Source organism: Haemophilus sp. oral taxon 851 str. F0397 (genome assembly GCF_000242295.1).
Classification (GTDB): domain Bacteria; phylum Pseudomonadota; class Gammaproteobacteria; order Enterobacterales; family Pasteurellaceae; genus Haemophilus.
On sequence record NZ_JH591080.1, the window covers coordinates 131,800 to 189,470 of the forward strand.

General features: G+C 38.1%; 57 protein-coding genes and 1 tRNA gene (2 of these 58 only partly in view). 43 read left to right on the forward strand and 15 right to left on the reverse strand.

Annotated features, from left to right (window positions below):
• Together HMPREF9096_RS02795 and HMPREF9096_RS02790 are read right to left on the reverse strand one after the other, a co-directional pair.
• On the reverse strand, positions 1-452 hold the start of the coding sequence (locus HMPREF9096_RS02795) for a TRAP transporter large permease (RefSeq protein WP_009766783.1). 850 nt of this gene lie to the left of the window's left edge; only the first 452 of its 1,302 coding nucleotides appear in the window; it begins with the start codon at positions 450-452; its stop codon lies beyond the left edge, outside the window.
• A 2-nt stretch (positions 453-454) separates the two neighbouring features.
• Positions 455-973 carry a TRAP transporter small permease gene (locus HMPREF9096_RS02790; protein ID WP_009766784.1) on the reverse strand — a complete coding sequence of 173 codons (519 nt, stop codon included), beginning with the start codon at positions 971-973 and terminating at the stop codon, positions 455-457.
• A 210-nt stretch (positions 974-1,183) separates the two neighbouring features.
• Between HMPREF9096_RS02790 and HMPREF9096_RS02785 the strand changes: the two genes are divergently transcribed.
• The 5 genes from HMPREF9096_RS02785 to HMPREF9096_RS02765 are packed head-to-tail and all read left to right on the forward strand — an operon-like array spanning position 1,184 to position 6,089.
• Complete coding sequence (locus HMPREF9096_RS02785; protein WP_009766785.1) at positions 1,184-2,176, forward strand: TRAP transporter substrate-binding protein; 993 nt, start codon at positions 1,184-1,186, stop codon at positions 2,174-2,176.
• Between the two features lie 51 nt (positions 2,177-2,227).
• On the forward strand, positions 2,228-3,172 hold the full coding sequence (locus HMPREF9096_RS02780; RefSeq protein ID WP_032803521.1) for a sugar kinase: 945 nt from the start codon (positions 2,228-2,230) through the stop codon (positions 3,170-3,172).
• 11 nt (positions 3,173-3,183) lie between these two features.
• The gene (locus HMPREF9096_RS02775; RefSeq protein WP_009766787.1) at positions 3,184-4,029 is read left to right on the forward strand and encodes an SDR family oxidoreductase; all 846 of its coding nucleotides are present in this window, start codon (positions 3,184-3,186) and stop codon (positions 4,027-4,029) included.
• 9 nt (positions 4,030-4,038) lie between these two features.
• Positions 4,039-5,442, forward strand: coding sequence for a glucuronate isomerase (gene uxaC / locus HMPREF9096_RS02770; protein WP_009766788.1), 1,404 nt, complete (start codon positions 4,039-4,041; stop codon positions 5,440-5,442).
• A gap of 8 nt (positions 5,443-5,450) precedes the next feature.
• Positions 5,451-6,089: a bifunctional 4-hydroxy-2-oxoglutarate aldolase/2-dehydro-3-deoxy-phosphogluconate aldolase gene (locus HMPREF9096_RS02765; RefSeq protein WP_009766789.1), complete on the forward strand. Its 639-nt coding sequence runs from the start codon at positions 5,451-5,453 to the stop codon at positions 6,087-6,089.
• A gap of 63 nt (positions 6,090-6,152) precedes the next feature.
• Here the strand turns inward: HMPREF9096_RS02765 and HMPREF9096_RS02760 are convergent, their stop codons facing one another.
• Positions 6,153-6,479 carry a zinc ribbon domain-containing protein YjdM gene (locus tag HMPREF9096_RS02760; protein WP_032803523.1) on the reverse strand — a complete coding sequence of 109 codons (327 nt, stop codon included), beginning with the start codon at positions 6,477-6,479 and terminating at the stop codon, positions 6,153-6,155.
• Positions 6,480-6,582: 103 nt separating this feature from the next.
• Here HMPREF9096_RS02760 and HMPREF9096_RS02755 point away from each other — a divergent pair, with 103 nt between their 5' ends.
• Positions 6,583-7,137, forward strand: a complete 555-nt coding sequence (locus HMPREF9096_RS02755) for a YtfJ family protein (RefSeq protein ID WP_009766791.1) — start codon at positions 6,583-6,585, stop codon at positions 7,135-7,137.
• Positions 7,138-7,193: 56 nt separating this feature from the next.
• Here HMPREF9096_RS02755 and HMPREF9096_RS02750 read toward each other — a convergent pair.
• Positions 7,194-7,283, reverse strand: a tRNA-Ser gene (locus tag HMPREF9096_RS02750).
• Between the two features lie 180 nt (positions 7,284-7,463).
• Between HMPREF9096_RS02750 and HMPREF9096_RS02745 the strand changes: the two genes are divergently transcribed.
• The 5 genes from HMPREF9096_RS02745 to HMPREF9096_RS02725 are packed head-to-tail and all read left to right on the forward strand — an operon-like array spanning position 7,464 to position 11,561.
• Positions 7,464-8,126 (forward strand): Bax inhibitor-1 family protein, encoded by a 663-nt coding sequence (locus tag HMPREF9096_RS02745; protein WP_009766792.1) that lies wholly within the window; start codon positions 7,464-7,466, stop codon positions 8,124-8,126.
• A 59-nt stretch (positions 8,127-8,185) separates the two neighbouring features.
• Positions 8,186-9,250 carry a YcjF family protein gene (locus HMPREF9096_RS02740; RefSeq protein WP_009766793.1) on the forward strand — a complete coding sequence of 355 codons (1,065 nt, stop codon included), beginning with the start codon at positions 8,186-8,188 and terminating at the stop codon, positions 9,248-9,250.
• Positions 9,250-9,924 carry a TIGR01621 family pseudouridine synthase gene (locus HMPREF9096_RS02735; protein WP_009766794.1) on the forward strand — a complete coding sequence of 225 codons (675 nt, stop codon included), beginning with the start codon at positions 9,250-9,252 and terminating at the stop codon, positions 9,922-9,924. Before HMPREF9096_RS02740 ends, HMPREF9096_RS02735 begins: the two co-directional genes overlap by 1 nt.
• A 47-nt stretch (positions 9,925-9,971) precedes the next feature.
• Positions 9,972-10,775, forward strand: coding sequence for an exodeoxyribonuclease III (xthA, locus tag HMPREF9096_RS02730; RefSeq protein ID WP_009766795.1), 804 nt, complete (start codon positions 9,972-9,974; stop codon positions 10,773-10,775).
• A 9-nt stretch (positions 10,776-10,784) separates the two neighbouring features.
• On the forward strand, positions 10,785-11,561 hold the full coding sequence (locus HMPREF9096_RS02725) for a TIGR01619 family protein (protein ID WP_009766796.1): 777 nt from the start codon (positions 10,785-10,787) through the stop codon (positions 11,559-11,561).
• Between the two features lie 52 nt (positions 11,562-11,613).
• On the opposite strand, the gene mreD is transcribed toward HMPREF9096_RS02725, so the two are convergent.
• The 4 genes from mreD to HMPREF9096_RS02705 all read right to left on the reverse strand — a co-directional run bounded on the left by mreD (position 11,614) and on the right by HMPREF9096_RS02705 (position 16,206).
• The gene (mreD, locus tag HMPREF9096_RS02720) at positions 11,614-12,102 is read right to left on the reverse strand and encodes a rod shape-determining protein MreD (RefSeq protein WP_009766797.1); all 489 of its coding nucleotides are present in this window, start codon (positions 12,100-12,102) and stop codon (positions 11,614-11,616) included.
• The gene (gene mreC, locus HMPREF9096_RS02715) at positions 12,102-13,157 is read right to left on the reverse strand and encodes a rod shape-determining protein MreC (RefSeq protein WP_005639551.1); all 1,056 of its coding nucleotides are present in this window, start codon (positions 13,155-13,157) and stop codon (positions 12,102-12,104) included. Before mreC ends, mreD begins: the two co-directional genes overlap by 1 nt.
• Before the next feature lie 79 nt (positions 13,158-13,236).
• Complete coding sequence (locus HMPREF9096_RS02710) at positions 13,237-14,292, reverse strand: rod shape-determining protein (protein WP_005637582.1); 1,056 nt, start codon at positions 14,290-14,292, stop codon at positions 13,237-13,239.
• A gap of 135 nt (positions 14,293-14,427) precedes the next feature.
• Positions 14,428-16,206, reverse strand: coding sequence for an ABC transporter ATP-binding protein/permease (locus HMPREF9096_RS02705; RefSeq protein WP_009766798.1), 1,779 nt, complete (start codon positions 16,204-16,206; stop codon positions 14,428-14,430).
• A gap of 205 nt (positions 16,207-16,411) precedes the next feature.
• On the opposite strand from HMPREF9096_RS02705, the gene HMPREF9096_RS02700 reads away from it, so the two are divergent.
• From HMPREF9096_RS02700 to miaB, 11 genes are all read left to right on the forward strand, one after another.
• The gene (locus tag HMPREF9096_RS02700; protein WP_009766799.1) at positions 16,412-18,067 is read left to right on the forward strand and encodes a putative transporter; all 1,656 of its coding nucleotides are present in this window, start codon (positions 16,412-16,414) and stop codon (positions 18,065-18,067) included.
• A 125-nt stretch (positions 18,068-18,192) separates the two neighbouring features.
• Positions 18,193-18,501, forward strand: a complete 309-nt coding sequence (rsfS, locus tag HMPREF9096_RS02695) for a ribosome silencing factor (RefSeq protein WP_009766800.1) — start codon at positions 18,193-18,195, stop codon at positions 18,499-18,501.
• Positions 18,502-18,554: 53 nt separating this feature from the next.
• A complete protein-coding gene (rlmH, locus tag HMPREF9096_RS02690; protein ID WP_009766801.1) occupies positions 18,555-19,022 on the forward strand; it encodes a 23S rRNA (pseudouridine(1915)-N(3))-methyltransferase RlmH in 468 nt (155 codons plus the stop codon).
• A 21-nt stretch (positions 19,023-19,043) separates the two neighbouring features.
• On the forward strand, positions 19,044-20,999 hold the full coding sequence (gene mrdA, locus HMPREF9096_RS02685) for a penicillin-binding protein 2 (protein WP_009766802.1): 1,956 nt from the start codon (positions 19,044-19,046) through the stop codon (positions 20,997-20,999).
• Positions 20,989-22,104 carry a rod shape-determining protein RodA gene (rodA, locus tag HMPREF9096_RS02680; protein ID WP_009766803.1) on the forward strand — a complete coding sequence of 372 codons (1,116 nt, stop codon included), beginning with the start codon at positions 20,989-20,991 and terminating at the stop codon, positions 22,102-22,104. Before mrdA ends, rodA begins: the two co-directional genes overlap by 11 nt.
• Before the next feature lie 52 nt (positions 22,105-22,156).
• Positions 22,157-23,017, forward strand: a complete 861-nt coding sequence (locus HMPREF9096_RS02675; RefSeq protein ID WP_009766804.1) for a septal ring lytic transglycosylase RlpA family protein — start codon at positions 22,157-22,159, stop codon at positions 23,015-23,017.
• 15 nt (positions 23,018-23,032) lie between these two features.
• Complete coding sequence (locus tag HMPREF9096_RS02670; protein ID WP_009766805.1) at positions 23,033-24,214, forward strand: D-alanyl-D-alanine carboxypeptidase family protein; 1,182 nt, start codon at positions 23,033-23,035, stop codon at positions 24,212-24,214.
• Positions 24,215-24,317: 103 nt separating this feature from the next.
• Positions 24,318-24,596: a DUF493 family protein YbeD gene (gene ybeD / locus HMPREF9096_RS02665; protein WP_005646399.1), complete on the forward strand. Its 279-nt coding sequence runs from the start codon at positions 24,318-24,320 to the stop codon at positions 24,594-24,596.
• Position 24,597: 1 nt separating this feature from the next.
• On the forward strand, positions 24,598-25,236 hold the full coding sequence (lipB, locus tag HMPREF9096_RS02660; protein ID WP_009766806.1) for a lipoyl(octanoyl) transferase LipB: 639 nt from the start codon (positions 24,598-24,600) through the stop codon (positions 25,234-25,236).
• A gap of 51 nt (positions 25,237-25,287) precedes the next feature.
• Positions 25,288-26,250, forward strand: coding sequence for a lipoyl synthase (lipA, locus tag HMPREF9096_RS02655; protein ID WP_032803526.1), 963 nt, complete (start codon positions 25,288-25,290; stop codon positions 26,248-26,250).
• Positions 26,251-26,420: 170 nt separating this feature from the next.
• On the forward strand, positions 26,421-27,845 hold the full coding sequence (gene miaB, locus HMPREF9096_RS02650) for a tRNA (N6-isopentenyl adenosine(37)-C2)-methylthiotransferase MiaB (RefSeq protein ID WP_009766808.1): 1,425 nt from the start codon (positions 26,421-26,423) through the stop codon (positions 27,843-27,845).
• A gap of 69 nt (positions 27,846-27,914) precedes the next feature.
• On the opposite strand, the gene ung is transcribed toward miaB, so the two are convergent.
• Positions 27,915-28,574 (reverse strand): uracil-DNA glycosylase, encoded by a 660-nt coding sequence (gene ung, locus HMPREF9096_RS02645; protein ID WP_009766809.1) that lies wholly within the window; start codon positions 28,572-28,574, stop codon positions 27,915-27,917.
• A 267-nt stretch (positions 28,575-28,841) separates the two neighbouring features.
• Here ung and grcA point away from each other — a divergent pair, with 267 nt between their 5' ends.
• The 5 genes from grcA to era all read left to right on the forward strand — a co-directional run bounded on the left by grcA (position 28,842) and on the right by era (position 33,838).
• On the forward strand, positions 28,842-29,225 hold the full coding sequence (grcA, locus tag HMPREF9096_RS02640) for an autonomous glycyl radical cofactor GrcA (protein WP_005628746.1): 384 nt from the start codon (positions 28,842-28,844) through the stop codon (positions 29,223-29,225).
• A gap of 168 nt (positions 29,226-29,393) precedes the next feature.
• The gene (gene lepA / locus HMPREF9096_RS02635) at positions 29,394-31,190 is read left to right on the forward strand and encodes a translation elongation factor 4 (RefSeq protein ID WP_005637609.1); all 1,797 of its coding nucleotides are present in this window, start codon (positions 29,394-29,396) and stop codon (positions 31,188-31,190) included.
• A gap of 8 nt (positions 31,191-31,198) precedes the next feature.
• Complete coding sequence (gene lepB, locus HMPREF9096_RS02630) at positions 31,199-32,248, forward strand: signal peptidase I (RefSeq protein ID WP_009766811.1); 1,050 nt, start codon at positions 31,199-31,201, stop codon at positions 32,246-32,248.
• A 1-nt stretch (position 32,249) separates the two neighbouring features.
• On the forward strand, positions 32,250-32,933 hold the full coding sequence (gene rnc, locus HMPREF9096_RS02625) for a ribonuclease III (RefSeq protein ID WP_005628729.1): 684 nt from the start codon (positions 32,250-32,252) through the stop codon (positions 32,931-32,933).
• A complete protein-coding gene (gene era / locus HMPREF9096_RS02620) occupies positions 32,930-33,838 on the forward strand; it encodes a GTPase Era (RefSeq protein WP_009766812.1) in 909 nt (302 codons plus the stop codon). The genes rnc and era overlap by 4 nt, the downstream gene beginning before the upstream one ends.
• A 66-nt stretch (positions 33,839-33,904) precedes the next feature.
• Here the strand turns inward: era and rsmC are convergent, their stop codons facing one another.
• Positions 33,905-34,897, reverse strand: coding sequence for a 16S rRNA (guanine(1207)-N(2))-methyltransferase RsmC (gene rsmC / locus HMPREF9096_RS02615; protein WP_009766813.1), 993 nt, complete (start codon positions 34,895-34,897; stop codon positions 33,905-33,907).
• Between the two features lie 94 nt (positions 34,898-34,991).
• Between rsmC and HMPREF9096_RS02610 the strand changes: the two genes are divergently transcribed.
• The 3 genes from HMPREF9096_RS02610 to rimI are packed head-to-tail and all read left to right on the forward strand — an operon-like array spanning position 34,992 to position 36,428.
• Positions 34,992-35,579, forward strand: coding sequence for a lipoprotein (locus HMPREF9096_RS02610; RefSeq protein ID WP_009766814.1), 588 nt, complete (start codon positions 34,992-34,994; stop codon positions 35,577-35,579).
• A gap of 1 nt (position 35,580) precedes the next feature.
• A complete protein-coding gene (holD, locus tag HMPREF9096_RS02605) occupies positions 35,581-35,985 on the forward strand; it encodes a DNA polymerase III subunit psi (protein ID WP_009766815.1) in 405 nt (134 codons plus the stop codon).
• Positions 35,986-35,987: 2 nt separating this feature from the next.
• Positions 35,988-36,428 (forward strand): ribosomal protein S18-alanine N-acetyltransferase, encoded by a 441-nt coding sequence (rimI, locus tag HMPREF9096_RS02600; RefSeq protein WP_009766816.1) that lies wholly within the window; start codon positions 35,988-35,990, stop codon positions 36,426-36,428.
• A gap of 44 nt (positions 36,429-36,472) precedes the next feature.
• Here the strand turns inward: rimI and fdhE are convergent, their stop codons facing one another.
• The 4 genes from fdhE to fdnG form a co-directional block, all read right to left on the reverse strand.
• Complete coding sequence (fdhE, locus tag HMPREF9096_RS02595) at positions 36,473-37,381, reverse strand: formate dehydrogenase accessory protein FdhE (protein ID WP_009766817.1); 909 nt, start codon at positions 37,379-37,381, stop codon at positions 36,473-36,475.
• 73 nt (positions 37,382-37,454) lie between these two features.
• Positions 37,455-38,171, reverse strand: a complete 717-nt coding sequence (locus tag HMPREF9096_RS02590) for a formate dehydrogenase subunit gamma (RefSeq protein ID WP_005628717.1) — start codon at positions 38,169-38,171, stop codon at positions 37,455-37,457.
• On the reverse strand, positions 38,164-39,102 hold the full coding sequence (fdxH, locus tag HMPREF9096_RS02585) for a formate dehydrogenase subunit beta (protein WP_005643539.1): 939 nt from the start codon (positions 39,100-39,102) through the stop codon (positions 38,164-38,166). Before fdxH ends, HMPREF9096_RS02590 begins: the two co-directional genes overlap by 8 nt.
• Before the next feature lies 1 nt (position 39,103).
• Positions 39,104-42,190 (reverse strand): formate dehydrogenase-N subunit alpha, encoded by a 3,087-nt coding sequence (fdnG, locus tag HMPREF9096_RS02580; RefSeq protein ID WP_156791782.1) that lies wholly within the window; start codon positions 42,188-42,190, stop codon positions 39,104-39,106.
• Positions 42,191-42,465: 275 nt separating this feature from the next.
• On the opposite strand from fdnG, the gene fdhD reads away from it, so the two are divergent.
• Positions 42,466-43,278: a formate dehydrogenase accessory sulfurtransferase FdhD gene (gene fdhD, locus HMPREF9096_RS02570; protein ID WP_009766820.1), complete on the forward strand. Its 813-nt coding sequence runs from the start codon at positions 42,466-42,468 to the stop codon at positions 43,276-43,278.
• A 34-nt stretch (positions 43,279-43,312) separates the two neighbouring features.
• On the opposite strand, the gene HMPREF9096_RS02565 is transcribed toward fdhD, so the two are convergent.
• Positions 43,313-43,546: a zinc ribbon domain-containing protein gene (locus HMPREF9096_RS02565; protein WP_009766821.1), complete on the reverse strand. Its 234-nt coding sequence runs from the start codon at positions 43,544-43,546 to the stop codon at positions 43,313-43,315.
• Positions 43,547-43,744: 198 nt separating this feature from the next.
• Between HMPREF9096_RS02565 and HMPREF9096_RS02560 the strand changes: the two genes are divergently transcribed.
• From HMPREF9096_RS02560 to murC, 12 genes are all read left to right on the forward strand, one after another.
• On the forward strand, positions 43,745-45,331 hold the full coding sequence (locus tag HMPREF9096_RS02560; protein ID WP_009766822.1) for a carbon starvation protein A: 1,587 nt from the start codon (positions 43,745-43,747) through the stop codon (positions 45,329-45,331).
• 202 nt (positions 45,332-45,533) lie between these two features.
• Positions 45,534-45,989 carry a division/cell wall cluster transcriptional repressor MraZ gene (gene mraZ / locus HMPREF9096_RS02555; RefSeq protein ID WP_009766823.1) on the forward strand — a complete coding sequence of 152 codons (456 nt, stop codon included), beginning with the start codon at positions 45,534-45,536 and terminating at the stop codon, positions 45,987-45,989.
• 37 nt (positions 45,990-46,026) lie between these two features.
• Complete coding sequence (gene rsmH / locus HMPREF9096_RS02550) at positions 46,027-46,992, forward strand: 16S rRNA (cytosine(1402)-N(4))-methyltransferase RsmH (RefSeq protein ID WP_009766824.1); 966 nt, start codon at positions 46,027-46,029, stop codon at positions 46,990-46,992.
• 2 nt (positions 46,993-46,994) lie between these two features.
• A complete protein-coding gene (gene ftsL / locus HMPREF9096_RS02545) occupies positions 46,995-47,318 on the forward strand; it encodes a cell division protein FtsL (protein ID WP_005643553.1) in 324 nt (107 codons plus the stop codon).
• A gap of 12 nt (positions 47,319-47,330) precedes the next feature.
• A complete protein-coding gene (locus tag HMPREF9096_RS02540) occupies positions 47,331-49,163 on the forward strand; it encodes a penicillin-binding transpeptidase domain-containing protein (protein ID WP_009766825.1) in 1,833 nt (610 codons plus the stop codon).
• Positions 49,164-49,172: 9 nt separating this feature from the next.
• Positions 49,173-50,639 (forward strand): UDP-N-acetylmuramoyl-L-alanyl-D-glutamate--2,6-diaminopimelate ligase, encoded by a 1,467-nt coding sequence (gene murE, locus HMPREF9096_RS02535; RefSeq protein ID WP_009766826.1) that lies wholly within the window; start codon positions 49,173-49,175, stop codon positions 50,637-50,639.
• A 13-nt stretch (positions 50,640-50,652) separates the two neighbouring features.
• On the forward strand, positions 50,653-52,026 hold the full coding sequence (gene murF, locus HMPREF9096_RS02530) for a UDP-N-acetylmuramoyl-tripeptide--D-alanyl-D-alanine ligase (RefSeq protein WP_009766827.1): 1,374 nt from the start codon (positions 50,653-50,655) through the stop codon (positions 52,024-52,026).
• A complete protein-coding gene (mraY, locus tag HMPREF9096_RS02525) occupies positions 52,020-53,102 on the forward strand; it encodes a phospho-N-acetylmuramoyl-pentapeptide-transferase (protein WP_005630348.1) in 1,083 nt (360 codons plus the stop codon). The genes murF and mraY overlap by 7 nt, the downstream gene beginning before the upstream one ends.
• 123 nt (positions 53,103-53,225) lie before the next feature.
• Positions 53,226-54,539: a UDP-N-acetylmuramoyl-L-alanine--D-glutamate ligase gene (gene murD / locus HMPREF9096_RS02520; RefSeq protein WP_009766828.1), complete on the forward strand. Its 1,314-nt coding sequence runs from the start codon at positions 53,226-53,228 to the stop codon at positions 54,537-54,539.
• 22 nt (positions 54,540-54,561) lie between these two features.
• On the forward strand, positions 54,562-55,746 hold the full coding sequence (gene ftsW, locus HMPREF9096_RS02515; protein WP_009766829.1) for a putative lipid II flippase FtsW: 1,185 nt from the start codon (positions 54,562-54,564) through the stop codon (positions 55,744-55,746).
• Positions 55,747-55,757: 11 nt separating this feature from the next.
• The gene (gene murG, locus HMPREF9096_RS02510; protein WP_009766830.1) at positions 55,758-56,813 is read left to right on the forward strand and encodes an undecaprenyldiphospho-muramoylpentapeptide beta-N-acetylglucosaminyltransferase; all 1,056 of its coding nucleotides are present in this window, start codon (positions 55,758-55,760) and stop codon (positions 56,811-56,813) included.
• A 96-nt stretch (positions 56,814-56,909) separates the two neighbouring features.
• On the forward strand, positions 56,910-57,671 hold the 5' portion of the coding sequence (murC, locus tag HMPREF9096_RS02505; protein WP_009766831.1) for a UDP-N-acetylmuramate--L-alanine ligase. Its footprint extends 666 nt past the window's final position; 762 of the gene's 1,428 nt are visible here — the first part of the coding sequence; the start codon lies at positions 56,910-56,912; its stop codon lies off the right edge, out of view.

Genomic DNA, 57,671 nt, shown 5'->3' on the forward strand with positions numbered 1-57,671 from the left:
GTAGGACAAGATGAGATATTCACTGCAGCAGAGAAAGCAGGATCATATCCTTCTTTCTTTTGTAAAGGTGACATAATCCCACCCATTGCTGCTCCTGATGCTACAGCAGAGCCAGAAATTGAACCAAACATCATATTAGCTAATACATTCACATGAGCTAGAGAGCCTGGTAATCGTCCACCAATTACTTTAGCAAATTCAATTAGTCGTATTGCAATGCCACCACGATTCATAATGTTGCCAGCTAAGATAAAGAATGGGATAGCAAGCAAAGAGAAACTATCTAAACCAGAAGCCATTTTTTGAGAAATAACGGCAATAGCAGCATCAAAAGGAATTGATAGCATTATAGTAAGAAGTGATGCAATACCAATAGAAAATGAAATTGGTGCACCAATAAATAGAAGTACAAAGAAACTAGAGCAAAGTACAATGATATTTGACCATTCCATTTTTATTCTCCTTGATGAGCTGATGTTAGTAAATGTGCTGAGTTTATGTTGTGAATGTTATCAACAATATCCCTTAAAAGATAAAGCAACATAAAACAACCACTCAAAGGAATTGCAAGATAGACAAGCCCCATCTGAATGCCTAAAACTGGTGATATTTGCCCATTATTAACGGTATCTATAACAAGTTTAAATCCGCCATAGCACATAATAACTGTAGCGAATACCACACTGATAAGATTAATAATAAGTTGTAAACGGTTTTGGTTAAGTGGTGAGTTTTCAAACTTGCTAACTAAAAGATCAATTGCAAGGTGTTTCTTTTGACCTAATGCATAGGCGGCCCCCATTAGACCAACCCAAATGAAGAGAAAACGAGCTATCTCATCGGTATAAGTACTTGGTGTGTTAAGAATATAGCGAGATAAAACTTGCCAAACTACACAGATGACCAAGAATGAACTTAATGCAACACAAAGTGTTGATAAGACTCTATTTATGATGGATATGAACTTGTTCATTATAACTCCTTTTTGCCGTTATACTTAAATTGGTGAACCAATTATGATTTGAAATTTCTTTTTTGCAAGTTTTTTTATTTAAAAGTGTGATGTGGATCACCAATTTAAAATAATCGAATTGACCACTTTAATTTTTTTGGTCTATCATCTTCCCAACATCCAAGTTGTTCCGGATTGTTTTTCAATTTACTAACTTATGGGAGATGCGTTATGCAAATCAAAAAAAATGCTCTTTCTTGTGTATTGAGCTTGGCGTTATCAGCAGGTATGGCATTTTCAGCTTCTGCTAAAACTGTATTGAAGTTAAGTCACAATAATGACAAAACCCACCCTGTCCATATTTCAATGCAATATATGGCAGATGAAGTGAAAAAATTAACTAATGGTGAAGTGGTGATCCGTATTTATCCGAATAGTCAACTTGGTACGCAACGAGAGTCAATGGAATTACTGCAATCAGGTTCACTTGATATGGCAAAATCCAATGCGAGTGAATTGGAAGCTTTTGAGCCATCTTATGGCGCATATAATATTCCTTACCTTTTCCATAATGTAGACCATTATTATCGTGCATTACTTGATCCTGAAGTTGGACAAAAAATTTTGAATTCATCAAAAGGTAAGGGTTTTATCGGTTTAACTTATTATGATGGTGGTGCCCGCAGTTTTTATGCGGCTAAGCCAATTAAATCACCAGCAGATCTAAAAGGAATGAAAATTCGTGTTCAACCAAGTCCAACAGCTGTAGAAATGATCAAGTTAATGGGGGCATCTCCAACGCCTTTAGCTTATGGTGAACTCTATACAGCATTGCAACAAAAAGTAGTTGATGGTGCTGAAAATAACCAAACAGCATTAACCTTGGCTCGTCATGGTGAAGTGGCTAAATTCTTTAGTGAAGATGAACATACTATGATTCCTGATGTGCTTGTAATTGGTCAAAAATCTTGGGATAAATTGACTCCAGAACAACAAAAAGCACTAAAAAAAGCTGCTGATGATTCAATGATATATCACAAAGATTTATGGCAAAAAATGATTGCTGAAACCACCCAAGAAGCTAAAGATAAATTGGGGGTAGAATTTGTGAAAGTGGATAAACAACCTTTCATTGATATAACAAAAAGCATGCACGATGCGGCAAAAGCCAATCCTTTGCTTAAAGAATACATTGAACGTATTGATAGTTTAGCAACCAAGTAATTAATGTTGGAAGGGTACGCCTTTGCGTATCCTTTCATTTTGGGAGCAAATATGAAAAAAATAGCATTTATCGGCGAGTGTATGATCGAACTGAATGGAAAGCCATTTAGCGAGATGTGGCAAAGCTATGGTGGTGACACATTAAATTCAGCTACTTATCTTAGCAGAATCAGTTCATCAAATGACATCCAAGTTCACTATGTTTCTGCATTGGGATCAGATACTTTAAGTGAACAAATGCGAATGCATTGGCAAGCGGATGGAGTGAATACGGACTGGGTGTTAAAAGATGAAAAGCACCAACCTGGTTTATATCTTATCCAGCTTGATGAACAAGGAGAACGTACGTTTCTTTATTGGCGTAATCAGTCTGCTGCGCATTATATGGTACAACATCCTGATTTTTCAAAGGTTCTATCAGATCTAGAGCAAGTGGATATGATTTATTTAAGCGGGATCTCACTTGCGATCTTACCTAAAAATGACCGTACTTTTCTTGTTGACCAACTGATCAAATTAGCTCAAAAAGGTGTGCAAGTCGCTTTTGATAGTAACTTCCGCCCTAAACTTTGGGATTCATTAAAAGATGCCCAAGATTGCTATATGCAATTGTTGCCTTATGTGAGTCTCGCACTTGTCACCTTTGATGATGAGCAATTATTGTGGAATGATGAAGATGAGAAAGATACTTTAACTCGTCTACATCAAATTGGTATACCAAAAGTGGTTGTAAAGTGCGGTCGAAATGGCGCGATTTTTTCAGATTCTCAAACTTTCCAATATGGACAAGTTGTACCTAAACCTATTTCGAATGTTGTGGATACTACATCTGCAGGCGATTCTTTTAATGCCGGCTTTTTAAATGGTTATTTACGAAATAAACCTTTAAAAATTTGTTGTCAACAAGGCAATTGTGTAGCAGGCATAGTGATTCAACATAAAGGCGCGATTATTGATAAACACGCCATTTCTCATCTTCAATCTGAATTTAATTAACGGAGTACAATATGAATATTGCAGCTAACCATCATTTAGAAAATAAATTGATTGTCATTACCGGTGCTGGCGGTGTGTTGTGCGCATTTTTAGCAAAAAAGTTGGCGCATACAAAAGCTAATCTCGCTTTATTAGATATTAATTTTGAAGCAGCCGATAAAGTGGCGCAAGAGATTAATCAAGCAGGTGGTCATGCAAAAGCTTATAAAACAAATGTGTTAGAGCTTGAAAATATTAAAGAAGTGAGAAATCAAATTGAAACCGATTTTGGCACTTGTGACATTTTAATTAATGGTGCAGGTGGGAATAATCCAAAAGCGACTACCGATAATGAATTTCATCAATTTGATTTGAATGAAACAACAAAAACGTTCTTTGATTTGGATAAATCAGGCATTAAATTTGTATTTAATCTTAACTACTTGGGGACGTTATTGCCAACTCAAGTTTTTGCAAAAGATATGATTGGTAAAAAAGGTGCAAATATCATCAATATTTCAAGTATGAATGCCTTTACACCGTTAACGAAAATACCTGCTTATTCCGGTGCAAAATCTGCGATCAGTAATTTCACACAATGGCTTGCTGTGTATTTTTCTAAAGTGGGTGTTCGTTGTAATGCCATAGCTCCGGGCTTTTTAGTCAGTAACCAAAATCGCGCTTTATTATTTGATGCAGAAGGTCATCCAACCGCTCGCGCAAATAAAATCCTCACTAACACGCCAATGGGGCGTTTTGGTGAACCAGAAGAATTACTTGGCGCATTATTATTCTTAATCGATGAAAATTATTCGAGTTTTGTCAATGGTGTGATTGTACCGGTTGATGGTGGATTCTCTGCTTATAGCGGTGTGTAGGAGGATAATATGAAACAATTTATGGATGAAGATTTTCTTCTTTCAACAAATACAGCAAAAACGCTTTACCATGACTATGCAAAACATCAGTCTATTTTTGATTACCACTGTCATTTAAGTCCAAAAGAAGTGGCTGAAAATCGCCAATTTAAAGATTTGGCTGAAATTTGGTTAGAAGGCGACCATTATAAATGGCGTGCTTTACGTACGGCGGGTGTGCCGGAAGAATTAATTACAGGCAAAGCGGATAATTACCAAAAATATTTAGCTTGGGCAAAAACTGTTCCGCTTTGTATTGGTAATCCAATTTATCACTGGACATATTTAGAATTACGTCGTCCTTTTGGAATTACTAATACATTATTTAATCCACAAAATGCAGATAAAATTTGGTATCAATGCAATGAAATGTTGCAGCAACCTGAATTTTCAGCTCGTGGAATTATGAAGAAAATGAATGTGAAATTGGTAGGAACAACAGATGATCCAATTGACTCATTGGAATATCATCAAACGATAAAAAATGATGATAGTTTTGATATTGAGGTTGTACCAAGTTGGCGACCGGATAAAGTGTTTAAAATTGAGTTGCCACCATTCAATGATTATATCGCCCAGCTTAGCCAAGTCGCTGATATTGAAATTTGTTCATTTGCTGATTTACAAAAAGCCTTAGTCAAACGCTTAAATCACTTTGATGAACATGGTTGTAAATCGGCTGATCATGGTATGGAAATTGTTCGTTTTGCTCCAATCCCAGACGAATCAGTATTAGATGATATTCTTCGAAAACGTTTGCAAAATCAACCTATATTAGAAGAAGAAATTGCGCAATTTAGCACAGCAATTCTGGTATGGCTTGCTTCGGAATATTGTAAACGCCAATGGGTGATGCAAATGCATATTGGTGCAATCCGAAACAATAATACTAGAATGTTTACATTGCTTGGTGCGGATAGTGGATTTGATTCTATGGGCGATCGTGCTTATGCAGAACAGCTTTCCCATTTATTGGATGCGATGGAGCGTCAAAATCAGTTACCAAAAACAATTTTGTACTGTTTGAATCCTCGTGATAACGAGATGATTGGCAGTATGATTGGTAATTTCCAAACCGGTGGCGTAGCTGGTAAAATTCAATTTGGATCAGGCTGGTGGTTTAATGACCAAAAAGATGGTATGGAGCGCCAGCTACAACAGCTTTCACAATTGGGTTTATTAAGCCAATTTATAGGTATGCTTACTGATTCACGTAGTTTCTTATCTTATACTCGTCATGAATATTTTCGTCGTATTTTGTGTGAAATGATTGGTGGATGGGTTGAAAAAGGTGAAGCGCCAAATGATATTTCATTATTGGGTAAAATGATTGAAGATATTTGTTTCAACAACGCAAAAAATTATTTTAAATAGGAAAAATTATGTCATACACAACTCAACAAATCATTGAAAAACTCCGCCAATTGAAAGTGGTGCCTGTAATTGCGTTGGATTATGCGGAAGATATTTTGCCGCTAGCAGATACGTTGGATAAAAATGGTTTGCCAGTGGCGGAAATTACATTTCGTTCTGAAGTAGCAGCAGATGCGATCCGTTTGTTGCGTGCAAATAGACCTGACTTTTTAATTGCTGCCGGTACAGTTTTAACAGCTGAACAAGTGATGCTAGCAAGAAATAGTGGGGCGGATTTTGTGGTAACACCAGGATTTAATCCAAAAATTGTGAAATTATGTCAAGATTTAAATTTTCCAATAACGCCAGGGGTGAATAATCCTATGGCCATTGAAACCGCATTAGAAATGGGAATTTCTGCGGTAAAATTCTTCCCTGCAGAAGCATCGGGTGGTGTGAAGATGATCAAAGCATTGTTAGGACCTTATGCTCAACTTCAAATTATGCCAACAGGGGGAATCGGTTTGCATAATATTAAAGATTACTTAGCTATTCCAAACATTGTGGCTTGCGGTGGCTCTTGGTTTGTGGAGAAAAAATTGATTAAAGCAAAAAATTGGGCGGAAATAGGGCGTTTAGTGAAAGAAGCTGTTGAGCTAACTCGATAACTTCTTATTTATGATGTAAAGAGCGGTCAGAAAACTATTGTTTTCTTGAGCGCTCTTTTGTTTCTAAGCCTTTTTCAAAAACTCAGATTTCAGCATAATTTTGCCGCAATCAACGTTATGATCGCCATTTACTAAGCGGATGTTTTTGAATTTTGTACCTTTTTTCAATATTTCTGATGAACCTTTTAATTTTAAATCTTTAATCAAAAGTACATCATCGCCATCTGCAAGCAAATTCCCATTGCTGTCTTTTACAATGAGTTGATCGTCATCTGATTCTTGAATTTCATTATTATCCCATTCATTACCGCAATCAGGGCAAACAAAATTAATTGAATCGTGGTAAACGTATTCACTTTGACATTTTGGGCAATTAGGCATTTGATCCATTGGGTTTTCCTTCTTGATTACATATAATAGGCGCGCGAGTATAGCAAAAAAGATGTCTTTCTCCAAAGCGTGAAAGTTTTTGATGAATTTTTGAGGAAAATGTATGAGAAAACAAATTCTTGCCTTAGTTTGTGGCGTGATATTTAGTAGTTCAACTTGGGCACACAATTTGCAATTAGAGCAATCTTTACCATCGGTCAAAGTGAGTGAGTATGGTGAAATTGTACTTTCTGGTAAAGATACTGCGTTTCAAGCTTGGAGTTCTGCGGGATTAGCGGGTAAAGTGCGCGTTGTCCATCATTTAGCGGGTAGAACTGCAGCAAAAGAGAAAAATCAGCCAATGATTGATGCGATAAAAGCATCTCATTTTAACCCTGCAAAATACCAAACAACGACCATTATTAATGCGGATGATGCGATTGTTGGTACAGGTATGTTTGTAAAAAATAGTGCACAAAAAGGAAAACAGGAAAATCCACATAGCCAGGTTGTATTAGATGATAAAAGTGCGGTGAAAAATACTTGGGAATTAAATCCTAAAGATAGCGCAATTATCGTGTTAGACAAAATGGGAAAAATCAAATTTGTGAAAGAAGGAAAATTGTCTGATAGTGATATTCAGGCTGTTATTTCACTCGTGAATGGATTGACCAAATAACGTAATACAAAGTAAAAATCCCTAAGCCTTTCGACTTAGGGATTTTTCAATTCTGATGGCGGAGGAATAGGGATTCGAACCCTAGGAGGGCGTAAACCCTCGCCGGTTTTCAAGACCGGTGCCTTCAACCACTCGACCATTCCTCCGTGATTGATGGACGTAGTATAATGAATATTTTATTGATGTAAACAGAAATCTAATGATTTAAGTTTAGGTGATGATAATTTATTCATTTTGATGAAATTAATTCTATTAATACCATTGACTTTTTTACCCCTAGCCCTTACTTTACAAGAGACTTTTTACTTATTATACAAGGAGCTTTTATGCAATCACGTCTTATTGTGGATGCACAGCAGGAATCGCTACTCAGCACACATAAAGTGTTGCGTAACACGTATTTTTTATTGGGATTAACCATGGCATTTTCAGCGGTTGTTGCGTTTATTTCAATGAGTCTAAACTTGCCATATCCAAATATTATTGTGTTATTAGTGGGTTTTTATGGCTTACTTTTCTTAACAAATAAATTAGCTGATCGTCCTGCTGGTATTTTGGCGGCCTTTGCTTTCACCGGATTTATGGGATACACCATCGGGCCAATTTTAAATATGTATGTGGCACGTGGAATGGAAGATCTGATTATGCTTGCATTTGCAGGAACTGCTATCGTATTTTTCGCGTGTTCCGCTTATGTATTGACTACGAAAAAAGATATGTCATTTTTATCAAGCGCAATGTTCGCATTATTTATTGTGCTATTGCTTGGTATGGCGGCAAGTTTCTTCTTCCAAATTCCTGCGTTATCAGTCGCAATTAGTGCATTATTTGTTGTGTTCTCTACAATGACTATTTTGTATGAAACCAGTAATATCATCTATGGTGGTGAAACGAATTACATTCGCGCAACCGTGAATATTTATGTTTCAATCTACAATTTATTCTTGAGTTTATTAAGATTACTTTCTATTTTCTCAAGCGATGAATAATGATTGAATTTTAACGTTGTGACCCCACTTTTCAGTGGGGTTATTTTTTGGAATAGGCAATGGAAAAACAAATTTTTGAACACGCAGTCAACGTTGAGGAAGAACAATATCAGCCTAAGCAAGAGTTTCATCATGTAGAAACAAAGCTGGATGAACCCTTGGAAGGGGAATTACTTGATGCTCAGCTTGAACAGGCATTGAAACCAAAATCAGGTTTTGGAAAAACTTTATTAAAATTTACCGCACTTTTATTTGGTGCAGCGACAGTTGCGCAATCCGTGCAGTGGATTTGGGATAGCTATCAACAACATCAATGGATTTATCTTGCTTTTGCTTTAGTCAGTTTAATTGTCATTTTATTGGGGATTAAAGAGATTATTGGTGAGTGGCGACGTTTAGTTTGTTTAAAAAAACGTGAGCAATTGCAACAACAAAGTCAGCAGATTTGGTTAGAAAGTGCGGTAAAAAATGGCGATGTTTTTTCTGTTCATAACGCAGAAAAAAGTAAAGTTCTTTGCTTAGATATTGCAAAATCGCTACGTTTGGAAAATGATTCTTCAGAGGTAATTCAATGGCAACACCAATTAAATGAAGCTTATTCAGCGCAAGAAATTACGCATTTATTCAGCCGTAATGTTTTGTCTTCTTTTGATTCACAAGCTAAAAAATTGATTAGTAAAATGGCCGCTGAATCAGCGGTGATTGTTGCGATTAGTCCACTTGCTGTGGTGGATATGTTTTTTATTGTGTGGAGAAATCTTCGATTAATGAATAAGATTGCTGAGATTTATGGAATTGAATTAGGGTATTTTTCACGTATTCGATTGTTAAGAATGGTATTGGTCAATATTGCTTTTGCTGGAGCAACCGAAGTGGCACAAGATATTGGAATGGATTGGCTTTCTCAAGATGTAACAGCAAAACTTTCTGCGCGCATAGCTCAAGGAATCGGCGTGGGATTGCTCACTGCTAGATTAGGCGTGAAAGCAATGGAGCTTTGTCGCCCATTAGCATTTCAATTAAATGAAAAACCAAAGCTCTCACATATTCAACAGGAATTACTTAGCTCGGTGAAAGATATTGTTCTCGGTAAAAATAAAATTTACAAAAAGGAGCAAGTCTGATGAAAATCGAGGTTGTTTATCAACATAGCGATTTTATTATTATCAACAAGCCGGAAGGTATTAGCGTTCATAAAGATCAAGCAGAACAAGGTTTAACAGAACTTGTTGCAAAACAACTGAATGTGCCTCAAGTCTGGTTAGTTCATCGCTTGGATAAAGTTACATCGGGTTTATTGATTTTGGCATTGAATACTGAAAGTGCGGCTGAATTTTCACGACTTTTTTCTGAACACAAAATTCATAAAACTTATTTGGCATTAAGTAACCAAAAGCCTAAAAAGAAACAAGGTTTGATTATCGGGGATATGAAGAAAGCTCGAGATGGCGCATGGAAACTTTGTCAAACAAAAGAAAACCCCGCAATTACGCGTTTTGAAAGTGTAAGCTGTGAGCCTAATTTACGTTTATTTATTTTAAAACCACAAACAGGGAAAACGCATCAATTACGTGTTGCGATGAAAAGTTTAGGTAGTCCGATTTTGGGTGATGGACTTTATGCTAAAAACACTGAAAAAATTGACCGCACTTATTTGCATGCTGCCCAATTGGAATTTGATTATTTGAATGATTTTATTTCGGTAACTTATTTACCCTCTCAAGGTCAATTTTGGATTAAATCCAGTGTGTTTGAGCAAATTAAGGCTTATCTGGCAAAGCCGTTTTTATCAAAATAGAAATCTCTGTATAATAAAGCCAATTTTACTCTTTAATAGGAACAAAAATGAAATTTATCTCTTTTAATATAAATGGTTTACGTGCTCGTCCACATCAACTTGAAGCTATTATTGAAAGATATCAGCCAGATGTAATCGGCTTGCAAGAAATTAAAGTCGCTGATGAGGCTTTTCCTTATGAAATTACAGAAAACTTAGGTTATCACGTATTTCATCACGGACAGAAAGGTCACTATGGCGTAGCATTATTGACTAAACAAGAACCTAAAGCGGTTCGTCGTGGTTTTCCAACAGACAATGAAGATGCGCAGAAACGCATTATTATGGCTGATCTTGAAACTAATTTTGGTTTGTTGACTGTCATTAATGGCTATTTTCCTCAGGGGGAGAGCCGTGCGCACGAGACTAAATTTCCAGCTAAAGAGAAGTTTTATGCGGATCTCCAACAGTATTTAGAAAAAGAACACGATAAATTGAATCCGATTTTAATTATGGGTGATATGAATATTAGTCCAAGTGATTTAGATATTGGTATCGGAGATGAAAATCGTAAACGTTGGTTACGCACAGGTAAATGTTCTTTCTTACCAGAAGAAAGAGAGTGGTATCAACGTTTGTACGATTACGGATTAGAAGATAGTTTCCGTAAGCTGAACCCGACAGCAAATGATAAATTCTCGTGGTTTGATTACCGTTCTAAAGGTTTTGATGATAATCGAGGTTTACGAATTGATCATATTTTAGTAAGTCAAAAATTGGCTGAACGCTGTGTCGATGTGGGCATTGCACTAGATATTCGAGCAATGGAAAAACCTTCTGATCACGCACCGATTTGGGCTGAATTTAAATAGGAAAGCGACATGGATATGGCTAATTGGCAGAATTATCGTTCTACCGTGAATGGTATGCCCGCCGTGTTTACCGCAAATATTGAAGATGTTGAAAAATATCACGGTAAAGATCTCGATAAAATAGTGCAATTCACTATCGCTTATAAGGCAGATGATGAAACCGGTTTGCCCTCAGAAGTCGAATACGATAAGTTAATTAATCGTGTATTTAAAATTCTGGCGCAATTAACCGCACTTCCGAATGTATTTTTTGCGGGACATTTTATTTGTAATTCCCAAGCCAAAATGCATTTTTACTGTGAGCATGAAAATCTTGTTGTAGAAACTTTACAACAAATTGATTTTGTTAAAGATATTAATGTGCAAAAGGATTTAAGTTGGGATACTTATTTTGACTTTTTGCTTGCTTCTCCATTAGAGATTAAATTAAATGCAACGGAAGAGTTGCTTGATTTGCTTAAAAATAAAGGCCGTGATTTAAGTGATACGTATCTAGTGGAGCATAGTTTTCATTTTGATGAAGAAGAGAAAATGTTCCCTTTCATGGATGAGCTTAGTTTAGGTGATTATTCTTTCACAACATTACAATATTCCGCACAAGCTATTCAATTTAATGAAGATGATGAACCTTATTTCTTAGTGAAATTAGAGCAAGAAATTTCATTAGATAATGGTGAAATTTTTGAACAAGTCGAACGGTTTGAAAAACTGGCTGGACAATTTGCGGGAGAGTATATCGGCTGGGAATGTGATTCTTTGATGGATGCTAATAAGCAGTTGAATTAGGTTTTTAGATACTCACAAGTCATAAAAAAAGAGAGATATTTATCTCTCTTTTTTAATGTAATTTAACTTTTCGGCGCATTTTACGCATTAATAAAAATACCCATGGCCATAATATTCCAGAGGCCAATGCCCCAAAGATTTCTTGCCAGTTAAAAAATGCGGTATGCAGGGAGAATTCGACTAAGAAAATAGCTAATCTGACAATAAACACAAACGAAATCACTAAAAGGCTTTGAAACCAAAGCGATAAATTTCTGAGTACGAGATAGTTTTTTGCCACAAAATAAATTGTCACAGAAAGGACTAGGGCATGAATACCTAATGTGGAACCTAGGATTAAATCCCATACAAGTCCTAATAAAAATGCCCATCCAATACTGACTTTATTTGGAATAGCCAGAACCCAGTAAAGTAAAACGAGAACTAACCAAGCCGGCTTAAATGCCTGAAAACCAAGTGGCCAGGGTGCGAGTTCTAGCACTAATGCCACGACAAAGAAGCTTAAAATTGTGAGCCATTGTAAAATAAAGCGAGTTTGCATTAGTCTTCTTCCCTATGTTCTTGTTGTTCTGACGGTACAGCTTCTTCATTTTGTGGTGCATCGGTTGGAATTTCAGGTTCAACCGTTGATTTATCCTTATTTTCTTGAAGATTATCGTCTGTTAATGGGGCTTTTTTTACTTTGTAATCAGCTTCATTTGCTTGGCTTTCTAAACGTTTTTGCACTAAATTACGCACTTCTTCTGGAGACATCGATTTTACTTTAGACATATCTAAATTGCTTGGCCAAAGTAGCAATACATAGCGTAAGCGTTCAAGGGCTGCGAGAGGTTTGGCTTTGACAGTTGCAAAGTAATTGGAACCATCGCGTGAAACGCTTTGTACAACTGCTACTGGATAGCCTTCAAGGAAACGGCCACCAAGACCAGACGTTACAAGTAAGTCACCTTTTTCAATATCTACAGAACGAGGTACATTATCAAGAGTTAGCTCATCGGTATGCCCTGTACCACTTGCAATGACGCGAACATCGTTACGTAGAACTTGTACTGGAATAGAATGAGTGACATCAGTTAAGAGTAGTACTCGGCTGGTGTTCTCACCCACAGAAATAATTTGACCAATGACGCCTTTTTCATCAATTACAGGTTGGCCTACATACGCACCGTCTTTTTCGCCTTGGTTAATAACAATTTGTTGACGATAAATATCAGTTTCTGCAGTTAAAATTTCCGCAATCTTTTTGTATTCATCGGTGCGTAAAGGGGAGTTTAACAATAAACGTAAACGCTGATTCTCGACTTTGAGTTGATCTAGTAAGAGTAAATCTGCATTTTTTTCACGTAATTGTTCGCGTAATACTTTATTTTCGATTTGTAATTTACTGGTATCTACTAAATTATCTGATACCCCATCTAATACGGTACGAGGGCTATTGGCAAGATAATAGAGACCACCCACTGCAGTTTCCATGGCACTGCGCGCTTTAGTCATTGAATTAGTTTGACCATCAGCTAAGATTAAAGAAAGGGAAGCTGCTATAGCTAATAATAATCGAATGCCAAGCGGGGGGGCTTTACCGAAAATAGGCTTCATTAAGCGTCCTACGTTGAGATAAAAAGATTAAAAGGAAAAGTGCGGTCATTTTAACCGCACTTTTTATTTTTGTTCTAAATTAAATTTCGTCACTAAAAATGTCGCCACCGTGCATATCGATCATTTCTAATGCTTCACCACCACCGCGAGCAACACAGGTTAATGGATCTTCAGCAATGATGACTGGCACTCCCGATTCTTTGGAAAGGAGAATATCAATATTGCGTAGTAGTGCACCACCACCAGTTAATACCATACCACGCTCAAAAATGTCTGCTGCATGTTCTGGCTGACATTCCTCAAGTGCGGTTCGAACGGCTGCAACAATACCATTTAAGGGCTGTTGAATAGCTTCTAACACATCACGTGAGGTTAAGGTGAATGAACGAGGAGCACCTTCAGCAAGGTTATGACCATGCACTTCCATTTCTTTAATTTCATCACCTTCTTGAATGTAGGCTGTACCGATTTCTTGTTTAATGCGTTCAGCAGTAGGTTCACCGATAACAGAACCAAAAGTGCGGCGAACATAAGAAATGATCGCTTCATCAAAACGGTCACCACCGATACGAACTGAAGAAGAATATACGATACCGTTTAAGGAAATAACAGCGACTTCAGTCGTACCACCGCCGATGTCAATTACCATGGAACCAACCGCAGTAGAAACGGGTAATTTAGCGCCGATTGCGGCTGCCATTGGCTCTTCAATTAAATATACTTCACGTGCACCAGCACCGATTGCGGATTCTTTAATTGCACGACGTTCTACTTGTGTTGCACCAGCAGGCACACAGACAAGTACACGAGGGCTTGGACGCATAAAATTACCGCTGTGAACTTGTTTGATAAAGTATTGCAACATTTTTTCTGTAACAAAGAAGTCTGCGATTACACCATCTTTCATTGGGCGAATAGCAGCGATGCTTTTTGGTGTACGTCCAAGCATTAATTTCGCTTCTTTACCTACAGCCGCAATGCTTTTTAGTGAACCAACGCGATCTTGTCGAATGGCAACAACCGAAGGTTCATCTAAGACAATACCCTGACCTTTCACATAAATTAACGTGTTTGCAGTACCTAAGTCGATAGAAAGATCGTTTGAGAAAAGTCCACGAATTTTTTTAAATAACATAATTATCCTATTTCTAAAATCAGAGTTAATTTTGCTTGGCTGAAAAAAGTGAAATTATCTCATTGCCAAGCACGCAAAAAATTGTGCTAAATGTACCAAAAAATGCGTTGAAATTACAGTTGTTTTTCGTGTTTTTTACATTAGTTGCCACTGACCTTTATCTTGCAAAATCAGTTGTTGTTGATGTAATGCTTTTAGCGTTGAACGGTGGCCAACACTGATTAGCGTGGTTTTTGGTAGCTCTTGTTTTAATAGTTGATACATCGCAAATTCTAAACCTTCGTCCATACTTGCTGTGGCTTCATCTAAGAAGGCTACGGCAGGCTTGTGTAGAATCAAACGCGCAAACGCTAAACGCTGTTGCTCACCAAGAGAAAGAATACGCGTCCAGTCTTGTTCTTTTTCTAATTGTTCAGCCAAATGCCCCAGTTGCACTTTGTTTAATATTTCTACCGCTTGCGTATGTGAAATATTGTCTGGCTTATTGGGATAAGTTAATGCTGAAATCAAATTTCCTTGTGGCAAATAGGGTTTTTGCGATAAGAAAAGTTGACTGTTTATTGGACAAATTACTTCACCTTCTGCGTAGCTCCAGAGCCCAGCGATTGTTCGTAAAAGTGTCGTTTTCCCTGCACCAGATTTTCCTTGAATGAGTAAACTACTTCCTTGCGGTAGCATAATGTTGAGATTTTTTACCAGTGTGTGACCTAATGGATTTTTAATACTTAAATTTTTGAAAATTACATCTGTTGGATGATTATATATTTGTGTTTGTGATTCATTATTTACATTTTCAATGGCATAGCTAAAGCCAGTTAAACGATCGAGAGTTGCTTTATACCCCGCAAAACTATCATAAGTATTACGGAAAAATGAAAGATTGCTGTGCAATTTTCCAAATACTTGTAAAGTTTGCATTAAATCACCGAGTTTTATTTGTTTTTCAAAGTAACGCCCAACTTGAATTAACAATGGAAAAACAACAGAAACTTGACTTATAACTAAGTTAAATCCTGAAAATTTTAGCGTTCTAAATACTATGACCCACATGTTATGGATGACAGCATTGAATTGTTGGTAAAGCTGATTTTTTTCTACCTTTTCACCTGCGTAAAAAGCAATACTTTCGGCATATTCTTTTATGCGAATTAAAGAATAACGGTAGTTTGCGTTTAAGCGCTCATTAATAAAATTCAACGATATTAATGGGCGACCGAGCCAAAATGCTATGAGGGTGGTGAAAATGACATAGCCAAATACTAAGAACACCATCATATGTGGAATTTCCACGCCAAGTACCATCATTGGACCTGCTAATCCCCATAACAAAATCGTGTAAGAGATCATTGAGGTGACCGCATCAATGACTCCGGTGCTTAAAGAAAGCGTGGTTTTTACATAAGATTGGACATCTTGTTGAATACGTTGATCGGGGTTATCTAGGTTTTCTGATAAATACTGTGTTTTGTAATAGGCTCGATGTGCCATCCATTTATCAACAAGTTGTTCGTTAAGCCACTCAATCCAGTTGATGACGAAACGTTGCTCTAAATAATAGCTTACTAATGCTGCTGAAACAGAACTTGCGGCAATGGCGCAGAACAAGCCCATTTGTTGCCAAAATATATGTTCATTAAATTCTTGCAATGATGTGTACATATTTTTGTACCACTCAGAATGTACAAGGCTGATACGTACGCTGAGTAATGTCATCGCAACAATAAGCAGAAAGAATAGGATAGGTTTTATGCTGCGTTTAGGTGAAAGATAGCCACCTGCAAACATCCAAAATTGTTTTCCCCATTGGGTAAAACGCACCAAAAGAAAAATGCCAAAACTAAAGACGACTGAGGTGATAGCTAGCGTTTGTAAAATCCAAATAAGAGAAGTAATGGCTTCTTGGCCGTAATCCATAAATATTCCATCCGAGATAAAAGTGCGGTGAAAAATAACCACACTTTTTATAAAAGGGTCAAAAATTTTCGGTATTGTAGAGTCTATGCTCAATTTCGCAAGAAAAAATGTGACGAACGTAGCATTTTTTGAGTTTGGTTAAGGTTTTCAAAAAACAACTTGGATATAATCCGAAGGAGTTAAATTTCATTTTTAAGGGGTCAATATGAGTGATATTGCAATCACGATTAGTCTTCTTGCCCTCGTTGCCGTAATCGGTTTATGGATCGGGCATTGGAAGATCCGTGGGGTTGGGCTTGGCATCGGTGGAGTGCTGTTTGGTGGTATCATTGTGGCTCATTTCACCAATCAATATGGTTTGCAATTAGATGCACGTACGTTGCATTTTGTGCAGGAATTTGGCTTGATTCTGTTTGTTTATACGATTGGGATCCAAGTTGGGCCTGGTTTTTTTGCATCTTTACGAAAATCAGGTTTAAAACTCAATGCTTTTGCCATTTTAATCGTTGTACTCGGTTCTGTTGCAGCGGTGATCGTGCATAAGGTTGCGGATGTTCCGTTAGATATTGCACTTGGTATTTACGCAGGGGCAGTAACTAACACGCCAGCCCTTGGTGCAGGTCAGCAAATTTTGACTGAACTTGGCGTGCAACAAACTACAGTGACAATGGGAATGTCTTATGCGATGGCTTATCCATTCGGGATTTGTGGTATTTTGCTTGCAATGTGGTTAATACGCTTATTTTTTAAAGTCAAAGTGGACGATGAAGCCGCTCGTTTTAATGCAGAGAGCGGTCAAGAAAAAGAAAGTTTGCATAGCATTTCTGTGAAAGTGACCAACCAAAATTTAGATGGTTTAATGCTGATTGAAGTGCCTGGATTTAGTGATGAGGAAGTGGTTTGCTCTCGCCTAAAACGCGAGGACATGGAAATTGTTCCAAAGGCTAGCACAGAAATTCGTACCAATGATATTTTGCAATTAGTCGGCGATGATGCCGCTCTATCCAAAATGCGCTTGATTATTGGTCATGAGGTAGATGCGCCAACATCCTCTTATAGTGGAGAGATTCGTGCCGAACGAGTAGTGGTTACTAATGAAAAAGTCTTAGGTAAAAAGATCCGCACTTTGGGTATTCATCAAAAATATGGTGTGGTGATCTCTCGCTTGAATCGTGCCGGTATTGAATTAGTGCCAACAGCGAATACAACTTTACAATTTGGTGATGTACTTCATATGGTAGGGCATACCGATGTGCTAAACAAAGCTATTTCCGTAATTGGTAATGCACAACAAAAATTACTTCAAGTGCAAATGTTACCTGTGTTTTTCGGTATTGGTTTAGGGGTACTCGTTGGTTCGATTCCATTCTATATTCCCGGTTTCCCTGTCGCGTTAAAATTAGGACTTGCTGGTGGGCCATTGGTGGTTGCGTTGATTTTAGCGAGAATTGGTACGATTGGTAAACTTTACTGGTTTATGCCACCTAGTGCTAACTTGGCATTGCGTGAAATAGGGATTGTCCTTTTCTTAGCAGTGGTAGGTTTAAAATCAGGTGGAAGTTTCTTTGATACCTTGTTGAATGGCTCTGGTCTTGAATGGATGGGATACGGTATTTTTATCACCTTTATTCCATTAATGATTACCGGTGTTTTGGCTCGTCTATATGGCAAACTGAATTACCTTACAATCTGTGGTTTACTTGCGGGTTCAATGACAGATCCTCCGGCTTTAGCATTTGCTAATGAAATTAAAGAAGATAACGGTGCGGCAGCACTTTCTTATGCCACTGTGTATCCATTGGTGATGTTCTTGCGGATAATGTCTCCACAATTATTAGCAGTGTTATTGTGGGCTGCATAGCTAAAATAAGTTCAATTTATACAAACAAAAGCGCGGTTAATTTCGCGCTTATTTTTTGCGTGGATTTTGCGCGAGAGGGTATTCAATGATAGAATCTCGCACTTTTATTGCGAAGCGAGAACAAAATGGCATTAGTTGAATTTTTGATGGAAACCTTAGATGGGTTAAAGGGAACAGATATTGTACATTTTGATGTACGTGGAAAATCATCGATTACCGATAATATGATTATTTGCACGGGTACATCGAGCCACCAAGTTTCTGCAATGGCAGATAATTTAATTACAGAATGTAAAAAAGCAGGTTTTGAAACTTTTGGTGAAGAAGGTAAAAATACTGCAGATTGGATTGTGGTGGATCTTGGTCAAGCAATCGTACATATCATGCAACGTGACGCGCGTGAAATGTATCAATTAGAGAAACTTTGGGCGTAAATTTTATTAAAGTGCGGTGAAAAATAACCACACTTTTTAGATAAGGATGACTTGTGAAAATCACGTTAATTGCTGTAGGAACAAAAATGCCTTCTTGGGTTACAACGGGTTTTGAGGAATATCAACGCCGTTTTCCAAAAGATATGCCTTTTGAACTGATTGAAATCCCAGCAGGTAAGCGTGGAAAAAATGCTGATATTAAACGTATTTTAGAACAAGAAGGTAAGGCGATGTTAGCTGCCTGTGGAAAAGGCAAAGTTGTGACGTTAGATATTCCAGGTAAACCTTGGACCACTCCACAGTTAGCCGAGCAATTAGAAGCCTGGAAAAACGATGGCCGTGATATATGTTTATTGATAGGGGGGGCTGAGGGTCTTTCACCTGAATGTAAAGCGGCCGCAGAGCAAAGCTGGTCGCTTTCACCATTGACATTACCTCATCCACTTGTTCGTGTTGTGGTGGCTGAAAGTTTGTATCGTGCGTGGTCGCTCACTACTAATCATCCTTATCATCGAGAATAGTAAATCCTCATTTTTAGTCAGATGAATTTAAAAAGATTCTTCAATACGCCAACTCATGAGCCGTTCCGCGATAAAAAAGCGGAGCGTAACCTTTTTGCACGCCGAACTTTAGTGGCTTTTTTGGGGATTTTGCTACTAACAGGGGTGTTATTCACTAATATTTATCAGCTACAGATTGTTAATTTCGATACTTACCAAACGCGTTCTAATGGTAACCGAATTAAATTATTACCTTTACCTCCAACGCGTGGCTTAATCTATGATCGTTACGGTAAATTATTAGCCGAAAATCTTACTTTTTTTGGTTTATATATTGTGCCAGAAAAAACTGAAAATTTAGACCGCACTTTAGATGAATTACGCTACATTGTGGGATTGACGGATAATGATATTGAAAATTTTAAAAAGGAACGTCGCCGCGGAACTCGTTACACGCCTATTTTATTGAAACCCAATTTAACAGAAGAACAAATCGCACGTTTTGCAGTGAGTGGCTATCAATATCCAAGTTTAGATGTACGTCCTTATTTCAAACGCTATTACTTATATGGCGAGATTATGACGCATATTTTAGGTTATGTGGGCAAAATCAACGATAAAGACGTTGAACGTTTGAAAAAAGATGAAAAATTTGCCAATTATTCTGGTAGCAGTGATATGGGGAAATTGGGGATTGAACGCTATTATGAAGATGAGTTGCATGGCACCACAGGTTTTGAAGAAGTAGAAATCAACAACCGCGGTAAAGTTATTCGTAAGTTACGTGAACAACCTTCAGTTGCAGGAAAAAGTATTTATCTTACTATCGATTTAGAATTGCAGCGTTATATCACTGATCTTTTGGCTGGGCAAAAAGGTGCGATTGTTGTATTGGATCCCAAAGATAGTGGTGTGCTGGCTATGGTGTCCACGCCAAGTTATGACAATAATTTGTTTGTTGATGGTATTTCCTCAGAAGATTATAAGCGTCTATTAAATGATCCCGCTCGTCCGCTTTATAGTCGTGCGACCCAAGGTGTATATCCTCCAGCTTCTACGGTGAAACCTTTTATTGCAGTGGCTGCACAAACTGAGAATGTGATTAGCCAAAATACGACGATTTTTGACCCTGGCTATTGGGTATTGCCCAATACGACTAAGCGATTCCGAGATTGGAAAAAGAGCGGTCATGGTTATACAGATTTAAATAAAGCAATTACAGAATCATCCGATACTTATTTTTACCAAGTTGCTCATAGTATGGGAATTGATCGTCTTTCTGATTGGATGAAACGCTTTGGCTTTGGTATGCCAACTGGGATTGAAATTCAAGAAGAAACGGCAGCCAATATGCCAACGCGCGAATGGAAACAAAAACGCTATAAACGCCCTTGGGTACAAGGTGATACTATTTCTGTGGGAATTGGCCAAGGGTATTGGACTGCAACTCCGTTACAAGTGGCAAAAGCAACGGCTGTATTGGTGAACAATGGAAAGGTGAATACCCCACATTTGATGAAAGCAATCGAAGTATCTACTCTAAAACCTTACGAAGATCCTTTGCTTTATCCTGATATTACAGAGGCTAAACAAAGCTATTGGGATGCCGCAAAACGTGGAATGTATAATGTTGTCAATTCAGCTTTAGGGACGGGGAGAAAGGCTTTTGCTGGAGCAAACTATCGTGTGGCAGGAAAATCTGGTACTGCTCAAGTGTTTAGTTTAAAAGAAAATGAAAAATACAATGCGGCGGGATTGAAAAAAGAACTACATGATCACGCATGGTTTACCGCATATGCGCCTTATGAAAATCCTAGATTGGTTGTGACAGTTATTTTAGAGAATGCGGGTGGTGGTTCAAGTAATGCCGCACCGTTAGCGCGTAAAGTGATGGATTACTATTTAAATCAGCGTTTACCACAAGTTGAAAAATATAATGCACCTATTCAGCAAAAAGAAGATTTACCACAAGAGAGCGAGCAAATAAATGGAAGATAAAATCCCTTTCTGGTTGCGCGCATGGCAACGTTTGCATATTGATTTTTGGCTTTTTATTGGCTTAGTTGCAATAACAGCCTATGGCATGCTTGTGCTTTATAGTGCCACTGGTGCGAGTGAAACCATGTTTAATAACCGGATTATTCAGGTTTTTCTTGGATTTACTGTTATGCTCGTCATGGCGCAATTCCCACCTAAATTTTATCAACGCATTGCGCCTTATCTTTATCTGATAGGCTTTATCATGTTGATTTTAGTGGATGCAATTGGAACAACGAGTAAAGGTGCACAGCGTTGGCTTGATCTTGGATTTATTCGTTTTCAACCCTCTGAAATTGTAAAGCTTGCGGTGCCATTAATGGTCGCTGTGTATTTAGGTAATCGTCCACTTCCACCTAAATTAAGTGAAACATTTATTGCGATTGCAATGATTATGATTCCGACTTTACTTGTGGCTATACAACCAGATTTAGGCACATCAATTTTGGTAAGTGCGTCAGGTTTATTTGTAGTATTTTTAGCTGGAATGAGTTGGTGGTTGATTTTAGCTGCAGTGATTGGCTTAGCTGGATTTATTCCGATCATGTGGCTATATCTAATGCACGATTATCAACGTACTCGCGTTCTCACATTATTGGACCCAGAAAAAGATCCTCTCGGTGCTGGCTATCATATTTTACAATCAAAGATTGCGATTGGCTCTGGTGGCCTTTGGGGAAAAGGCTGGATGCAGGGTACGCAATCCCAGCTTGAATTCTTACCTGAGCCTCATACAGATTTTATTTTTGCTGTAATGAGTGAAGAACATGGAATGGTTGGTTTTCTTATTTTGATCTCCATTTATCTGTTCATTATTGTACGTGGTTTGATAATTGCCGTGAACGCTCAAACTTCTTTTGGGCGGATTCTTGCTGGTGCAACGACGTTAATTTTCTTTGTTTATGTGTTTGTTAACATAGGCATGGTAAGTGGTATTTTGCCTGTAGTGGGAGTGCCATTACCTTTATTCAGCTATGGTGGTACGTCTTATGTTGCTATTATGGCTGCTTTTGGCTTGGTGATGTCAGTTCATACACATCAAGTAAAATTTATGAAAGGGAACTAATTTCATTTTTGCTTTTCTTAAAAGAGTAAATAAATGAAAATAGTCAACGCTTATGAAATTAAAAACATTATTAAATCTGACCGCACTTGCTTTGTTTGCTATAATTACTAGCTTTTCAGCATATGCGGACACTCACAAAATGTATGGTATCCAAGGGGATAAACTTTCAATTGTAACCAAAGTACCTGCCCCTAGTACTTATTCCGTGAAAGGGCAAACTTACACGACCAAAACTGAAGATGATGCTAAATCCTATACGAAAGAAGGGATGGCTAGTTACTATCATCTCAAATTTGATGGGCGTAGAACTGCAAGTGGTGATGTTTATAATTCAACACAATTTACTGCGGCGCATAAAACATTGCCAATAAATTCTTATGCTTTGGTGACTAATTTACATAACAACCGTAAAGTTATCGTACGTATTAATGATCGTGGGCCTTTTAGTGATAAACGTTTAATTGACCTTTCTCATGCGGCGGCGAAAGAAATTGGATTAATTTCTCGCGGTATGGGGCATGTTAGAATTGAGGCGTTGCATGTTGCTAAAAATGGGAATTTATCGGGTGCAGCGACAAGAACGCTGGCTAAGCATGCAAAAACTCAAGAAGCTGCTGATCGTTTAGTAAAATCTAATGAATCTTCTAATAAGTCGTTTAAGATAGTAAATGCAAAAAAAGGAAATGAAGTTTATCGCTTGAAAATGCTTGAGGTTACTTCTCGTAGTCAAGCTGATAAGTTAATTACGCAACTTGCATTAGATAATATTCAAGCCGAAGTAAATCGCTCAGGCAATAAATACGAAATTCACATTGGGCCTTTTGATAACGAAACGCAAATGTCACAAGTGAGAGCTAAATTACAAAAAATGGCAGTAAACAAGCCACTAATTGTTTACACATATAAAAATTAATTGTAGGAACACACTATGTTGAAAAGAACAACAAAAATCGCATTTTTATCAAGTTTTGTGGCACTGAGTGCTTTTTCGGTATCTGCAGAGGATATGCAGTTTGGCGTAACTCCGCCTCAAATTACTGCTCAAACGTATGTATTGATGGATTACAATTCAGGCGCAATTTTGGCCGCACTTAATCCTGATGAGCGTCAATATCCTGCATCATTAACAAAAATGATGACAAGTTATGTGGTAGGGAGCGCTTTAAAACAGGGCAAAATTCACAATACCGATATGGTAACCATTGGTGAGAGTGCATGGGGGCGTAATTTCCCAGACTCATCAAAAATGTTTTTAGATTTAAATACACAAGTATCTGTAGCAGATTTGAATCGTGGTGTGATTGTTGTTTCTGGTAATGATGCGACAGTGGCATTAGCTGAACACATTTCTGGCAATGTACCGAACTTTGTAGAAACCATGAATAAATATGTTCAACAATTTGGTTTGAAAAATACAAATTTCACCACGCCACATGGTTTAGATGATCCTAATCAATATTCTTCTGCTCGTGATATGGCGCTTATTGGAGCACATATTATTCGTGATTTACCTGAAGAATATAAAATTTACTCAGAAAAAGATTTTACATTTAATAAAATTAAACAGCCTAACCGTAATGGTTTATTATGGGATAAAACCATTAATGTTGATGGAATGAAAACCGGGCATACTAGCCAGGCAGGATATAACTTAGTTGCTTCAGCGACTGCACCAAACAATATGCGTTTAATTTCTGTAGTAATGGGTGTGCCAACTTACAAAGGTCGTGAAGTAGAAAGTAAAAAACTTTTACAATGGGGTTTTGCTAATTTCGAAACCTTTAAAACTTTAGAGGCAGGCAAAGAAGTTTCAGAACAACCTGTTTATTATGGTAATAAAGGTAGTGTGAAATTAGGAACGTTACAAGATAGCTTTATCACAGTTCCGAAAGGCAAACAAAATGAGCTTAAAGCTCGATATGAGTTAGAAAGTAAAAACTTACAAGCGCCTTTAGCAAAAGGTCAAGTCGTTGGTAAAGTCATTTATCAATTAGAAGGTAAAGATATTGCAGCGGTAAACTTACAAGTGATGGATGAAGTGGGCGAAGCTAGTATTTTCGGAAAAGCTTGGGATTGGCTCGTGCTCACTGTAAAAGGCTTATTTGCATAAAATATGCCAGAAACTTACCGCACTTTTTTCATTTTTAACTGAGGCATTCGTAATGTGTGGGTGGTGTACCATTCACACATCATTTTTATTATTGGGAAATAATATGACAACAGAAAACGATTACGCAAAACTTAAAGAATTAATGGAATTTCCAGCAAAAATGACATTTAAAGTTGCTGGAATTAATCGCGAGGGGTTAGCGCAAGATCTAATTCAGGTCGTCCAAAAATATGTTAAAGGCGATTATATTCCTAAGGAAAAACGGAGTAGTAAAGGTACCTATAATTCGGTTTCAATCGACATTATTGCTGAAAACTTTGAGCAGGTAGAAACACTTTATAAAGAACTTGCTAAAGTTGAAGGCGTAAAAATGGTTATCTAGCATGAATAATTCCCTTATTGTTCGTCAGTTAGGGTTGCAAGATTATCAAGAAATTTGGCATAAAATGCAGAATTTCACAGATAGTCGCACAGCGGAAACGCAAGACGAAATTTGGTTGGTGCAACATCCTCCTGTATTTACCCAAGGGCAAGCAGGTAAACCAGAGCATCTTTTACAACGTAGTGAAATACCTGTGGTGCAGTCGGATCGTGGCGGGCAAATAACCTATCATGCACCCGGTCAGCAAGTGATGTATGTACTCATTGATATTAAGCGTCATGAGAATTTAAATGTGCGTCAATTAGTGACCGCACTTGAGCAAACGGTGGTAAAAACCTTATCTGAATATGGTATTGAAAGTTATCCAAAACCTGATGCCCCAGGCGTGTATGTGGATGGGAAAAAGATTTGTTCTCTTGGACTGCGTATTCGTCGTGGTTGCTCCTTTCACGGGTTAGCATTGAATATCAATATGGATCTGAACCCATTTCATTATATTAATCCATGCGGCTATGCCGGTCTTGAAATGTGTCAATTAGCGGATTTTGTTAATCAAGATGAAGCTAATTGCGATAAGGTTTCACCAAAATTAATTAAACACTTTGCCGAGCTTTTAGGCTATAATGTAACAAATTTGTAATATTTAATGATCAAAAATGCCCTGTTTGGGCATTTTTATTTAGGAACGCTTATGTCAACGCCTTTCAAAATGGAACGCGGTGTAAAATATCGCGATGCGGCAAAAACGTCGATTATTCCAGTAAAAAATATTGATCCAAACCAAGAGCTATTGAAAAAGCCTGAATGGATGAAAATTAAACTTCCGGCAAATTCACTTAAAATTGAAAGCATCAAAAATGGAATGCGTCGTCATGGTTTACATTCCGTGTGTGAAGAAGCATCTTGTCCAAATTTACACGAATGTTTTAATCATGGAACAGCAACTTTTATGATTTTAGGCGCAATTTGTACGCGCCGTTGCCCGTTCTGTGATGTTGCGCATGGGAAACCATTACCTCCCGATCCTGAAGAGCCACAAAAATTAGCTGAAACTATCCAAGATATGAAACTTAAATATGTGGTGATTACATCGGTGGATCGCGATGATTTGCCAGATCGTGGCGCGGGTCATTTTGCAGAATGTGTAAAAGCTGTGCGTAAACTTAATCCTGACATTAAGATTGAAATTTTAGTGCCTGATTTCCGTGGTCGCATTACACAGGCATTGGAAAAATTAAAAGATAATCCGCCAGATGTCTTTAACCATAATTTAGAAAACGTGCCGCGCCTATATAAAGAGATTCGTCCTGGAGCAGATTACGAATGGTCACTTAAATTATTGCGTGAATTTAAAGAAACGTTCCCGAATATCCCAACTAAATCAGGTTTAATGGTGGGATTAGGCGAAACTAACGAGGAAATTTTACAAGTCATGCAAGATTTACGTGATAACGGTGTGACAATGCTCACATTGGGGCAATATCTTCAACCTAGCCGCCATCATTTACCTGTTGCGCGTTATGTTCCGCCAAGCGAATTTGATGAATTCCGTGAGAAAGCCAATGAAATGGGCTTTGAACATGCGGCTTGTGGACCATTTGTTCGCTCTTCTTATCACGCTGATTTACAAGCTAGTGGCGGATTAGTGAAATAATTTAAAACTCCGCTGAATTAAACCGCACTTTTTGCTTATCATCAAAGTGCGGTTTATTTGTGGTGTTTTTTTTCACCGAATATTTACTAGCCAGAATTATTGTAAGCTTGTAAAATAGCCGACCGCTTTATTCAACTAATTATTTATAATACCTGACGATACTGTAGAAAATGACTCAAAAATTACATATTAAAACTTGGGGCTGCCAGATGAATGAATACGATTCATCTAAAATGGCAGATCTTTTATTAAGTACTCATGGATTAGAACTTACCGAAATTCCTGAAGAAGCAGACGTATTATTATTGAATACCTGTTCTATTCGTGAAAAAGCACAAGAAAAAGTTTTCCACCAACTTGGTCGTTGGAAAGAATTAAAGAAAAATAATCCAAATTTAGTGATTGGTGTGGGCGGCTGTGTAGCTTCTCAAGAAGGAGAGCATATTCGCCATCGTGCGCCTTATGTAGATATTATTTTTGGTCCGCAAACTTTGCACCGCCTGCCTGAAATGATTAACCAAATTCGTGGTGGTAAGAGTTCTGTTGTAGATGTAAGTTTCCCTGAAATTGAGAAATTTGACCGCTTGCCTGAACCTCGCGCAGAAGGTCCAACGGCATTTGTTTCGATTATGGAAGGCTGTAATAAATACTGTACTTTCTGTGTTGTACCTTATACACGCGGAGAAGAAGTCAGCCGTCCTGTGGATGATGTCTTATTTGAAATTGCGCAGCTTGCGGAGCAAGGTGTGCGTGAGGTCAATCTGCTTGGTCAAAACGTGAATGCTTATCGTGGTCCGACACATGATGGTCAAATTTGTAGCTTTGCTGAGCTGCTTCGTCTCGTAGCCTCTATCGATGGTATTGACCGTTTACGTTTCACAACTAGTCATCCAATAGAATTTACAGATGATATTATTGATGTATATCGTGATACGCCTGAATTGGTGAGTTTCTTACATCTTCCAGTCCAAGCAGGTTCTGATCGTGTATTAACGATGATGAAACGTGGTCATACAGCATTAGAATATAAATCTATTATTCGTAAACTTCGTGCTGTGCGCCCAGATATTCAAATCAGCTCTGACTTTATTGTTGGTTTCCCTGGTGAAACGGCGGAAGATTTTGAGCAAACTATGAATTTGATTGCACAAGTGAACTTTGATATGAGCTTTAGTTTTGTGTACTCAGCCCGACCAGGTACACCTGCTGCAGATATGCCAGATGATGTAACGGAAGATGAAAAGAAACAGCGCCTTTATGTGTTACAGGAGCGTATTAATCAACAAGCCGCACAATTTAGCCGTCGCATGCTTGGCACAGAACAACGCGTATTAGTTGAAGGGCCATCGAAGAAAGACATCATGGAATTAACGGGACGTACTGAAACGAATCGTATTGTCAATTTCCAAGGTTCTCCAGAAATGATTGGTAAATTTGTGGATGTGAAAATCACTGATGTTTATACCAATTCTTTACGTGGTGAAGTGGTGCGTACTGAAGATGAAATGGGATTACGTATTGCGCAATCTCCACAAGAAGTGATGAATCGCACACGTAAAGAAGATGAATTAGGTGTAGGGCGTTATCACGGCTAATTGAAATCTTGAAATATTTAATCGCACTTTGAGAAATTAAAGTGCGGTGATTTTTTTAGGGTATATGGTTTAGATTTGCCAATCTATCGGTTTTATTCTGTGGCTTTCCAAATATGAATTTGTTTTGGAAAAATGATGACAGCCAAAGAAACCTCGATGTGCTGAAAGTGGTGAAGGGTGTGGTGCCGTTAAAACAAGGTGACGAGTGCGGTCAATAATTTGCCCTTTTTTTTGTGCGTGACTGCCCCAAAGTAAAAACACGAGTTTTTCACGATGTTCATCAAGCGCTGCAATAACACGATCAGTAAACGTTTCCCAGCCGAAATTAGCATGTGAATGTGCCATACCACGTTCTACGGTAAGCACTGTGTTGAGCAGCAATACCCCTTGTTCAGCCCATTTGACTAAATAACCATGCGATGGCATTTGGAATCCCGAAATATCTTGTGTGAGTTCTTTATACATATTTAATAAGGAAGGGGGAATGGCGACTTCAGGTTTTACTGAAAAAGCCAATCCATGAGCTTGGTTTGGACCATGGTAGGGATCCTGACCTAAAATCACCACTTTTACATCTTCAAAAGCGGTATATTTGAATGCGTTAAATACATCTTCTTGTGGGGGATAAATCGTTTTCCCGCTTGCTCTTGCAAGATGAACCTGTTGTAGTGCGTGTTGAAAGTAAGGTTGTTCTTTTTCTTTTCCTATAACATCTGTCCAGGTTTTCATTATTTTGATCCTATTAATAAGTTTGCTCTTATTATAAACAAAAAGATTAAGGAAATAAAAAGTTTAAAGGTTAAATTAATGTTAAATTATTTTAGGTAAATAGCTATATAAATGAATAAAGTTTAATTTAGATCAAGTTTGTAAAATTATCTTAAAAAGATAACCTGTTCTTTGTCAAAAAAATCCAAAATAATTTGAAATCTTCAAATTATTTGATAAAATTTGTACAATTTTTATGATTATTCCAATGCCAATTAGGAGGCTATTATGATTAAAGGTATTCAAATTACTCAAGCGGCAAATGATAATTTGCTTAATTCATTCTGGTTATTAGACAGCGAAAAAAATGAAGCGCGTTGCTTATGTGCAAAAGGCGAATTCGCGGAAGACCAAGTTGTTGCAGTTAGCGAATTAGGTCAAATCGAATACCGTGAATTACCAGTAAACGTAGCGCCAACTGTTAAAGTTGAAGGTGGCCAACACTTAAACGTAAACGTATTACGTCGTGAAACTTTAGAAGATGCGGTAAATAACCCAGATAAATACCCACAATTAACTATCCGTGTTTCTGGTTACGCAGTACGTTTCAACTCTTTAACGCCAGAACAACAACGCGACGTTATCACTCGTACTTTCACTGAAAGCCTATAATTTCAGTTTGAATGAAAAAAGAAACCCCGAAGTCATTCGGGGTTTTGTTTTATCTAAAAGGTTAAAAAATTTGACCGCACTTTTCCCTTTCATCCCTAGCGATTTACACGCTTTTCAGGTACAATCCGCCAGTTAAATTTATTGATTTTTTGAGAAAAACTATCTTTTATGAAGAATATTCGCAACTTTTCTATTATTGCCCATATTGACCACGGTAAATCGACGCTTTCTGACCGTTTGATTCAAACTTGTGGTGGCCTTTCGGATCGTGAAATGGAAGCGCAAGTGCTAGATTCAATGGATCTTGAGCGTGAGCGTGGAATTACCATCAAAGCACAAAGTGTTACTTTAAATTATAAAGCCAAAGATGGCGAAACTTATCAATTAAACTTTATCGATACACCGGGACACGTGGACTTTTCCTATGAGGTGTCTCGCTCTCTTGCTGCTTGTGAAGGGGCGTTGTTGGTAGTCGATGCTGGTCAAGGGGTAGAAGCCCAAACTCTGGCAAACTGCTATACCGCAATCGAAATGGATTTAGAAGTGGTACCGATTTTAAATAAAATCGACTTGCCTGCCGCAGATCCTGAACGCGTAGCGGAAGAAATTGAAGATATTGTGGGAATTGATGCGATGGAAGCGGTTCGATGCTCTGCTAAAACGGGTGTTGGTATCGAAGATGTATTAGAAGAGATCGTTGCAAAAATTCCTGCACCAGAAGGCGATCCTAATGCTCCATTACAAGCCTTGATTATTGATTCTTGGTTCGATAACTATTTGGGTGTGGTATCTTTAGTTCGCATTAAAAACGGGGTATTACGTAAAGGCGATAAAATTAAAGTGATGTCTACCGGACAAGCTTACAATGTAGATCGTTTAGGGATTTTTACGCCAAAACAAGAAGATACTACTATTTTAGAATGTGGCGAAGTTGGTTGGGTTGTTTGTGCAATTAAAGATATTTTAGGTGCGCCAGTTGGGGATACTTTAACGCTTCAACATAATCCAGCAACTGAAGTTTTACCAGGCTTTAAAAAAGTAAAACCACAAGTGTATGCAGGTCTTTTCCCGGTTAGCTCAGATGATTATGAAGCATTTCGTGATGCGCTGAGTAAGTTGAGCTTAAATGATGCTTCACTTTTTTATGAGCCAGAAACTTCAACCGCACTTGGCTTTGGTTTCCGCTGTGGTTTCCTTGGCCTTTTACACATGGAAATCATTCAAGAGCGTCTAGAGCGTGAGTATGATTTAGATCTTATTACTACTGCGCCAACGGTAATTTACGAAGTGCAATTAACGAATGGTGATGTTGTTTACGTCGATAGTCCATCGAAATTGCCTCCACTTAATAATATTGCTGAAATCCGTGAACCGATTGCAGAATGTAATATGTTGGTGCCACAAGAATATTTAGGTAACGTCATTACACTTTGTGTAGAAAAACGTGGCGTGCAAACCAATATGGTATATCACGGTAATCAGATTGCACTGACTTATGAAATTCCAATGGGCGAAGTTGTTCTAGACTTCTTTGACCGTTTAAAATCAACATCGCGTGGTTATGCTTCTTTAGATTACGGTTTCAAACGTTTCCAAGCTGCAGATATGGTTCGCGTGGATATTATGATTAATAGCGAACGAGTAGATGCTTTGGCTTTAATCGTTCATAAAGATAATTCACAATATCGTGGTCGTGAATTGGTTGAAAAAATGCGTGAGTTAATTCCTCGTCAGCAATTTGATATAGCTATTCAAGCAGCGATTGGAAACCATATTATTGCCCGTTCTACGGTGAAACAATTACGTAAAAACGTATTGGCAAAATGTTATGGTGGTGACGTGAGCCGTAAGAAAAAACTCTTACAGAAACAGAAAGAAGGTAAAAAACGTATGAAGTCTTTGGGTAACGTAGAAGTACCACAAGAAGCGTTTTTAGCAATTTTACATGTAGGAAAAGATAAATAAGGGAAATTATGTCAAATTTATTTTTTGTAATTTTACTGGCTGTGGGTTTTGGTATTTGGAAAGTTTTAGATTATTTTCAATTACCAAACACATTCAGTATTGTATTGCTAATTTTGACCGCACTTTCAGGCGTATTATGGTGCTACCATTATTTTGTGGTAACGCCAAAACGTAATCGTAAAATTGCACGTGCTGAACAGCGTTCAGGCCAAGTATTAACTGACGAAGAAAAAGCAAAAATTGAACCAATTTCCGAAGCCTCTGAGTTTTTATCATCTCTTTTTCCGGTGCTTTCTGTCGTATTCTTAGTACGCTCTTTTTTATTTGAACCATTTCAAATTCCATCTGGTTCAATGGAATCAACCTTACGAGTTGGTGACTTTTTGGTAGTGAACAAATATGCTTATGGCGTGAAAGATCCGATTTTCCAAAACACCATTATTGCTGGTGAAAAACCACAACGAGGTGATGTAATTGTGTTTAAAGCACCGCAACAAGCCTTAATTCGTACTGGTCTTGGGGCAACTCGAGCAGCCTTTGCAGAAAATTTAGCGTTAAGCTCAAAAGATAATATGTCTGGTGTCGATTATATTAAGCGTATTGTTGGAAAGGGCGGAGATCGCGTCATTTTTGATGCAGAACAAAAAACGCTAAAAGTGGTATATGGCAAAGAAGGTAAACCTTGTGAAATTGATTGTGAAACCAAGGCATTTGAATATACACAAAATCCAACAAATCCTGCTTTTCCTAATGAATTAGAATTGACTGAAAAAGGTGATGTGACACACAATGTATTAATTAGTGAATATCGTCGTTATTCAGGTCCTGAGTTTTTCCCACAAGAAGGTATGCAAACTGCAGAATGGCTTGTGCCAGAAGGACAGTATTTTGTGATGGGGGATCACCGTGATCACAGCGATGATAGCCGTTTCTGGGGCTTTGTGCCTGAAAAAAATATTGTGGGCAAAGCCACTTATATTTGGATGAGCTTAGAAAAAGAAGCGAATGAATGGCCAACAGGTTTCCGTTTTGATCGTTTCTTTACAGCAATAAAATAAGATGAATCATTTAGATCGACTTGAGCGTAAAATCGGCTATCGTTTTAATGATATTGCGCTCTTAAAGCAGGCACTTACGCATCGAAGTGCGGCGACTCAACATAATGAACGCCTAGAATTTCTAGGCGATTCTATTCTTAATTTCACTATCGCTGAAGCACTTTATCATCAGTTTCCACGTTGTAATGAAGGTGAACTGAGTCGCATGCGTGCTACTTTGGTGAGAGAACCCACTTTAGCGATTTTAGCGCGTCAATTTGAATTGGGCGATTATATGTCTCTCGGTTCTGGCGAGCTAAAAAGCGGTGGTTTTCGCCGAGAATCTATTCTTGCCGATTGTGTAGAAGCGATTATTGGCGCAATGTCTTTGGATCAAGGATTGGCCGTGACGACCCAAGTGATTCGAAATTGGTATCAACAATTATTGGCTGAAATCAAACCAGGTGATAACCAAAAAGATGCGAAAACTCGTTTGCAAGAATATTTACAGGGTAAACATCTGCCATTGCCAACTTATGAAGTGGTAAATATTCAAGGGGAAGCCCATTGTCAAATTTTCACTGTTGAATGCAAAGTGAAAAGTGCAGATAAAATTGACCGCACTTTTGTGGCAAAAGGATCTAGCCGTCGTAAAGCTGAACAAGCGGCAGCAGAACAAATTTTAAAAGAACTGGACATCAAATGACCGAACAATTCGACAAAACCTATTGCGGCTTTATTGCTATCGTAGGTCGCCCAAATGTGGGTAAATCAACGCTCTTAAATAAAATTTTAGGACAAAAAATTTCAATTACATCTCGTAAAGCACAAACCACGCGTCACCGTATTGTTGGGATTAAAACTGAAGGGGCATATCAAGAAATCTATGTGGATACGCCGGGACTTCATATTGAAGAGAAACGTGCTATTAACCGCTTGATGAACCGCGCAGCAAGTAGTGCTATCGGCGATGTTGATTTAATTATTTTTGTCGTAGATGGCACACACTGGAATGCAGATGATGAGATGGTGCTAAACAAATTACGCAATGCAAAAGCACCAGTTGTGCTTGCTATCAACAAAGTAGATAACATCAAAAATAAAGATGATTTGTTGCCATTTATTACAGAACTTAGCAGTAAATTTAATTTTGCTCACATTGTGCCAATTTCTGCACAGCGTGGTAATAATGTTCATGAATTAGAGAAAATTGTACGACAATCTTTACGCGAAGGTGTGCATCATTTTCCAGAAGATTATGTCACAGACCGTTCGCAACGTTTCATGGCATCGGAAATAATCCGTGAAAAATTAATGCGTTTTACCGGTGAAGAATTGCCTTATTCTGTTACTGTGGAAATTGAACAATTTAAAGTGAATGAACGTGGCACTTATGAAATAAATGGCTTAATTCTCGTTGAACGTGAAGGTCAGAAAAAAATGGTAATTGGTGCTGGAGGTCAAAAAATTAAAACTATTGGTATGGAAGCGCGCGCTGATATGGAACGTTTATTTGATAACAAAGTCCATCTTGAACTTTGGGTTAAGGTCAAATCTGGTTGGGCTGATGATGAACGTGCACTGCGTAGTTTAGGATATATGGATGAATAAAGTGCAGTGAAATCCATGAGTAATAAATAGAAAAATCCCCATTATTGTAGTGGGGATTTTTTGTTTCTAATTTTTCACTGAATACACTTTAAATTTTCCTGTTTGAGCAAGAACGTCGTAATCACCGAAATGTTGTCTAAGTAATTCGGGATAAGGCAGAAATGCATTGGCGACAATGCGTAATTCTCCCCCTTGATTGAGGTGCCATTTTGCTTGAGTGATGAGTTCTGTCACTGCTCGATAGGCGGTATCAATACCATCATGGAATGGTGGATTAGAAATGATCAAATCAAATTTTCCTTCTATATCAGAAAAGACATCACTGGCGTAAACCTCGCCTTGTAATTGATTTTCAGAAAGTGTTTTTCGTGCTGATTCTAACGCCATCGCATGAATATCAGTCATTGTAATTTGTGCGTTAGGCGCGCGTTTTTTGATCATAGAGCCAATTACTCCCGCCCCACAGCCAAGATCGAGTATTTTTCCTTTTATTTTATTATCAATAGTTGAAAGTAATAGTTCTGTGCCCGTATCTAATTCTGCTGCACTAAATACCCCAGGTAAACTATATATCGTTAAGTCTTGTAGCGCAGAATATTGATAGGTTTTCCAGAACTTTTTAAGTTCAAAGTGCGGTTTGTTTTGTAGTGAAAAATGATATAAACCGCAACGACGAGCAGAGTCAATTTTCGCTATTTCACCATAGAGTTCTAATGTTTTTTCTACTGAACGCACGCCACAACGGTTTTCTCCAATAATTAATATTTCTTGGCCAATAGGCGCCTGAGCTAATAGTTGAAGCAGTTGGAAATTGATTTCTTGTTTGTTTTTAGTCCAATAATAAACGATTAAATCAGTTTGACCTTTAAATTCAGCGGAAAAATTGACCGCACTTTGCGTTCTTGCATAGTCAAAATAGCAGCTCCAAATTTGGATTGATTGGCATTTAGAGGCTAATGTTTGAGGAAAATTATCAGAAATACCGCCAGCAAATAATACCGATTTTCCATCAAAAAATGAAAGATGTCGTTCTAAAACTTGGCTCTCTAGAGAAATCACGCTTTGAATCCTGTGGGTTATTAGTTAAAATTACGCGCTATTTTAGCAAAATTATTAATAAAAATTGATTAAAACTATTTTAGGAAAATCCTTTATGAAAAAAATTCTCTCTGCAGCCTTAATGGCAACATTACTATCTGGATGTCAAGTTCTCGACCTTGTTCAAGGTACGCCTCAAAAGGCATCTAAAGTATCAAAGCCGGTATTAACGCCTGCTCAAACTGAAGTATTACAAAAGTTAGATGCACAGTTTCAGCGTATTTCAGCTCAAGGTGTCGAAATTGAATTCAATGGCGAGAAATATGTGAAACAAACACAAGCAGTAAAAGGTGACGATCCTCGTTTTGTGAGTCTAGCATTAAGTAAAAACAGTGAGGCTCGTAAAGCTGTGCTAAGTGATACATTCTATTTAACTGATGTATCTCATGAGAAAGCTATTACAGAACGTTATTTTGCAAAAAATAAAGAGACCTGCCAGTTACAGGCTGTGAAATCAGATATTCATGATTATTATGCTTGTACCAGTGATAAATTTAAACGTTATGTTGCTTTAGTGCATAAAGATAAAAATATTATTGCTTATCGTAGTTATACCTCATATCAAGTGGAACCTACACATGCTGAAGAGCGTGCGATTATTAAGGCATTAGTCGATTATCCATTTGATAGTATTGCTCGTTAATATGAATAGACGCGATCTTCTTTTACAAGAAATGGGTATTTCCCAGTGGACGTTATATCGCCCAGAGGTGCTACAAGGTTCAGTAGGAATTAGTGTTGCGGAGAATATTCGCTTTATCACTGTTTCTGATGAAAATATAAGTGGCTCGCCTTTGTTGGCGGATGTGCTACTCAGCCTTGATCTTAAAAAAGAAGATTGCTTATGTTTGAATTACGATCAAATCCAGCATATCGAATGTAGGCAGCTTATTTGTTATTGGTTATTATCAGAAAATAGTGACCAAATTGACCGCACTTTACCATTTTGCATGCAGGCTGAGCGTGTTTATCGCTCGCCAAGTTGGCAACAATTTCAATCTAATTACCAAGCCAAACGAGAGTTGTGGCAACAAATTCAGCAGCCTTAATTATGTCTATTATTTCTCAAATTGAAGCCAGTGATTTCGACCGATTGTATGAAATCGAGCAGCAAGCACATCTTGTGCCTTGGTCATTTGGTACGTTAAAAAATAATCAAGGTGAGCGTTATCTTAATTTAAAATTAATAGAGAATAATCAGATTATTGGTTTTGCTATTTGCCAAACAGTATTGGATGAAGCGACTTTGTTTAATATTGCTATTGTACCGTCTCATCAAGGTAATGGATTGGGGAAATTATTGTTGAATGAGTTAATCGCTCGGTTGAAAGAAAAAGGTGTACAGACCTTATGGCTAGAAGTCAGAGAATCTAACCCAGCTCGTTTCTTGTATGAAAAAATTGGTTTTAATGAAGTCGATATTCGAAAAAGTTATTATCCGAAACCCAGTGGTGGACGAGAAAATGCCGTGGTAATGGCCTGTTATTTATAGATACAAATGATATAGCCTAGGATGTTTACCCTAGGCTATATTTTTTATGCTTCTTCTGCTGGAAAAACAAATGGATTTAATCCGCTGCGTGCGAAACCTTTTTCTTCCATTTCAATATCTAAGAAAATAGAAGCCAAATCGTCGGCTACTGGCTCTACGTGAGGATCTTTTTCTTGGAACATGATTTTTAAGTAACTTTCACAGCTACCACAGGTTTCGGCACGAACAAGTGCAAGTTCTTCATCTAACGACCACATTTCGAGTTTGTCGTGGCTATTACAGTTGGTGCATTGTGCGCGTACTAAATTCCATTCACTTTCACATAAATTACAATGTAAGTAGCGTAAACCTTGTGATGTACCAATTTGTACAATACTTGCAACAGGCAATGAGCCACAAACAGGGCAGTGATGGAGATTTTCGGCGTTTTCAACTTGGCTATTATGAGGAATTTGTTGAGCTGCTTGTAACCAATAAAGGGAAAGTGCGGCCCAAATAAAGACGGCTTTATCACTGCTGACTAAATTAAATTCTTGTGATAAGAGCTTATTTGCCATTTCTTCTAATTCGGTAGAGGATGCTTTCTCAAGAAATTCAATCGTAGCAGATACTTGCTCATTAGCCTTTAGTTTAATTTCATCAAGAATTTCAGTTAAGTATTCACGCCAGATGCTGTTTCTTTTAAAGGTTTTTGCATTTAGTGGCTCGATATCATTTAGCTGTTCAAACTGTTGTGGCGGTAAAGGATTTTTTTCTAACGTGGAAAGTTGGCTCTCAACTATGTCTGCAGCAAATAATAAATAATCTGATAGTGGGTGATTTTGTGCTAAGTCTCTTAAACGTTTTGCCCTGCGTTGATAAAGATTCTTAGGATTGGCAAATAACACAGCAGGCGTTTGGAAGGAATTCGCTGCTTGTTTGATTTCTGATTCTGATAAGATTTTGATACTCATGTTCTTTTCTCACTTTCATAATAAAAAGTGCGGTCAATTTTAACCGCACTTTTTTCTTTTTCAAGATTTCAGCTTATTTGCCAAATCCTTTAAATAATACTTTGGTTTTGCCTTTTTTACCTGATTGCTCGTTGAGTAAATCTTTTTCAAGCTCAGGTAAAATTTCTTCGCGATACCATTTCGGGTGGTGTTTCTTCGCCCAACGAACGGTTACCCAACCTTCAATGATTCCTCGAATTGAACCCTTAATCCAGAATGCCATATACATATGCACTAAGATACCAGTGAATAACATAAATGCACTCAAAGAATGGAGCAGAATCGAGAAACGCAATACTGGGATTGAGAAGTAGTGCGAAAAATATTGACGCCACATAATGATGCCAGTGACTAATAACGTTACCATTGCCAAGTTTAATGTCCAGAAGAGCATTTTTTGACCAAGGTTATATTTGCCATTATCAGCAACCGCGTGTTCGTTCCCTTTAAGAACTTCAACGACACCTTTTGCCCAGCGAATATCGTTTTTCTCTGGAATATTGTGATCCCAGTACAATAATGCCAAATAGATGAAGGCGAAGAACATTAAAATCCCAGTAAATGGGTGAATTGCACGCGCAATTTGTGGTGTACCTAAAATTTCTGTTAACCATGCGAAATCAGGGAAGAAAAATGCAACACCAGTGAACATTGTCATAAAGAAACAGATTACCAACATCCAGTGACTAATACGTGCTGGCGTTCTATGGCGGACGATTCGAGTATCGTTGTTGATCTCAATTTTACTCATTGTTTTCCCCCTTAGATGGTTTTTCTTCTTCAAATTCGTGGTGATGATCTTCCACATCTTCTTCAATATTAGGACCTACAGTTAAGTAGTGAGCGATTTCAGCTAATGCCAAGCCACCCATTGCAACTGCCGCTACTGGTTTCAATACATCTTTCCATAAGGTCACACTTAAATCGATTTGTGGATCTTTTGGAAGACCATTGTAAAGCTCTGGTTTATCAGCGTGATGTAACACATACATTACGTGTGTTCCGCCTACACCTGGAGGATCGTAAAGTCCTGCATTTTCATAACCACGAGATTTTAAATCAGCTATGCGTTTTTCTGCGTAGAGTTTCATTTCTTCTTTAGAACCAAAACGAATTGCACCGGTTGGACAAGTTTTCACACATGCAGGCTCTTGACCTACAGAAACACGGTCCACGCAAAGGGTACATTTGTACACACGGTTGTCATCTGGATTCATGCGTGGAATGTTGAATGGACAGCCAGCAATACAATAACCACACCCGATACATTTATCAGATTGAAAATCCACAATACCATTGGCGTATTGAATGATAGCACCTGGTGCAGGACAAGCCTTTAAACAACCAGGTTCTGCACAGTGCATACAGCCATCTTTACGGATTAACCATTCTAAACGATCGTTTTCTTCTACTTCGTTAAAGCGCATCACAGTCCATGCTTTAGCATTTAGATCTACAGGGTTATCGTAAATACCATGACACTGCGCATTTACATCAGAGCGGATGTCATTCCACTCTGAGCAGCCAACCTGGCAAGCTTTACAACCAATACATGCACTGACATCAATTAATTTTGCCACTTCAACTTTATGATCTCGCGCTTGTGGTGCAGGCGTTAAGCCTGAAGTTGCGGAGATTTTAATAACGTCTTGCGTTTGAACTCCTTGAGCAGTTCCAGCCATATTATGCCTCCCCAACTTTTTCAATATTTACCAAGAATGTTTTGTATTCTGGTGTTTGCGTGATTGCCTCACCCCAAGATGGTGTTAAGGTATTAGTAGAGAATCCACGATTACCTTTTCCATTTAAGGCCTTCATATTCCAGTGAATTGGAAGACCTACATGGTGTACGGTACGTCCATCAATTTCGAGATCTTTAAGACGTTTCGTAACCACGGCAACAGCTTTAATATAACCACGACGAGAAGTGATTTTTACCATATCGCCTTTTTGGATGCCTTTTTCTGCTGCTAATTTTTCACCGATTTCCACAAATTGTTGTGGTTGTGCGATGATATTTAATGCAGATTGCGCAGTCCAACTATGGAAGTGTTCCGTTAATCGGTAAGTTGTTGCCACGAATGGGAACTCTTTATTTGAACCGATAAATTCTTTATCTTCAGGATAAATACGTACTGTAGGATCACTTACCACTGCAGCGTGTAATGGGTTAGTATCTATTGGGCTTTCAATTGGCTCATAGTGTTCAGGCATTGGACCATTTGCAATTTTATCAACTGCAAATAAACGACCTACACCTTCAGCAGACATAATAAATGGTCCAGTATCAGAACCTGGTGGTTGTGTACCATAGTCTGCTACATCATGCCAGTTCCAGTTTTTACCATTCCATTTTATTAATTGGCGGTTTTTATCCCAAGGATTACCATTGATATCTAATGATGCACGGCTATAAAGTATGCGGCGGTTTGCAGGCCATGCAAAGCCCCAACCAATGGTGCAGCCTAAACCTGATGGATCTGAGTTATCACGATTTGCGGTTTGATTGCCTTTTTCAGTCCATTGACCAACATATAACCAGTTACCTGATGTTGTTGTCCCATCATCACGTAAATGTGCAAATCCATTGAGTAATTGACCTTTCTTGTACATCAAGTTGCCGTTTGGATCATAAAGATCTTCTAGCGCATAACCATTTAATTCTTTGGCTAATTCTACCGCACTTGGTGAGTGTGGTTGAGCATAATTCCAAGTCATTGCTTCAAATGATTCAATACCACGACCACCTTCTTTTTGGTAAAGATGATGCATTTCTTCACGAATCATAGAAAGAATTTCAACATCTGGTAATGCTTCACCTGGTTGATCGCAACCTTTCCAGTGCCATTGAGCCCAACGCCCTGAGTTTACAATCGAACCATCTTCTTCAGCAAAACAGGTTGTTGGTAAGCGGAAGACTTCAGTTTGAATTTCTGAAGAATTTACATTGTTTGACTCACCAAAGTTTTTCCAGAATTCGGAAGATTCAGTTTGAAGCGGATCCATCACGATTAAGAATTTTAACTTACTCATTCCTGCAACAGTTTTGTTTTTGTTCGGTAATGAGTTTAATACGTTAAAGCCTTGTAAAATCCAACCGTGTAATTTGCCTTCATTCATCAGCTTAACGTGAGTAATCGGGTCATATAAGCGATCTGCTTTTGGTAAGAAATCGAAACCCCAACCGTTTTCTTTGGTTGCTTTATCACCATAGAAGGTTTTCATCATACTAACAAAGAATTTTGAAGTATGACGATAATAGTTCACTTGGTTTGGAACGATATCCTTTGGTGTAATCGCGTTAATGTATTGCTCGTAAGAGGTATCTTTATCGTTTGGTAAACGCATGTAACCCGGTAAAGACATTGGCAATAAGCCCATATCTGTTGTACCTTGTACATTGGAGTGACCACGTAATGCATTAATACCACCACCAGGCATACCCATATTACCTAAAAGTAATTGGATCATCGCCATAGAACGAATATTTTGTGTACCGATTGAATGCTCGGTAAAGCCTAACGCATATAGATGCGTCATCGTTTTATTTGGGGCAGAGGTTTTACCAATTTCTTCACAGATTTGTAAGAAGAGTTTTTGTTTTACACCTGTAATGCGTTCAACCATTTCTGGGGTATAACGAGAAACATGCTCTTTTAAGATGTTAATGACACAACGAGGGTGTTGTAATGTCATATCACGTTTAGCCTGTCCGTTCTCATCAAACTGATAGTTCCATTTAGATTTATCGTAGTTACGTTTTTCTTCGTTGTAACCTACAAATAAACCATCCTCAAATTTGAAACCTTCATCAATTAAGAATGAGGCATTAGTATAGTGTTTAACGTATTCGTGTTGAATTTGGTTTGTTTCCAATAGGTAACGGATGACACCCATTAAAAATGCGATATCAGAACCAGAACGAATTGGGGCGTGAAGATCAGCAACAGATGCAGTACGGTTAAAGCGAGGGTCGATCACGATGATTTTCGCACCGTTTTTCTTTGCTTCAATTGCCCAACGGAAGCCAACAGGGTGAGCTTCAGCAGGGTTACCACCTTGAACAATGATAAGGTTTGCGTTTTTGATATCAACCCAGTTATTTGTCATGGCACCGCGACCAAATGATGGAGCAAGACTTGCTACCGTTGGTCCGTGTCAAGTATTCGCTTGGTTACACATCGGCACTATGCCTAACATTCTCACCCATTTATGAGTAAGAAGTGCAGCTTCATTACTCATAGCAGATGCAGTCATAATACCTGTAGTTGCCCAACGGTTCACAGTTTTGCCACTTGCGTCTTTTTCAACAAAGTTAGCATCACGGTCATCTTTCATTAAACGGGCAATACGCTTAATAGCATCATGCCAAGAAATTCGCTCCCATTTATCAGAACCTGGTGCGCGATATTCAGGGTATAAACAGCGGCTTTCGCTATTTACGTAATCAAGGGCGCCAGCACCTTTAGGACAGAGTGCACCACGGCTAACCGGATGATCTGGATCGCCCTCGAGATGGAATAATTTTGAACGAGTATTGGTGCCAGTGTGGCTGCTTAATGAATCGTAAGGTTTGCCTGTGCTGTATAACAACATACCGCAGCTTACGGCACAATATGTACAAGTGTTACGAGATTCAAATGCGCGTAATAATTTGTATTCACGCGGCGCAGCTAACGCACTTGCTGGAGCAAAACCCAACATCGCAGCTGATGTTCCCGCCATACCACCTGCACAGACCTTAAAGAATTTTCTTCTTGAGATCTGCATAATCACTCCTTTCAACAACAAGTTGTTGAGATGTTTAGATAGTAATAAATTCGTCTAGTGTAACTAGATAATTTGGTTGATTTCGTTAAAATAACGTTACTCAACATCGTAAATTGGTTCAAAAGTAGGCCAATTTATGGGCGACTAGAATAACGATTTTTTAACGATAAATCCATAATCAAATGGCATTATAACGCAGAAAAATTATGATCTAGATCATAAATTTATAAAAATATTAACATTTTTTTTACATTTTAGTAATGGGTAGGTAAAGAATGGATTGGGTGATTAAACAAACGATTAACTTTTTTAAAAGAAATAAAAGTATAGAAAATTCAACCGCACTTTTACAATCAAAAGAAGATTTTCTAGCTGTCGAAATGCCAGTTTCATTAGTTTATAACGGTATTTCTCATGCGGTTATGATGTGTTCACCGAAAGATTTAGAGGTATTTGCTCTGGGCTTTTCTCTCACAGAAGGCATTATTGAAAAACCTTCGGATATTTACGGTATCGATGTTGTGGAAGTTTGCAATGGTATTGAAGTGCAAATTGAACTGTCTAGCCGAAAATTTATGGCATTAAAAGAGCATCGTCGTACCCTAACTGGACGTACTGGGTGTGGCATTTGTGGCACGGAGCAGCTTAATCAGGTATATAAAAACTTTCCAAAATTAGACCGCACTTTTAAGTTTGATTTGAATTTACTCGATGGCTGTTTGTCAGATCTTCATAAAAATCAACGATTAGGTCAGCAAACAGGTTCGACTCATGCTTGTGGTTTTTTTGATTTAGAAGGTAAGATGCTTGCTATTTTTGAAGATGTGGGTCGTCATGTTGCGCTTGATAAATTACTTGGCTGGCATGCAAAATCAGGTAAGCCTAATGGAATTATTGTTGCTTCGAGTCGTGCAAGTTATGAAATGGTTCAAAAAACTATTTCTTGTGGGGTGGAAATGTTAGTGACCATTTCTGGGGCAACTGATCTTGCTGTGAAAATGGCTGAAGCACATAATTTGACTTTGATTGGTTTTGCAAGAGAAGGTAAAGGGAATATCTATGGTGGAGATGAACGAATTAATAGTTGATATCTGAAGTAACTCTATATACGAGATATTTTTTCTATTTATTTGTAATCCAACTAGCCAGCGCGATAAAAATAGCAAAGATGCAAAACCAAATTATGTGGAGTTTTGTACTTTTACGATTGATTTCAGCGTTATGTAATCTGCGTGCTTCTAATTGTTGTTTATAAATTTCTAAATCCGTTTGTTTGAAAGAAAAACCACAATTAGGGCAGTTTTCTGCATTTTCACTAATCTTTTTTCTGCATTCAGGGCATCGAGTTAAGGCCATCTTTTTCTCTATAATTATAAAATTACTTATTTATTAGTATTCTAATAGAATTCTTCAGTTTTACAAATGTGATGTAAGTCACAAATCCATAAAATTTCTTAAATTCAATTTTTGATTTTAAACAATTTGAAATAGAATACCGCGGCTTGTTTAGGGCATCTACTAAATACTTTCTTTTATCTTTTGAGGAGCCTTTCTATGTTATGGTTTTTCTTTTGTGTAGCCATCTTGATTCTTGGTTACTTTGTTTATGGAAAAATTATCGAAAAAATCTTTGTGATTAATCCACAACGTCAGACCCCTGCTTATCAGGTGAATGATGGCGTGGATTATATGCCAATGTCAAAAACCAAAATTTGGTTAATTCAATTATTAAACATTGCTGGAACTGGTCCTATTTTTGGTCCAATTCTTGGTGCGTTATACGGACCAGTGGCAATGCTTTGGATTGTAATCGGTTGTATTTTTGCCGGTGCAGTACATGACTATTTCTGTGGTATGTTGAGTATCCGTCATGGCGGTGCAACTATGCCACATTTAGCTGGAAAATTCTTAGGTCGTCCTGTAAAAGTATTTATTAACACATTAGCACTTGTACTTTTATTATTAGTGGGTGTTGTGTTTGTATCAAGCCCAGCTCAATTAATGGGTACGATTACCATGGACTTATTGGGCGCATCTCAAGGTGCGTTACAATTAGGTGATGCTGAGGCTGTTCATCATGCAGTTGAAGCCGGTGGTATCAAAGTATGGGGAATGGATAAAGCAACTGTTGTTGCAGTTTGGACCATTATTATTTTTGCTTACTATATTCTTGCGACTTTATTGCCGATCGACAAAATTATCGGTCGAATCTATCCGCTCTTTGGCGCATTGTTGCTATTTATGTCTGTGGGTATGGTGTATGGCTTAGTTTCTGCACACTTTAGTGCTGTCGACCCTATTGAGTTCTTCCGTACTATCAATGCAGATGGTCAAGGTTTAACTTTAGAGAAATTCACTCAAAACTTTCAAGTGAAGGGCGATGTTCCAATTTGGCCATTATTGTTCTTAACTATTTCTTGTGGTGCATTATCTGGTTTCCATGCAACTCAAACTCCTTTAATGGCGCGTTGTGCTGAAAATGAAAAAGAAGGCCGTTTTATCTTTTACGGTGCAATGATTGCTGAAGGTGTAATTGCGTTAATCTGGTGTATGGTTGGTCTTGCATTCTATGAAAACCCACAAGCATTACAAGATGCAATTGCAGCAGGTTCACCATCTAAAGTTGTATATGACAGTTCATTACACTTCTTAGGTTTTATCGGTGGTATTTTTGCAGTGTTAGGTGTGATGGTTTTACCTATTACTTCTGGCGATACCGCATTCCGTGCAGCTCGTTTACAATTAGCGGAAATTTTCCATATCGACCAACGTTCATTACCTAAACGTTTATTAATTGCTGTACCACTATTCGTATTAGGCTATTTTGTTTCAACCATTGATTTTAGCGTGTTATGGCGTTATTTCACTTGGGCAAACCAAATGACAGCAATGGTAATGTTATGGACTGCGGCCGCATACTTATATCGCTACCATAAATTCCACTGGGTTGCGTCTATTCCGGCTTGGTTTATTACAACAGTATGTGCAACTTACTTGTTCTACAACAAAATCGGTTTTGGTTTAGATTATCAACTTTCAGTTTATCTTGGTTTTGCAACAACAATTGTTTGTATCGTGTTATTCTTCGCTATGCTTAAGCCATTAGGCGAGCGTGATGAAGAAGCGTATGTGAATAATTAATCAAGATAATTTGATTTTAAAAAACCGTTTGAGATATCGTCTCAAACGGTTTTTTTTTGATAAAAAATAGGGGTATTTCAGGGATAATCGCTTGCAACTTAAGCAAACAAATTATACACTTACGCAGATGTGGAGAAAAGTGGTGTTTTGTGGAGATTTTTAGAAAAATTTCTCAAAATAAGTTTAATTTTGAAGGCGTAATATGTTTCGTGGTGCAACAGCGGTTAATTTAGATTCTAAAGGACGCGTAGCGATCCCAACCCGCTATCGCTCTGAAATTCTTGAAAAGAACCAAGGGCAAATGGTTTGTACCGTCGATATTCGCCAACCTTGTCTTTTACTTTATCCCCTTGATGAATGGGAAAAAATCGAACAAAAACTTCTCGCACTTTCTAATTTTGATCCTACCCAACGCCGTTTGCAACGAGTAATGCTTGGTCACGCCACTGAATGTGAGATGGATGCTCAGGGCCGTATTTTGCTTAGCGGACCATTACGCCAACATGCAAAATTAGAAAAAGGTTTAATGTTGGTAGGGCAACTTAATAAATTTGAAATTTGGAGTGCTGTAGAATGGCATGCCCAAATTGAAGAAGATATAGAAATTGGTTCAAGTGCAGACTTTGTGTCTGAGGCTTTGAAAGATTTCTCATTATAGAAAATGATTCACCGTTTTTTACTTTTATATTGTATTTATGGATACTGAAAATTCCTTTTCTTCACCTGAACATATCACAGTTTTACTTCACGAAGCCGTGAATGGCTTGGCATTGAAGGAAAATGGAATTTATATTGACGGTACTTTTGGCCGTGGTGGTCATTCTCGCTTAATCCTTTCTAAATTATCCTCAAATGGTCGTCTCATTGGAATTGACCGTGATCCCAGAGCCATTGCTGAAGCTCAAAAAATTCAAGATTCACGTTTTCAGATTGAACACAACAGCTTTTCCCATATTCCTGAAATTTGTGAAAAATTAAATTTGGTTGGCAAAATTGACGGCATTTTGCTTGATCTTGGCGTGTCATCCCCACAGCTTGATGAAGCTGAACGTGGATTTAGTTTTATGAAAGATGGCCCTCTTGATATGCGTATGGACACGACTCAAGGTTTATCAGCAGAAGAATGGTTAAAACAAGTATCGGTTGAGGATTTAACTTGGGTTTTGAAAACTTTTGGCGAAGAGCGTTTCGCTAAACATATTGCGACGGCCATTGTTGATTACAATAAAAGTGCGGTCAAAAATGCCACCGAATTTTTATCTCGTACTAGTCAATTAGCTGAGCTTATTTCACAAGCGGTACCTTTCAAAGATAAATATAAACATCCTGCGACTCGCAGTTTCCAAGCTATTCGTATTTTCATCAATGCAGAATTAGATGAATTGGAAAGTGTACTCAATTCTGCTTTAGACATGTTAGCGCCAGAAGGGCGTTTATCAATTATTAGTTTCCATTCTTTAGAAGATAGAATGGTGAAACATTTTATGAAAAAACAAAGTAAAGGTGAGGATATCCCTAAAGGTTTGCCATTGCGAGAAGACCAAATTCAACGTAATCAAAAATTAAAAATTATAGGTAAAGCAATTCAACCAAGTGATGCAGAAATTCAAGCAAATCCTCGTTCAAGAAGTGCGGTATTGCGTGTGGCGGAGAGAATTTAGTGATGTCTGAAAATAATAAGCCTCGTTATCCGTTACAACAGATTTTGGTCGAAGATCTATTTTCTTCAAATAAATTAATTGTGTTGTTATTGGTTGCGATTTTGATTTCATCAATGAGCGTGATTTGGGTAACTCATCAGACTCGCCGACTAATTTCTGAAAATGGTCAATTGGTTTTACAGCGCCAAGCACTTGAAAGTGAATATCGAAATTTGCAAGTGCAAGAAGCAACGGAAGGAGACAGTACTAGAGTAGAATCTATTGCTGTTGGCACCTTAAAAATGAAAACATTATCCCCAGAACAAGAAGTTGAAATTAGAGAATAATAGGTAGAAAAGATGGTTAAGTTCAATTCTTCTCGTAAATCAGGTAAAGCAAAAAAAACAATTAGAAAATTGACCGCACCTGAAGCCGTAAAACATAACAAACCGAAAATTGTGTTTGAAAAATGTTTTATGCGTGTTCGTTATTGGGTTTCTGCTTTTTTTATTTTGGCTGGTTTATGTGCTTTAGTCGCTCGTGCGGCTTATGTGCAGTCTGTTGATTCAAACACTTTATCTGGAGAGGCTGATAAACGTTCTTTGCGTAAAGATGAAGTGTTATCTGTGCGTGGTTCAATTTTAGATCGTAATGGTCAGCTTTTATCTGTGAGCGTGCCGATGAATGCGGTGGTTGCAGATCCGAAAACTATGTTAAAAGAAAATGCACTTGCGGATAAAGAACGGATTACTGCGTTGGCTCAAGAATTGGGTATGAGCGAAAATGATTTGGTGAAAAAAATCGAGAAGAATGCCAAATCAGGTTATTTGTATTTGGCCCGTCAAGTAGAATCTAACAAAGCAGATTATATTCGTAAACTTAAGATTAAGGGTGTTAATTTAGAAACTGAGCATCGTCGTTTTTATCCTCGCGTAGAAGAGGCTGCACATGTGGTGGGTTATACCGATATTGATGGAAACGGTATTGAGGGCATTGAGAAAAGCTTTAATTCCATGCTTGTGGGTAAAGATGGGTCACGTACCGTTCGTAAAGATAAACGCGGAAATATCGTTGAACATATTGCGGATGAGAAAAAATATGATGCGCAAGATGTCACTTTGAGTATCGATGAAAAATTACAATCCATGGTATATCGTGAGATTAAAAAGGCGGTGTCTGATAATAATGCCGAGTCTGGTACTGCGGTGTTAGTTGATGTTCGAACTGGTGAAGTGTTGGCTATGGCTACTGCGCCATCTTACAATCCAAACAACCGTGTTGGTGTGAAATCCGAGTTAATGCGTAACCGTGCAATCACCGATACGTTTGAGCCGGGTTCTACTGTAAAACCTTTCGTGGTTTTAACCGCACTTCAACGCGGAGTAGTGCGCCGTGATGAAATCATCAATACGGGGTCATTCACTGTGAGTGGCAAAGAAATTGTGGATGTTGCACCTCGCGCACAACAAACGTTAGATGAGATTTTAATTAATTCTAGTAACCGTGGTGTGAGTCGTCTTGCATTGCGTATGCCACCTAGTGCATTGATGGAAACTTATCAAAATGCAGGTTTAAGTAAACCGACGGATTTAGGCTTGATCGGTGAACAAGTTGGGATTTTGAACGCAAACCGTAAACGCTGGGCAGATATTGAACGTGCAACAGTCGCTTATGGTTATGGTATTACTGCGACGCCTTTACAAATTGCTCGAGCATATGCAACTCTTGGAAGTTTCGGCGTTTATCGCCCTCTGTCGATCACTAAAGTCGATCCGCCAGTCATTGGAAAACGTGTTTTCTCTGAAAAAATAACCAAAGATATCGTGGGTATTTTAGAGAAGGTCGCGATTAAAAATAAACGTGCAATGGTGGAAGGCTACCGAGTTGGCGTGAAAACAGGTACGGCACGTAAGATTGAAAATGGACATTATGTAAATAAATATGTGGCATTTACTGCGGGTATTGCACCGATTAGTGACCCTCGTTATGCATTAGTGATTTTAATTAATGATCCAAAAGCCGGCGAATATTATGGTGGTGCAGTTTCTGCGCCAGTATTCTCTAGTATTATGGGCTATGCTTTGCGTGCAAATGCTATTCCACAAGATGCTGAACCCGTTGAAAAAACAGCAACGAAAAGCGCAAAGCGTATAGTATATGTTGGTGATCACAAGAATCAAAAAGTGAATTAAGGAAAAATTATGAAAAAACTCACCGCACTTTTTAATTTGCCTGAATTAAAGAATGATATAGAACTCCATAATATGGTGTTGGATAGCCGTAAAGTTAAAGCTGGAGATCTTTTTGTGGCGATAAAAGGTCATCAGGTCGATGGAAATCAATTTATTGATTCAGCTATTCATTCTGGTGCGAGTGCGGTGGTTTCTGAGACAGAATTATCTGGCGAGCATTTAACTGTGGCGTTTATAGGGAATGTGCCAGTAGTTAAATATTATCAACTTGCACATCATCTTTCGTCTTTGGCGGATATTTTCTATGATTCCCCTTCTAAAAAATTAACGCTTGTTGGTGTCACGGGGACAAATGGCAAAACCACTATTTCTCAATTATTAGCGCAATGGGTGGAATTGTTAGGTCATCGTGCGGCTGTGATGGGAACCATTGGTAATGGCCTTTTAGGTCAAGTTGTAGAAGCTAAAAATACAACTGGATCAGCTGTGGAAATTCAATCATCACTTTTCAGTTTTAAGCAAGCTGGCGCTGATTTTGCCTCTATTGAAGTTTCATCGCATGGTCTGGCGCAACATCGCGTGGAGGCGTTGCGTTTTAAAGCTGGGATTTTTACCAACTTGACGCGTGATCATCTAGATTATCACCAGACCATGGAAAATTATGCTTCCGCAAAAAAACGCTTGTTCACCGAATTAGATACGCAAATTAAAGTGATTAACGCTGATGATGAGATTGGAAGTCAATGGTTAAGTGAATTGCCAGATGCTATTGCGGTAAGTACGAGCCCTGATTTCCAATCAAACTCACATCAATGGATGAAGACAACAAATATTCACTATCATGCTAAAGGCGCTGATATTACTTTTGAATCTAGCTGGGGTAATGGTGTATTGCATAGTCCGTTAATCGGCGCTTTCAATGTAAGCAATTTGTTATTAGTGATGACCACGTTATTATCATTTGGCTACCCATTGGAAAATTTACTCGCTACGGCGAAATCTTTGAAAGGAGTATGTGGAAGAATGGAAATGATTCAATATCCAAATAAACCAACAGTTATTGTAGATTATGCGCATACACCTGATGCACTAGAAAAAGCCTTGATGGCAGCGCGTGAACATTGCCAAGGTGAGTTATGGTGTATTTTTGGCTGTGGTGGAGATCGCGATAGAGGCAAACGTCCATTAATGGCACAAGTCGCAGAGCAGTTTGCTGAAAAGGTTATCGTGACAAAAGATAATCCTCGAACAGAATCACAAAGCCAAATTGAATCAGATATTGTTGCTGGCTTTAAAAATATGGATAAAGTAGGCATTATTCCTGATCGTGAACAGGCTATTCAGTTTGCGATTGAAAGTGCGGTTGAAAATGATGTGATTTTAATTGCTGGCAAAGGCCATGAAAATTATCAAATTATTGGCACTGAAATCGTGCATTTTTCAGACCAAGAAATTGCCCATGATTTTTTAAAATAATAACAATTAAATTATGATTAAACTCTCTATTGAACAATTAGCACAGATTCTTCAAGCTAAATTAATTGGCGATAAAAATGTGCAAGTTGAAGAAATTAATACAGATACCCGAAAAAGCGTATCAAATAGTTTATTTTTTGCGTTGAAAGGCGAAAAGTTTGATGCTCACCAATATCTTGAACAAGCGGTAGCACAAGGTGCGATAGCCGTTGTTGTTCAGCAAGAAAATTCTTCCATTTCTGTTCCACAACTTGTGGTTAAGGATACTCGTATTGCTTTGGGTGAACTTGCAAAATGGTTACGCGAGAAAATTAATCCGCGTACTGTTGCGATGACAGGATCTTCTGGTAAAACCACGGTAAAAGAAATGACGGCGAGTATTTTGCAACATGCTGCGGGTGATTCAGATGCTGTACTTTTTACCAATGGTAATTTTAATAACGATATTGGTGTGCCTTTAACCCTTCTTCGCTTAACAGAAAAACATCGTTTCGCAGTGATCGAACTTGGTGCCAATCATCAAGGTGAAATTGATTACACCACAAAATTAGCTCAACCTGATGCAGCATTGATTAATAATATTGCTCCCGCGCATTTAGAAGGCTTTGGTTCTTTAGAGGGCGTAGCACAAGCTAAAGGTGAAATTTATCGTGGTTTAACATCGAATGGTGTGGCGATTATTAACGCAGAACATAATCATTTAAATGTTTGGCAAAAAGAAATTGGTGAACATGAAATTCAATATTTCAACGGTAAAGATTATTCTGCAAAAAATATTCATCATACTGATCAAGGTTCTACTTTTACACTTATTTCCCCACAAGGTGAAATTGAGATTAACTTGCCTTACCTTGGTGCGCATAATGTAAAAAATGCCTTGGCAGCTACCGCACTTGCGATGAATGTTGGTGCCACTCTTACAGATGTAAAAGCTGGATTAGAACAACGTTCTCAAGTGAAAGGGCGTTTATTCCCCATTCAAGTAATGACTAATTTAGTGTTATTAGATGATACTTATAATGCGAATAAAGATTCTCTCTGTGCTGCCATTGATGTTTTAAAAAGTTATGATGCTTTCCGTATTTTGTGTGTTGGTGATATGAAAGAGTTAGGCGAAAACTCTCTCGCTATCCACCATGAAGTAGGACAACATGTCAACTCGGCAAATTTAGATTTAGTTTGTTCTTATGGCAACGAAAGTGCGGTTATTTCTGAGGTTGTTTCGGGTAAGCATTTTACTGATAAGGTGGAAATGGTTGATTTTCTTGTACCATTGATTGAAACCCAATTACAACAAAATAACAAAGTCGTGGTGCTAGGAAAAGGCTCTCGCTCAATGAAAATGGAAGATGTGATCTATTCATTAAAGGATAAAATTAAATGTTAGTTTGGCTTGCTGAATATCTTGTTCGTTATGAAACCGCTTTTAATGCGATTTCTTATATTACCGTCCGTGCAATTCTTGCATTATTAACCGCACTTTTTATCTCACTTTGGATTGGTCCAAAAGTGATCAAACGTTTACAGATCTTAAAATTTGGCCAAGAAGTGCGAAATGATGGTCCTGAAAGCCACTTTGCAAAAAAAGGCACACCGACTATGGGAGGTGTGATGATTTTATTCTCTATTGGCGTAAGTACGTTATTATGGGCAAATCTCGCAAATCCTTATATCTGGGTTTGCTTATTTGTATTATTTGGATACGGTGCAATTGGTTTTGTGGATGATTTCCGCAAAATTACTCGTAAAAACACGGATGGTTTGATTGCTCGCTGGAAATATTTTTGGATGTCTGTTGTGGCATTAGTGGCAATCCTTTGGCTTTATTGGCTTGGTCACGACACTGATGCCACCCGTTTAGTGATTCCATTCTTTAAAGACATTATGCCTCAATTAGGTTTGTTCTATATTGTGTTGTCTTACTTTGTGATTGTTGGAACCGGTAATGCGGTGAATTTAACAGATGGTTTGGATGGATTGGCGATTATGCCAACAGCTCTTGTCGCAGGTGCGTTTGCGTTAATTGCATGGGCAACGGGTAACGTGAATTTCGCAGAATATTTGCACATCCCATACATTAAATACAGTTCTGAAGTGGTTGTGTTCTGTACAGCCATTGTTGGTGCGGGCTTAGGGTTCTTATGGTTCAATACTTATCCCGCGCAAGTCTTTATGGGCGATGTAGGCTCCCTTGCATTAGGCGGAGCTCTTGGTGTCGTGGCGATTCTAGTTCGTCAGGAATTTTTACTTGTGATAATGGGCGGGGTATTTGTTGTTGAAGCGCTCTCTGTTATTTTGCAAGTGGGCTCTTATAAGTTACGTAAACAACGCATTTTTAGAATGGCACCGATTCACCACCATTTTGAATTGAAGGGATGGCCTGAGCCAAGAGTGATTATTCGGTTTTGGATTATTTCCTTAATGTTGGTGTTGATGGGATTGGTAACCTTGAAGTTGCGTTAATAAATATAGCTAGGTTCGCTCTTTCAGTTTTTGAAAGGGCGACCTTTTTTACGTTAGTAAAGGAAATTTATATTTCCATCAATAATATAATTTTAAAATTTATAGCAATTAAGAAGAAAGAAAATGAACGCCTATCAAAACAAAAATATTACTATCATCGGGCTTGGCAAAACAGGTCTTTCTTGCGTGGATTATCTCTTATCCCAACAGGCTAATATTCGTGTGATTGATACCCGAAAAAATCCTACTGGTGTTGATAAACTTCCTAAAAATATCCCTCTTCATACTGGTGGTTTAAATCAGGAATGGCTACTTGAAAGCGATATGATTGTTATCAGCCCAGGGCTTGCGGTAAAAACACCTGAAATTCAAACCGCACTTAAAGCCGGCGTAGAAGTAATCGGTGATATTGAATTGTTCTGCCGCGCGGCGACGAAGCCAATTGTGGGAATTACCGGTTCAAATGGAAAAAGTACCGTAACTACTTTAGTTTATGAAATGGCGAAAGCTGCTGGCGTGAAAGTTGGTATGGGCGGCAATATTGGAATTCCAGCTTTGTCATTATTGAATGAAGATTGTGAACTTTATGTATTAGAACTGTCTAGTTTTCAGCTTGAAACAACTTATAGCTTAAAAGCTGCGGCTGCAACTGTTTTGAACGTAACTGAAGATCATATGGATCGTTATGTGGATTTAGAAGATTATCGCCAAGCAAAATTACGCATTTATCATAATGCTGAGGTTGGAGTTTTAAATAATGAGGATACGCTGACTTTTGGAGAAGATACAAATCAAGCGAAACAAACCGTTTCTTTTGCGGAAAATACAGCAGATTATTGGCTAAAAACTGAAAACGGCAAGCAATACTTAATGGCAAAAGATGAAGTAATTTTACCTTGTGAAGAAGCAACATTAGTCGGTCGCCATAATTATATGAACATTTTGGCAGCAACGGCATTGGCACAAGCTGTCGGTATTAATTTAGATTCAATTCGTACCGCACTTTGTCATTTCAAAGGGTTAGATCATCGTTTTCAATTAGCGCATCAAGCTAATGGCATTCGTTGGATTAATGACTCTAAAGCAACAAATGTGGGGAGTACAGTTGCCGCATTAGCAGGCCTTTATGTTGAAGGCAAATTGCATTTGTTGTTAGGTGGTGATGGAAAAGGAGCTGATTTTTCAGAATTAGCTGAATTAATTAATCAACCACATATTATTTGTTATTGTTTTGGTCGAGATGGTGCGCAACTCGCTAAGCTTTCATCGCAAAGCTATTTGTTCGATACAATGGAACAAGCGATAGCATTTTTACGCCCAACATTGCAAAGCGGAGATATGGTATTATTGTCGCCAGCTTGTGCAAGCCTCGATCAGTTTGCCTCTTTTGAAAAGCGCGGTGAAGAATTTACTCGTTTAGCTCAATATTCAGCCTAATTTAGTCATTAATAAAAATAAGATGGAATTTTTACAGAACATCAAAAAAAATTACGATGAATGGACTCGCATCACACCTCAAGGTTTGTTGTATGATCGTGCGCTATTTTGGTTATTTGTTATTTTGCTTTTAATTGGTTTAGTTTCGGTAACATCTGCATCTATTCCGTATAGCTCTCGTTTATTTAATGATCCTTTTTACTTTGCAAAACGCGATGCTTTTTATGTATTTCTTTCTTTATCGACTTGTTATGCCATGTTGTATATTCCAACTGAAAAGTTGGAAAAATGGAATGTAAATATTTTCTGGGCAGCCGTGGCTTTATTGATAGCCGTATTATTTATCGGTACATCAGTAAATGGTGCTAAGCGTTGGATTTCGTTGGGGATTTTGAATTTTCAGCCGGCTGAATTTGCGAAGCTGGCACTGACTTGTTTCTTGGCAAGCTATTTTACTCGTCGTTATGATGAGGTTCGAGGTAGAAAATTTAGTGCGATAAAACCCTTTATTGTGATGGGCGTAATGGGGATGTTCCTCTTAGTTCAGCCTGATATGGGAAGTACAGTCGTATTATTTGTTATTACTTTCGGTATGCTATTTATCGTTGGTGCGCACTTTTTCCAATTTATTTTGCTTGGTGCAACAGGTGTAATTCTTGGCGCTTGGTTAATCATCTCTGCTTCTTATCGTTTAAAACGTTTCACTGGTTTTTTAGATCCATTTAAAGACCCTTATGGTACGGGTTTCCAATTAACGAATTCTCTTATGGCATTTGGGCGTGGAGAAATAACGGGTGAAGGGTTAGGTAATTCAATTCAAAAACTAGATTATTTACCTGAAGCGCATACTGACTTTATTATGGCGATTCTTGGTGAAGAGTTTGGTTTTATAGGCATTTTAATTGTTGTTATTTTGCTCGGTTTACTTGTGTTTAGGGCGTTGAAGATCGGAAAGGAATCTTTAATGTTAGAACAACGTTTTAGAGGATTTTTAGCGTTAGGTATTGGCTTTTGGATTTTCTTCCAAGGCTTTGTTAATTTAGGTATGGCGCTTGGAATGTTGCCGACTAAAGGTTTAACTTTTCCACTCGTGAGTTATGGTGGTTCGAGTATTATTATTATGTCAGCGACTATTGGCATTTTATTACGTATTGATCACGAAAACCGTTTACTTCGCGCAGGTCAAGCACGACTACGCGATGATTAGAGATAAAGAAGATGAAAAATAAAAAATTATTAGTGATGGCTGGTGGAACTGGCGGTCATGTTTTTCCAGCGATAGCCGTGGCCCAATTTTTACAAAAACAAGGATGGGATATTTGCTGGTTAGGTACCAAAGATCGAATGGAGGCTCACCTTGTACCAAAACATGGAATCCCGATTAGATTTATCCAAATTTCGGGTTTACGTGGTAAAGGTATAAAAGCTTTATTAAGTGCTCCTTTTGCGATTTTCCGTGCTGTGTTGCAGGCAAAAAAAATTATTCAAGAAGAAAAGCCTGACGCTGTACTTGGAATGGGAGGGTATGTTTCAGGTCCAGGTGGTATTGCTGCAAAACTTTGTGGTGTACCGATAATTTTGCATGAACAAAATGCGATAGCGGGTTTAACGAATAAATGGTTAGCTAAAATTGCTACTCGCGTATTGCAAGCATTTCCAAGTGCTTTTCCTCATGCTGAAGTTGTTGGTAATCCAGTTCGGGAAGATTTATTTAAGATGCCATATCCAACGCTCCGTTTTTCTGAGCGTGAGGAAAAATTACGCGTCTTAGTGGTCGGTGGTAGTCAAGGCGCGCGAGTTCTTAATCATACTTTACCTAAAGTAGTAGTCCAACTTACAGATAAATTAGACGTTCGTCATCAAGTAGGTAAAGGTGCGGTAGAAGAAGTTAGCAAACTTTATGGTGAGAATTCAGAACAAGTTAAAATAACAGAATTTATTGATGATATGGCTGAGGCTTATGCTTGGGCTGATGTGATAATTTGCCGTTCTGGCGCATTAACTGTATGTGAAATTGCGGCAGTTGGTGCTGCAGCTATTTTTGTGCCTTTCCAACATAAAGATCGTCAACAATATTTGAATGCGAAATATTTATCGGATGTTGGCGCGGCGAAAATTATAGAACAGGCAGATTTAACGCCTGAAATTTTGGTGAATTATTTAAAAAACTTTACTCGTGAAAATTTATTACAAATGGCTGAGAAAGCGAAAGCAATGTCGACACCTTTCTCTGCACAGCGAGTTGCTGAGGTTATTATAGAAAATTCAAACTAATTGATATTCCAAAGAATAAGAAAAACATTGCGATTTTTAACCGCACTTTTAGAATAGGCACCAATATTTTGACAATGTGTCAAAAAGGAAAAATAAATGAAACATTCCCACGAAGAAATTAGAAAAATTATCCCTGAAATGCGTCGAGTGCAACAAATTCATTTTATTGGAATTGGTGGCGCGGGAATGAGTGGTATTGCTGAGATTTTATTGAATGAAGGCTATCAAATCTCTGGCTCAGATATTGCTGACGGCTTAGTAATTCAACGTTTAACTCAAGCTGGAGCAAAAATTTACATTGGCCATGCAGAAGAACATATTGAAGGTGCCAGTGTTGTTGTCGTATCCAGTGCGATAAAAGATGATAACCCTGAATTAGTTGCAGCGAAACAAAAACGCATTCCAGTGATTCAACGAGCACAAATGTTGGCTGAAATCATGCGTTTCCGTCATGGTATTGCTGTTGCAGGAACACACGGGAAGACGACGACAACTGCTATGATTTCCATGATTTACACCCAAGCAAAACTCGATCCAACATTCGTTAATGGAGGTTTGGTGAAATCTGCAGGTAAAAATGCACATTTAGGTGCTAGTCGTTATTTAATTGCCGAAGCGGATGAAAGCGATGCTTCGTTTTTACATTTGCAGCCAATGGTATCTGTTGTGACTAATATGGAACCAGACCATATGGATACTTACGAAGGTGATTTTGAAAAAATGAAAGCCACCTATGTGAAGTTTCTACACAATTTACCATTCTATGGTTTAGCCGTGATGTGTGCAGATGATCCTGTATTAATGGAGCTTGTACCAAAAGTTGGTCGCCAAGTGATTACATATGGTTTTAGTGAACAC

What these genes read in the sequence shown, in the direction of transcription:
- lepB (WP_009766811.1), top strand. Translation starts at nt 31,199, where the DNA reads ATGTCAAATTTATTTTTTGTAATTTTACTGGCTGTGGGTTTTGGTATT.
- grcA (WP_005628746.1), top strand. Translation starts at nt 28,842, where the DNA reads ATGATTAAAGGTATTCAAATTACTCAAGCGGCAAATGATAATTTGCTT.
- ftsL (WP_005643553.1), top strand. Translation starts at nt 46,995, where the DNA reads ATGTCTGAAAATAATAAGCCTCGTTATCCGTTACAACAGATTTTGGTC.
- xthA (WP_009766795.1), top strand. Translation starts at nt 9,972, where the DNA reads ATGAAATTTATCTCTTTTAATATAAATGGTTTACGTGCTCGTCCACAT.
- miaB (WP_009766808.1), top strand. Translation starts at nt 26,421, where the DNA reads ATGACTCAAAAATTACATATTAAAACTTGGGGCTGCCAGATGAATGAA.
- fdhE (WP_009766817.1), bottom strand. Translation starts at nt 37,381, where the DNA reads ATGAGTATCAAAATCTTATCAGAATCAGAAATCAAACAAGCAGCGAAT.
- HMPREF9096_RS02775 (WP_009766787.1), top strand. Translation starts at nt 3,184, where the DNA reads ATGAATATTGCAGCTAACCATCATTTAGAAAATAAATTGATTGTCATT.
- fdhD (WP_009766820.1), top strand. Translation starts at nt 42,466, where the DNA reads ATGGATTGGGTGATTAAACAAACGATTAACTTTTTTAAAAGAAATAAA.
- HMPREF9096_RS02675 (WP_009766804.1), top strand. Translation starts at nt 22,157, where the DNA reads ATGAAATTAAAAACATTATTAAATCTGACCGCACTTGCTTTGTTTGCT.
- HMPREF9096_RS02740 (WP_009766793.1), top strand. Translation starts at nt 8,186, where the DNA reads ATGGAAAAACAAATTTTTGAACACGCAGTCAACGTTGAGGAAGAACAA.
- HMPREF9096_RS02745 (WP_009766792.1), top strand. Translation starts at nt 7,464, where the DNA reads ATGCAATCACGTCTTATTGTGGATGCACAGCAGGAATCGCTACTCAGC.
- HMPREF9096_RS02670 (WP_009766805.1), top strand. Translation starts at nt 23,033, where the DNA reads ATGTTGAAAAGAACAACAAAAATCGCATTTTTATCAAGTTTTGTGGCA.
- HMPREF9096_RS02705 (WP_009766798.1), bottom strand. Translation starts at nt 16,206, where the DNA reads ATGGATTACGGCCAAGAAGCCATTACTTCTCTTATTTGGATTTTACAA.
- rsmH (WP_009766824.1), top strand. Translation starts at nt 46,027, where the DNA reads ATGGATACTGAAAATTCCTTTTCTTCACCTGAACATATCACAGTTTTA.
- HMPREF9096_RS02735 (WP_009766794.1), top strand. Translation starts at nt 9,250, where the DNA reads ATGAAAATCGAGGTTGTTTATCAACATAGCGATTTTATTATTATCAAC.
- HMPREF9096_RS02780 (WP_032803521.1), top strand. Translation starts at nt 2,228, where the DNA reads ATGAAAAAAATAGCATTTATCGGCGAGTGTATGATCGAACTGAATGGA.
- HMPREF9096_RS02610 (WP_009766814.1), top strand. Translation starts at nt 34,992, where the DNA reads ATGAAAAAAATTCTCTCTGCAGCCTTAATGGCAACATTACTATCTGGA.
- murD (WP_009766828.1), top strand. Translation starts at nt 53,226, where the DNA reads ATGAACGCCTATCAAAACAAAAATATTACTATCATCGGGCTTGGCAAA.
- HMPREF9096_RS02785 (WP_009766785.1), top strand. Translation starts at nt 1,184, where the DNA reads ATGCAAATCAAAAAAAATGCTCTTTCTTGTGTATTGAGCTTGGCGTTA.
- HMPREF9096_RS02765 (WP_009766789.1), top strand. Translation starts at nt 5,451, where the DNA reads ATGTCATACACAACTCAACAAATCATTGAAAAACTCCGCCAATTGAAA.
- mreD (WP_009766797.1), bottom strand. Translation starts at nt 12,102, where the DNA reads ATGCAAACTCGCTTTATTTTACAATGGCTCACAATTTTAAGCTTCTTT.
- HMPREF9096_RS02590 (WP_005628717.1), bottom strand. Translation starts at nt 38,171, where the DNA reads ATGAGTAAAATTGAGATCAACAACGATACTCGAATCGTCCGCCATAGA.
- HMPREF9096_RS02725 (WP_009766796.1), top strand. Translation starts at nt 10,785, where the DNA reads ATGGATATGGCTAATTGGCAGAATTATCGTTCTACCGTGAATGGTATG.
- mraY (WP_005630348.1), top strand. Translation starts at nt 52,020, where the DNA reads ATGTTAGTTTGGCTTGCTGAATATCTTGTTCGTTATGAAACCGCTTTT.
- uxaC (WP_009766788.1), top strand. Translation starts at nt 4,039, where the DNA reads ATGAAACAATTTATGGATGAAGATTTTCTTCTTTCAACAAATACAGCA.
- HMPREF9096_RS02755 (WP_009766791.1), top strand. Translation starts at nt 6,583, where the DNA reads ATGAGAAAACAAATTCTTGCCTTAGTTTGTGGCGTGATATTTAGTAGT.
- HMPREF9096_RS02760 (WP_032803523.1), bottom strand. Translation starts at nt 6,479, where the DNA reads ATGGATCAAATGCCTAATTGCCCAAAATGTCAAAGTGAATACGTTTAC.
- murG (WP_009766830.1), top strand. Translation starts at nt 55,758, where the DNA reads ATGAAAAATAAAAAATTATTAGTGATGGCTGGTGGAACTGGCGGTCAT.
- holD (WP_009766815.1), top strand. Translation starts at nt 35,581, where the DNA reads ATGAATAGACGCGATCTTCTTTTACAAGAAATGGGTATTTCCCAGTGG.
- murF (WP_009766827.1), top strand. Translation starts at nt 50,653, where the DNA reads ATGATTAAACTCTCTATTGAACAATTAGCACAGATTCTTCAAGCTAAA.
- HMPREF9096_RS02710 (WP_005637582.1), bottom strand. Translation starts at nt 14,292, where the DNA reads ATGTTATTTAAAAAAATTCGTGGACTTTTCTCAAACGATCTTTCTATC.
- mreC (WP_005639551.1), bottom strand. Translation starts at nt 13,157, where the DNA reads ATGAAGCCTATTTTCGGTAAAGCCCCCCCGCTTGGCATTCGATTATTA.
- rimI (WP_009766816.1), top strand. Translation starts at nt 35,988, where the DNA reads ATGTCTATTATTTCTCAAATTGAAGCCAGTGATTTCGACCGATTGTAT.
- HMPREF9096_RS02565 (WP_009766821.1), bottom strand. Translation starts at nt 43,546, where the DNA reads ATGGCCTTAACTCGATGCCCTGAATGCAGAAAAAAGATTAGTGAAAAT.
- ung (WP_009766809.1), bottom strand. Translation starts at nt 28,574, where the DNA reads ATGAAAACCTGGACAGATGTTATAGGAAAAGAAAAAGAACAACCTTAC.
- HMPREF9096_RS02790 (WP_009766784.1), bottom strand. Translation starts at nt 973, where the DNA reads ATGAACAAGTTCATATCCATCATAAATAGAGTCTTATCAACACTTTGT.
- era (WP_009766812.1), top strand. Translation starts at nt 32,930, where the DNA reads ATGACCGAACAATTCGACAAAACCTATTGCGGCTTTATTGCTATCGTA.
- ybeD (WP_005646399.1), top strand. Translation starts at nt 24,318, where the DNA reads ATGACAACAGAAAACGATTACGCAAAACTTAAAGAATTAATGGAATTT.
- HMPREF9096_RS02540 (WP_009766825.1), top strand. Translation starts at nt 47,331, where the DNA reads ATGGTTAAGTTCAATTCTTCTCGTAAATCAGGTAAAGCAAAAAAAACA.
- ftsW (WP_009766829.1), top strand. Translation starts at nt 54,562, where the DNA reads ATGGAATTTTTACAGAACATCAAAAAAAATTACGATGAATGGACTCGC.
- fdxH (WP_005643539.1), bottom strand. Translation starts at nt 39,102, where the DNA reads ATGGCTGGAACTGCTCAAGGAGTTCAAACGCAAGACGTTATTAAAATC.
- mraZ (WP_009766823.1), top strand. Translation starts at nt 45,534, where the DNA reads ATGTTTCGTGGTGCAACAGCGGTTAATTTAGATTCTAAAGGACGCGTA.
- mrdA (WP_009766802.1), top strand. Translation starts at nt 19,044, where the DNA reads ATGAATTTAAAAAGATTCTTCAATACGCCAACTCATGAGCCGTTCCGC.
- lepA (WP_005637609.1), top strand. Translation starts at nt 29,394, where the DNA reads ATGAAGAATATTCGCAACTTTTCTATTATTGCCCATATTGACCACGGT.
- rodA (WP_009766803.1), top strand. Translation starts at nt 20,989, where the DNA reads ATGGAAGATAAAATCCCTTTCTGGTTGCGCGCATGGCAACGTTTGCAT.
- HMPREF9096_RS02700 (WP_009766799.1), top strand. Translation starts at nt 16,412, where the DNA reads ATGAGTGATATTGCAATCACGATTAGTCTTCTTGCCCTCGTTGCCGTA.
- lipB (WP_009766806.1), top strand. Translation starts at nt 24,598, where the DNA reads ATGAATAATTCCCTTATTGTTCGTCAGTTAGGGTTGCAAGATTATCAA.
- rnc (WP_005628729.1), top strand. Translation starts at nt 32,250, where the DNA reads ATGAATCATTTAGATCGACTTGAGCGTAAAATCGGCTATCGTTTTAAT.
- HMPREF9096_RS02560 (WP_009766822.1), top strand. Translation starts at nt 43,745, where the DNA reads ATGTTATGGTTTTTCTTTTGTGTAGCCATCTTGATTCTTGGTTACTTT.
- rsfS (WP_009766800.1), top strand. Translation starts at nt 18,193, where the DNA reads ATGGCATTAGTTGAATTTTTGATGGAAACCTTAGATGGGTTAAAGGGA.
- lipA (WP_032803526.1), top strand. Translation starts at nt 25,288, where the DNA reads ATGTCAACGCCTTTCAAAATGGAACGCGGTGTAAAATATCGCGATGCG.
- murE (WP_009766826.1), top strand. Translation starts at nt 49,173, where the DNA reads ATGAAAAAACTCACCGCACTTTTTAATTTGCCTGAATTAAAGAATGAT.